This window comes from Streptomyces sp. NRRL S-350 (assembly GCF_000719705.1).
In the GTDB taxonomy this organism is placed as follows: Bacteria; Actinomycetota; Actinomycetes; order Streptomycetales; family Streptomycetaceae; genus Kitasatospora.
In genome coordinates this window covers 1-41959 of sequence record NZ_JOHO01000070.1, presented here as the reverse complement: position 1 = coordinate 41959, position 41959 = coordinate 1, and the positions used below count along the sequence as shown (strand labels likewise).

The 41959-nt window shown below is 74.2% G+C and carries 34 protein-coding genes; 16 read left to right on the top strand and 18 right to left on the bottom strand.

The genetic code is table 11. From position 1 onward, the window contains the following. The first annotated feature begins 495 nt into the window (after positions 1–495). From IF30_RS0135255 to IF30_RS0135245, 4 genes are all read left to right on the top strand, one after another. Positions 496–684 (top strand): DUF397 domain-containing protein, encoded by a 189-nt coding sequence (locus IF30_RS0135255; RefSeq protein ID WP_051711888.1) that lies wholly within the window; start codon positions 496–498, stop codon positions 682–684. Positions 685–1459: 775 nt separating this feature from the next. Continuing rightward, positions 1460–1954, top strand: a complete 495-nt coding sequence (locus IF30_RS0135250; RefSeq protein WP_030246177.1) for a hypothetical protein — start codon at positions 1460–1462, stop codon at positions 1952–1954. A gap of 66 nt (positions 1955–2020) precedes the next feature. Next, positions 2021–2104 carry a putative leader peptide gene (locus IF30_RS50880; RefSeq protein WP_420791189.1) on the top strand — a complete coding sequence of 28 codons (84 nt, stop codon included), beginning with the start codon at positions 2021–2023 and terminating at the stop codon, positions 2102–2104. 166 nt (positions 2105–2270) lie between these two features. Then, positions 2271–3593 carry an acyl-CoA dehydrogenase family protein gene (locus tag IF30_RS0135245; RefSeq protein ID WP_078891959.1) on the top strand — a complete coding sequence of 441 codons (1323 nt, stop codon included), beginning with the start codon at positions 2271–2273 and terminating at the stop codon, positions 3591–3593. A 49-nt stretch (positions 3594–3642) separates the two neighbouring features. Here the strand turns inward: IF30_RS0135245 and IF30_RS0135240 are convergent, their stop codons facing one another. Continuing rightward, the gene (locus IF30_RS0135240; protein ID WP_324605684.1) at positions 3643–4881 is read right to left on the bottom strand and encodes a phosphotransferase; all 1239 of its coding nucleotides are present in this window, start codon (positions 4879–4881) and stop codon (positions 3643–3645) included. A gap of 486 nt (positions 4882–5367) precedes the next feature. Here IF30_RS0135240 and IF30_RS0135235 point away from each other — a divergent pair, with 486 nt between their 5' ends. Further along, the gene (locus tag IF30_RS0135235) at positions 5368–6849 is read left to right on the top strand and encodes a hypothetical protein (protein WP_030246174.1); all 1482 of its coding nucleotides are present in this window, start codon (positions 5368–5370) and stop codon (positions 6847–6849) included. Positions 6850–6876: 27 nt separating this feature from the next. Here IF30_RS0135235 and IF30_RS0135230 read toward each other — a convergent pair whose 3' ends face one another. Continuing rightward, positions 6877–7470 carry a hypothetical protein gene (locus IF30_RS0135230; protein ID WP_030246173.1) on the bottom strand — a complete coding sequence of 198 codons (594 nt, stop codon included), beginning with the start codon at positions 7468–7470 and terminating at the stop codon, positions 6877–6879. A gap of 289 nt (positions 7471–7759) precedes the next feature. Between IF30_RS0135230 and IF30_RS0135225 the strand changes: the two genes are divergently transcribed. Then, positions 7760–9271, top strand: a complete 1512-nt coding sequence (locus tag IF30_RS0135225) for a HEAT repeat domain-containing protein (protein WP_030246171.1) — start codon at positions 7760–7762, stop codon at positions 9269–9271. Between the two features lie 250 nt (positions 9272–9521). On the opposite strand, the gene IF30_RS0135220 is transcribed toward IF30_RS0135225, so the two are convergent. Both IF30_RS0135220 and IF30_RS0135215 read right to left on the bottom strand, forming a co-directional pair. Further along, entirely contained in the window at positions 9522–10364 is an 843-nt protein-coding gene (locus IF30_RS0135220) for an undecaprenyl-diphosphate phosphatase (protein WP_030246170.1), read from the bottom strand. A 355-nt stretch (positions 10365–10719) separates the two neighbouring features. Beyond that, the gene (locus IF30_RS0135215; RefSeq protein ID WP_030246167.1) at positions 10720–11256 is read right to left on the bottom strand and encodes a PadR family transcriptional regulator; all 537 of its coding nucleotides are present in this window, start codon (positions 11254–11256) and stop codon (positions 10720–10722) included. A gap of 178 nt (positions 11257–11434) precedes the next feature. On the opposite strand from IF30_RS0135215, the gene IF30_RS0135210 reads away from it, so the two are divergent. Then, on the top strand, positions 11435–12208 hold the full coding sequence (locus IF30_RS0135210) for an alpha/beta fold hydrolase (RefSeq protein WP_030246164.1): 774 nt from the start codon (positions 11435–11437) through the stop codon (positions 12206–12208). Between the two features lie 289 nt (positions 12209–12497). Here IF30_RS0135210 and IF30_RS0135205 read toward each other — a convergent pair whose 3' ends face one another. From IF30_RS0135205 to IF30_RS44220, 5 genes are all read right to left on the bottom strand, one after another. Further along, the gene (locus tag IF30_RS0135205) at positions 12498–13361 is read right to left on the bottom strand and encodes a biotin-dependent carboxyltransferase family protein (RefSeq protein WP_030246163.1); all 864 of its coding nucleotides are present in this window, start codon (positions 13359–13361) and stop codon (positions 12498–12500) included. 109 nt (positions 13362–13470) lie between these two features. Next, positions 13471–14109, bottom strand: coding sequence for a 5-oxoprolinase subunit PxpB (gene pxpB / locus IF30_RS0135200; protein ID WP_030246160.1), 639 nt, complete (start codon positions 14107–14109; stop codon positions 13471–13473). Further along, complete coding sequence (locus tag IF30_RS0135195) at positions 14106–14882, bottom strand: LamB/YcsF family protein (protein ID WP_234322964.1); 777 nt, start codon at positions 14880–14882, stop codon at positions 14106–14108. The genes pxpB and IF30_RS0135195 overlap by 4 nt, the downstream gene beginning before the upstream one ends. A 167-nt stretch (positions 14883–15049) precedes the next feature. Next, entirely contained in the window at positions 15050–15607 is a 558-nt protein-coding gene (locus IF30_RS0135190; protein WP_199807985.1) for a hypothetical protein, read from the bottom strand. 214 nt (positions 15608–15821) lie between these two features. After that, positions 15822–16880 carry an IPT/TIG domain-containing protein gene (locus IF30_RS44220; RefSeq protein ID WP_051711879.1) on the bottom strand — a complete coding sequence of 353 codons (1059 nt, stop codon included), beginning with the start codon at positions 16878–16880 and terminating at the stop codon, positions 15822–15824. Positions 16881–17065: 185 nt separating this feature from the next. Between IF30_RS44220 and IF30_RS0135180 the strand changes: the two genes are divergently transcribed. From IF30_RS0135180 to IF30_RS0135160, 4 genes are all read left to right on the top strand, one after another. Next, complete coding sequence (locus IF30_RS0135180) at positions 17066–18619, top strand: hypothetical protein (protein ID WP_078891958.1); 1554 nt, start codon at positions 17066–17068, stop codon at positions 18617–18619. Between the two features lie 149 nt (positions 18620–18768). Continuing rightward, positions 18769–19644 carry a hypothetical protein gene (locus IF30_RS0135170; RefSeq protein ID WP_037902235.1) on the top strand — a complete coding sequence of 292 codons (876 nt, stop codon included), beginning with the start codon at positions 18769–18771 and terminating at the stop codon, positions 19642–19644. A gap of 114 nt (positions 19645–19758) precedes the next feature. Next, a complete protein-coding gene (locus tag IF30_RS0135165) occupies positions 19759–24456 on the top strand; it encodes a hypothetical protein (protein WP_078891957.1) in 4698 nt (1565 codons plus the stop codon). A gap of 19 nt (positions 24457–24475) precedes the next feature. Next, the gene (locus IF30_RS0135160) at positions 24476–25288 is read left to right on the top strand and encodes a metallophosphoesterase (RefSeq protein ID WP_030246148.1); all 813 of its coding nucleotides are present in this window, start codon (positions 24476–24478) and stop codon (positions 25286–25288) included. Between the two features lie 71 nt (positions 25289–25359). Here the strand turns inward: IF30_RS0135160 and IF30_RS44215 are convergent, their stop codons facing one another. Together IF30_RS44215 and IF30_RS0135150 are read right to left on the bottom strand one after the other, a co-directional pair. Then, positions 25360–25707, bottom strand: coding sequence for a hypothetical protein (locus IF30_RS44215; RefSeq protein WP_158835737.1), 348 nt, complete (start codon positions 25705–25707; stop codon positions 25360–25362). 156 nt (positions 25708–25863) lie between these two features. Then, positions 25864–26559, bottom strand: coding sequence for a FadR/GntR family transcriptional regulator (locus IF30_RS0135150; RefSeq protein ID WP_030246145.1), 696 nt, complete (start codon positions 26557–26559; stop codon positions 25864–25866). Positions 26560–26709: 150 nt separating this feature from the next. Between IF30_RS0135150 and IF30_RS0135145 the strand changes: the two genes are divergently transcribed. Continuing rightward, complete coding sequence (locus IF30_RS0135145; protein WP_051711876.1) at positions 26710–27264, top strand: gluconokinase; 555 nt, start codon at positions 26710–26712, stop codon at positions 27262–27264. Positions 27265–27266: 2 nt separating this feature from the next. Beyond that, a complete protein-coding gene (locus tag IF30_RS0135140) occupies positions 27267–28655 on the top strand; it encodes a gluconate:H+ symporter (RefSeq protein ID WP_051711881.1) in 1389 nt (462 codons plus the stop codon). A 229-nt stretch (positions 28656–28884) separates the two neighbouring features. Here IF30_RS0135140 and IF30_RS0135135 read toward each other — a convergent pair whose 3' ends face one another. From IF30_RS0135135 to mmuM, 5 genes are all read right to left on the bottom strand, one after another. Then, positions 28885–30480 carry a glycerol-3-phosphate dehydrogenase/oxidase gene (locus IF30_RS0135135; protein ID WP_030246140.1) on the bottom strand — a complete coding sequence of 532 codons (1596 nt, stop codon included), beginning with the start codon at positions 30478–30480 and terminating at the stop codon, positions 28885–28887. Positions 30481–30656: 176 nt separating this feature from the next. Continuing rightward, positions 30657–32177 (bottom strand): glycerol kinase GlpK, encoded by a 1521-nt coding sequence (glpK, locus tag IF30_RS0135130; RefSeq protein ID WP_030246138.1) that lies wholly within the window; start codon positions 32175–32177, stop codon positions 30657–30659. Positions 32178–32274: 97 nt separating this feature from the next. Further along, entirely contained in the window at positions 32275–33012 is a 738-nt protein-coding gene (locus IF30_RS0135125; protein WP_030246135.1) for an MIP/aquaporin family protein, read from the bottom strand. 299 nt (positions 33013–33311) lie between these two features. After that, on the bottom strand, positions 33312–34076 hold the full coding sequence (locus tag IF30_RS0135120) for an IclR family transcriptional regulator (RefSeq protein WP_030246133.1): 765 nt from the start codon (positions 34074–34076) through the stop codon (positions 33312–33314). Between the two features lie 190 nt (positions 34077–34266). Continuing rightward, a complete protein-coding gene (gene mmuM / locus IF30_RS0135115; RefSeq protein WP_030246132.1) occupies positions 34267–35193 on the bottom strand; it encodes a homocysteine S-methyltransferase in 927 nt (308 codons plus the stop codon). Positions 35194–35444: 251 nt separating this feature from the next. Between mmuM and IF30_RS0135110 the strand changes: the two genes are divergently transcribed. The 3 genes from IF30_RS0135110 (at position 35445) to IF30_RS0135100 (ending at position 39181) form a co-directional block, all read left to right on the top strand. Further along, a complete protein-coding gene (locus IF30_RS0135110) occupies positions 35445–36419 on the top strand; it encodes an NUDIX hydrolase (RefSeq protein ID WP_063752918.1) in 975 nt (324 codons plus the stop codon). 45 nt (positions 36420–36464) lie between these two features. After that, positions 36465–37013, top strand: coding sequence for an NUDIX domain-containing protein (locus IF30_RS0135105; protein WP_037902233.1), 549 nt, complete (start codon positions 36465–36467; stop codon positions 37011–37013). A gap of 131 nt (positions 37014–37144) precedes the next feature. After that, a complete protein-coding gene (locus IF30_RS0135100) occupies positions 37145–39181 on the top strand; it encodes an acetoacetate--CoA ligase (RefSeq protein WP_030246127.1) in 2037 nt (678 codons plus the stop codon). 73 nt (positions 39182–39254) lie between these two features. Here IF30_RS0135100 and ptsP read toward each other — a convergent pair whose 3' ends face one another. Both ptsP and IF30_RS0135090 read right to left on the bottom strand, forming a co-directional pair. Beyond that, positions 39255–40925 (bottom strand): phosphoenolpyruvate--protein phosphotransferase, encoded by a 1671-nt coding sequence (ptsP, locus tag IF30_RS0135095; RefSeq protein WP_030246125.1) that lies wholly within the window; start codon positions 40923–40925, stop codon positions 39255–39257. Between the two features lie 100 nt (positions 40926–41025). Then, the gene (locus IF30_RS0135090; protein WP_030246124.1) at positions 41026–41475 is read right to left on the bottom strand and encodes a PTS sugar transporter subunit IIA; all 450 of its coding nucleotides are present in this window, start codon (positions 41473–41475) and stop codon (positions 41026–41028) included. Positions 41476–41959 lie beyond the last annotated feature (484 nt).

The following is a 41959-nucleotide window of genomic DNA, read 5'->3' as shown; positions in this document are numbered from 1 at the left end:
GGCGTGCGGGGCGCCGGGGGGTGGGCCGAGGGGGCGTCGGAGATGGGGATGACGTCGGCTCGGGTGGCGTCCCGGCGGCTCATCGGCTGCTCCCTTGGGCGGGTCGGTGGGGTGGTGTGGACCGGGTGGGCCCGGATGGGGCCCGGGGTGTTCGCAGGTGCGGTTCGGCCAGTGCGTGGCTGTGCCGGCCCGGAAAGTCCCCCGCGGCCGTTCTCCGGCCTTCCGGGGTCCGGGTCCGGGGGCCGGGCCGTGCCCTGGCAGCACTCTGGCAGTTGCTCGCCGCCCCGCCGGTCGGGACACGCCTCGACCGCTCCTCCGGCGTCTTCCGTTCCCGGCCGGGAGAGTCCACGTCAACCCGCTGACCGGGGCCGGGAGGTGTGACTAGGCTGGTCCCGAATGCTGTCGGGAGGAGATCGGTCAGTGGCAGTCAACAGCGGAACGAGCACGGAGACCGCGGGCGCGCAGCCGGAGCCGGCGCCGAGCGGGAAGCCCAGGGTGGACTTCACCGGGGCGGAGTGGTTGTGCAGCAGCCAGGGTGTCGGGGACGTCCAGATCGCCTTTGTGGACGGGTACATCGGGATGCGGGACGGCCGCCAGGAGGACGGGCCGATCCTGGTCTTCACGCCGGCTGAGTGGCGGGCCTTCGTGCTCGGCGCGCGGGACGGCGAGTTCGACCTCACCTGAGCCGCCGGCGCTCGGGCGGGCACGCGAGCGCCTGGGCAGGGGACGTGAGCACTCGAGCCACGGGCGGAGCGGCCCCCCGGGAGTGACCGGGGGGCCGCTCCGCAGGCGATCCATCGGGCCGAACGTCACGACCGATGATCCATTGAGCGTGCCCCGTCAGAATTTCTGTTGACTGTTAGACAAACGCAGCTCAGAGTATTGGGCACAGGCAGACGCCGTGCCCACCGCCCCCACGCGGCCAGACACGGCGCCTGCTGTGCGGCCCGGCATTGCTGCCAGGCCATCCTCCCAGTAATCCCCTGCGCACCGGGGTGCGTCGGCCGGTCCCGGCCCCGTGAAGGGCCGGCAGTCGCCGGGAGGCTGGCGCCGAAACCGAGAGCGACTCGGATGCGGCACCGACGCTCGGGACCCGCACGCCCCCACGCGGCGGCGTCCCGAGCAGATCCACGGGAGCGACAGGCCGGGGCCCCGCGGATCTGGCTTGTGATGCATGGAACTGTTGGCTTGTGTGTTCGTGCTGTGTGCGGTGACGGAGCTGGGTGCTCGGCAGTTCGGCACGAAAAGTGCACGGTGAGGGAAACGCGTGTAGGGCCGCGTTGCGACGTGCCGTCCCCCCGGAGGGTGAAACCCAGAACGGCTGTCGTGCTGAACCGAACGTAGCCCGGACGGTTGCTCAGAGTCAACATTGGTCTCTGAGCGTCGATCTCCCGTCCGCCCCCCGTCGGGGCCCCACCCACCTCGCGAACGCGGTGTGCCGGACACGTACGATGTTCCCATGTCTTTTCTCCGCCGTCGCTCCGGACAGCCCGCCGGCCCGGACTTCGACGTGCTCGCGATGGACCCGGGCGACTGGCCCGGCGACTTCGGTGCGGCCATGATGACCGGCCCGGACGGCTCCTGCCAGGGGATCTTCCTGCGCTACGACCTGTTCGGCGGCAGAGGCCCGGCGATGTTCATCGGCAACCTCCCCGAGGGTTCGCCCGCCCGGGAGACCGGCGAGGACGTGCCCTTCGAGGTGCGGCAGCTGCTCGCGGCGCTGGAGAACGACGAGCCGGTCGAGTTCGTCTCGGCCGAGGACTTTCCGGTCATGCTCGGGGACGACCTGCTGATCGTGAAGAAGGTCAAGGTCAGCGAGGAGCGCGTGTTCTGCGCCCAGTTCGACCGCAGTGACGGCGTCCTGGTCACCATCGCCTCGTGGGACCGGCCGATTTCGGACGACCTGTACCAGCTGCTGAAGCCGCTCCCGGCGGACATGTTTCAGCAGGGCTGACCGGCGCCCGCCCGGGAGGCGGACGTTGCTTGACGGTATCGATCAACGGTTCGTACAGTCGCGAACATGCCGTGCCGTCCACCGCTGCTGACCCGCCGCAGGCATCTGGACCTGCGGCGCACCGCCAGCGCGGTGTGTCCGGGCCGCTGAGGGGGATCCGTCCCCCGGCGGCGGGCGCTCGGCCTCGCCGGGTCGACGCCGGAATCCGGGGGCGGGCCGCGAACCGGCCTCCGGGGCCGCCAGCCGGTACCGCGCGCCCCTACGGCGTGCCGCCCGCATTCGTCGAGCCCACGCTGCCGCCCGGAGGCACCGCATCATGACGACCCGCGCCGCCGACCGCCCGTCCTCCGACCGCCCGTCCTCCGACCGCTCGCCGGAGGACCGCCCGACCGTCGACAGTCCGACCGCCCGCCGGTCCCGGACGACTCCGTCGGCGTCGATTTCCGGCCAACCCGGTTCCGGCCGACCGGAGTCCGACCACTCGCCCGACCGCGCGGCCGTCGAGTCCGCCCTGGCCGGGCTGCCCCGGGTGGTCGACCTCCTCGCCGCCCGCGCCGAGGAGCACGACCGCGACGCGACCTTCCCCTACCAGGGAATCGAGGCGGTCCACGAGGCCGGTCTGCTCACCCTCACCGTCTCCCGCAAGTACGGCGGGCCGGGCGGCACGCTCACCGACACCGTCCGGGTGCTGTCCCAACTCGGCCGGGGGGACGCCTCGGTAGCCGTGGTCACGGCCTTCACCCTGCTGCGGCACGCCGCGCAGGCCCGTCGCGCCGACTGGCCGACGGCCGGCTACCGGAAGCTGCTCACGGAGTCCCGGCGCGGCCCCGCGCTGGTCAACACGCTGTGGGCGGAGCCCGGTGCGCAGCCGGGTGAGCTGCCGCGGACGGTCGCCCGGCGGGACGGCGACGGCTGGCTGCTGACGGGCCGGAAGACCTACTGCACCGGTGCCGAAGCGCTGGCCTGGATGGCGGTGACCGCGCGGACCGACGAGGCGGAGCCGAGGATCGGCACGTTCCTGGTCCGCGGCGAGAGCGAGGGCCTGGAGATCGACCCGACCTGGGACCAGCTCGGGCTGCGGGCCAGCGCCGGCCACGACGTGGTGCTGGACCGGGTCCGGGTGCCGGCCGATCTCGCGCTCGGTCTCGGCGGCCGCGGACCGGGAGAAGGGGCGGAGGCCGAACTCTCCCGCGCCTGGCACGATCTGGCCCTGTCCGCGGTGGCGATCGGCGTCGCCCGCGCTGCCGAGTCCTGGCTGGTCCGCTTCCTCGGCCGGCGCACCCCGGCCAACCTGACCGAACCGCTCGGCACCCTGCCCCGCTACCGCTGCGCCCTCGGCGAGATCGAGGCCCAGCTGATCGGCGCCGAGGAACTGGTCGCGGGCCTCGCGGCCCGGGTGGACCGGGGCGAGCCGGACGCCGTCGCCCGGACCGGACCGGCCCACCTGCTGGCCACCCGGGCCGCGACGACGGCCGTCCAGCAGGCCGTCGCCCTCACCGGGAACCCCGGCCTGAGCCGACGTCACCCGCTGGAGCGCTACCTGCGGGACGTGCTCAGCAGCCGGGTGCACCTGGCTGCCGAGGAGACCGTTCTGGAGGCCGCCGGCCGGGCCGCCCTGGAGCGCGGCGCCCGGCCGTAGCGCGGAGGCGCTGCCGGGCGCCGCGCTGTCGTGGCGCGGCGCCGCCGGTTCAGCGGGTCCCGACCGCGGCCCGGACGGCCCGGCGGGCGAGCGCCGCGTCGTCGTAGAGCCGGCGGATCATGATCCGCTGTTCCTCGCCGGCCCCCGGTACGTCGTACAGCCGGATCTCGCGCATCAGCACCAGCACCAGGTTCACCAGGAACGCGTCCCGGGCCAGCGTGCCGCCGCTCTGGGCGAGTTGGCTGATCTGGCGGCGCGCCGCGGTGTCCCCGGAGAGCACGCTCCACAGCACCGCCAGGTCGTACCCGGGCAGGTACCAGCCGGCCTGCTCCCAGTCGACCAGCACCGGGCCGGATGGCGCCAGCAGCATGTTGCTGAGCAGCGCGTCGCCGTGGCAGAGCTGGAGGGGGGTGTGGCCGAGGCCGTGCAACAGGCCGCGCAGGTCTCCGGCGTCCCGGTCGGTGAGCTGCCCCACCGAGTGGTAGCGGGCGATCTCCCACTGGTAGTCCATGCGCGGCTGGAACACGTCGGTCGGCGGCCGCCACAGGTTCAGCGTCCGGACGGCGGTGAGCAGCGCCCGCACCTCGCCCGGGGTGGGCGCGTTGACCGGGTGGCGCTCCCGGGCGGCCGGGCGGCCGGGGACGCGCTCCATGACCAGCACGCAGCGGTCGTGGTCGGCCGCGACCAGCCGGGGCAGCCGGACCGGCGGGCGGTGCCGGACGAACGCCCGGTACACCGAGACCTCGTGGTGGAAGTCCGCCACCAACTGCTCGAAGTACTCACTCCGCACCGCCTGCGGCGCAAGGCACTTGGCGACCACCGGAGCCCGTCCGATGGTGCCCGCCACCAGGATGTGGCGGCTGCCCTCGCGCAGGACCTGGCGCGGGGTGAACGCGGGACATATCCGCGCGACGCTCGCCAGCGCGGCCCGGACGGACGGGGTCTGCAGCGCCGACGGATCGATCCGCTCGGGCCCGCCGGGCTGGCCGGGCCGCCGGGCGCGCAGCACCTGCCCGTCGGCCTGGCGGGCGAGCGGGACCCGGCCGCCCGCCGGCGGAGCGGTCTCGGGGCCGCGCAGCCCGAGCGCGGTACGGCCGACAGGACCCGGGGCGGTACGGCCGGCCGGGACGACCCGGGCGTCCGTGGCCCGGCCCTCGACGCCGCGCGGAGCCACCGGACGGCTCGCGGGGGGAGCCTGCTTGGGGCCTGGTCGGCCGGTCGCTGCGGTGGGGGGGCGCAGCGCGGCGCGGGGCGCGGTCGGCGTGGGGGTCGTCGCTGAGGAGTACATGGGCTGAGGGTGGTCCCTTCCGGTCCGTCGGCGGGTGCGGCCCCGCGGGGGCGGGGGAGGGCCGGTGCCGTGTGCTTCCTGGCGTGACGGCGGCCCTGCGGGGTGGTGCGTGCGGTACGGCGGGTGGCGCGCGGGCGCCGGGCACGGACGCGGGGTCGAGGACCCCTGGTCGGCTGTGCTCCGGCCGTCCGCACCCTGGGGAATGCGGTCGGCCGGACTGCCGTGGCCGTGCCCGGCGCTCCCGCGCCACCCGGCCGCGCCACCCCCTCGGGTGAGGACCGGGAGCGCCCCGTGACACCGTCGGGGGACTGCCCCGACGCTGGTGGGACGCCGCCCGACCCGGGGGGCGAAGTGGCGCACCCCTACAACACACCCGTCGGGCACTGGCTTAGTAGTCTGGCGGGCCCTGGCGAACGGTGGCGAATGCTCGCCTGGCACTTGCCGGAGCCTCTAGCCTCGAAGGAGCCGAGGAACCTGGGGGCTTCATTGAGCAGGGGACCCAACACCCGACTCGCCGATCTGTTCGTCCTGACCGGATGGTCGAAGGGCGAGCTCGCGCGGCTGGTCAACCGTCGGGGTGCCGCGATAGGGCAGATGCAGCTGTCCACCGACACGTCGAGGGTACGGCGTTGGATCGAGCAGGGGGAGATCCCGCGCGATCCGGTGCCGAGGGTGCTGGCGGCCGTGTTCACGGAGCGGCTCGGCCGTGTCGTCACCACTGAGGACCTCGGTCTGGAACGACACCGGCCCACCAGGTCCGGAGCGGAGCCGTCCGCAGCAGTGCCATGGTCGCCGGGTCGAACAGCCGCGGTCCTCACCGAGTTCACGGGAATGGACCTCATGCTGAACCGACGTGGATTGGTGGGCGCCGGAGCCGCGCTCACGGCCGGGGCGGTCGTCGCCGACTCGCTGAAGGGCTGGTTGGGCGGGGACGCGGTCGCGTACGCGGCCTCCGTCCCCGGGCCCCGACAGGTGGTCACCGGGGGCGGGGCGCGCCCGGTGGTGGACGTGTACGACGCGGGTCCGGTGGGGCTCGACGAGGTGGAGTCGCTGGAGCGCTCGGTGCAGGTCTTCCGGGCCTGGGACGCGGCCCGCGGCGGCGGACTGCAGCGCAAGGCGGTGGTCGGTCAACTCAACGAGGTCGGCGGCTTGTTGACGCACCGGCACGCGCCGGCCGTGGAGCAGCGGTTGTGGCTGGTGGCGGCAAACCTCGCGGTGCTGGCGGGCTGGATGTCGCACGACGTGGGCCTGGAGCCCACCGCCCAGCGGTACTTCGTGATCGCGGCCGAGGCCGCCAAGGAGGCCGGTGACCGGCCTCGGGCCGGCGAGGCGATCTCGCGGGCCGCGCGGCAGATGGTGCACCTGGGCCGGGCCGACGACGCGCTCGACCTGATGTCGGCGGCCAAGGCGGCCGGTGGCGAGCTGGTGCCCAGAACGCGCGCCATGCTGAACACCGTCGAGGCGTGGGCGCACGCGTCGATCGGGCACTCGCAGGACACCTACCGGTTGCTCGGTGAGGCCGAGGACCTGTTCGCCGAGGAGTCGCCGGAGCCGCCGCCGTCCTGGATGCAGGTCTTCGACGAGGCCGAACTGCGCGGCATGCAGGCCCTGGTGCTGCGCACGCTGGCCGAGCACGACCCGGCGGCGGCGCCCAGGGCCCGCAGGCACGCGGAGCGGGTGATCACCTTGCGCGAGGGCACCGGCCAGCTGCGCTCGGCGCTGTTCGACCGGATCACCCTGGCTTCGGTGCACCTGATCACGGGCGAGCCGGACGCGGCGGAGCTGCAGGCCAAGATGGCGATGAACCTGATCGGCCAGAACTCCTCGCACCGCACCTGGGACCGGCTGCGGGAGATGTACCGGCTGACGGCGGCGTACCGGGGGCTGCCGGTGGTGGACGAGCTCCGCGCTGAGCTGGGCCGGGAACTGCGGGCGGCGGACGCCAAGAACCGGCCGCGGCTGACGTGACGGCGCGGGCCCCGGCCCGGCCGGGGGTCAGTCCGGCGGTGCCGGCCGGAGCAGCATGCGCAGCGCGGTGACGGTTCCGTCCACGCCGAGGACGGGTTCGCCCGCGTACTCGACGCTGTGGTGCCGGCCGCAGGGCCGGCGGACCCGCAGGGTGCCGGCGGCGACGCGGCCGTGCACCAGGGCGTCGGTCATCACCCGCCGCAGCAGGGGCCGGTCCGCCTCGGGGAGTCGGTCGGGCAGCCGGTCGAGGCTGAGCGGGCCGTGGTCCGGGTCGCACCCGAGGAGGAGGTAGGTCTCCGCGTTCCAGCGGATGCCGTCGGTCAGCAGGTCCCACTCGGCGCAGCCCAGGAGGCTGCGGTCGGCCCCGGGGTCGGTCCCGGGGTCGGTGCTGCGGTCGTGCCTGGGGTCGTTCCTGCGGTCGTTCCTGCGGTCGGGCCCCGGGGCGTCGGCGGCGCCGTCGCCGGCGCCGTCGAGCGAGGGGCCGGACGACTCCTGTGCCGTGCCGTCCACGCTGCCGTCTGTTCCGCTGCCGGTCTGCTCGCCGGAGCCGTTCGCGCCCGCCGTGGCGCCGTCCACCGTGGCGGTGTCCGGTCGGCGGGTGGCGCCTAAGGGCATGTTCATGACGAGTCCATCGCTCGGAGACGGCCCGCCACGTGCGGGTCGTTCGGATAGTGAGAAGACTGTCGCACAGCGTTCTCACCCCTGTGGGCGATTTGGACAGATCGCAGGGCAAAATTCCTCTGGCATATGCCACTGTGGCAGCGGGCCCCGTCGCCCTGTGGGCGGAAGCGTGCCCGAGGCGGTAACCTTCGGTGATTCCGGCGCCCGGGCGCCCACCGCAGTACCGACCAGAGCCCCCGGCGACGGAAATCCCGTTGCCACTACGACCGCCGCAACGGATGCTGACCTCATGTTCGAGCCAGTGATAGCACCCAGTGCCAGCCTCCTAGGCCTCCTGCAGCGAGGCCGTGGTGACGGGCAGCTCCACGCGCTGGCCGCCGACCGTGCCGAAGCCATCGCCGCGCTGGAGGAGTGCGTCACCAGGGATCCGCGAGCCGACTGGCAGGTCGAGAGCCGCTCCCTCTACTACGCCCGCCTCTACATGGAGCTGGAGGCCCCCCTCGACGGCATCGAGGACCACCTCCACTCCGCCGAGGACCTCGTCACCGACGACGAGAGCCGCACCGGCCTCGCCCTCTCCGTCCTGGGCCACCTCGCCGCGTACGGCCGGCGCGACGCGCTGCTGATGCTGCGCGAGTACGCCGCCACCGGCGCCAACTGGGCCTGGGCCCTCGACGAACTCGCCCTGCGCGACGACGACCGCGGCCTGCTGCTGCTCGGCACGGCCGTGCTGGACCACTTCCCGCCCGGCCCCGAGGGCGACGCCGAGCTGCGCGAGTTCATCCGCAACGCGTACGAGCCCCGGCCCTGGCGGCTGTGGGCCGCCTACCACCCGAGAGTGGCGGCGGCCGGCGAGCAGTCCCCCTTCGACCTGTGGCAGCGCCAGATCAACCGCAGCGGCGTGACCCCGGGCTGGTCCACCGCCGACGTGCTGGCCTGGGCCGACCAGGGCGAACTGGGCGGCCTGGGCGCCGACGCCTTCCTCGGTCGGCCCGACGCCCGCCCGGAGCCCCCCCGCGGCACCGACTCCCCGACCGGCCCCGACGCGGTGGACCGCCGCGCCGCCGCGGCCGCCCGCTGCCTGACGGCCGTGGTCCGGCCCGAGGACCGCCCGGCGCTGCTGGAAGCGGCCCGGGACGGCCTGCCCGCCGCCCGGCGCGCCGCCCTGCGCTACCTCGTCGAACAACGGGATCCGGCCGCCGTCGAGCTGATCGAAGCCGCCGCCGCCGACGTGGACGACCGCATGGTCCGGGCCGCCCTCGAACTGCTCGGCCGGATGCGCGGCCCCGAGGTGCTGGCGCAGGCCCGCCGCTGGGCCGACCCGGCCAGCGGCGGCGCGGACAGTGCCCTCGGCGAGGCCGCCGTCCAACTGCTCGCCGACGCCGGGGAGCCGGAGGACGCGCCGCTGGTGGTCGCCGGTCTGCGCCGCTGGGTCTCCGTGCGCGGGGTCTCCGGCACCGGGCTCGGATCCCTGGTGGACGGTGCGGGGCGGCTGGCCGCCGCCGACGCCGTACCGGTCCTGCGCCACATCTACGGGGAGGCCGCCTCCTCGGAGCTGCGCGGCCGCGCCGCCCGGGCGCTCGCCGCCACCGACGTGCACTTTCCCGAGGGGCCGGCCGTCGAGTGCCTCTGGGACTGCGAGGAGTCCACGCGTGAGCTCGCCGCGCGCCATGTCGCCACCACGGGCGACGCGCGTGTGCTGGAGCGGTTGCGCAGGCTCGCCGCCGACCCGGCCGAGGAGGCCGAGGTCCACGCCGCCGTCCGCGGCCGACTGACCGCCGCCCGGGAGTACGGGCGCTAGGTCCTCGACGCCCAGTGGGCCGGGACACCGTCGGGTGGCCCGGCCCACTGCTTTTCGGACGCGGAACCCCTCCGCCCGGGCGGTTCTGGAACGCGGTTCTACTTCACCGGTGGTGCTGTCTCCCGGTGGACCCGCCGCTCGGTGGCTCTGCTTCCCGGCGGCTCTGCCGGTGGTGTTCCTTCGTGGTGGTGCTACTTCACGGCGGTGGGGCTACTTCACAGCGGTGGGGCTACTTCACGGCGCTGTGGTGCTACTTCACGGCGCCGGCGTCCGGGGCCAGGACGCCGCCGGCCACCAGTCCGATGATCAGGACGCCGAGCAGCACCCGGTAGACCACGAACGGCATGAAGCTGTGACTGGAGATGTACTTGAGGAACCAGGCGATCGCCGCGTAGCCGACCGCGAAGGCGATCGCGGTCGCCAGGAGGGTCGGCCCCCAGGCCGGGGCCGGCCCCTCGCCGATCTTGAACAGCTCCAGCGCCCCCGAGGCGAGCACCGCGGGGATCGCCAGCAGGAACGAGTAGCGCGCCGCCGCCTCCCGGCTGTAGCCGAGCAGCAGGCCCGCGCTGATCGTGCCGCCGGAGCGGGAGACGCCCGGGATCAGCGCCAGCGCCTGGGCCAGGCCGTAGACGCCCGCGTGCGGCAGCGTGAGGTCGGTGATCGGACGGGCGTGGCGGATCGCGCGGGTGCGGTCGGCGAAGGCCAGGACCAGGCCGAAGACGATCAGCGTCGTGCCGATGATCCGAAGATCGCGCAGATGGGTCTCGATGGTGTCCTGGAACAGCTTCCCGAGGATGCCGATCGGCAGCGTGCCGATGATCACGAACCAGCCCATCCGGGCGTCCGGGTCCGAGCGCAGCGCCGGGCGGAACAGCGACAGCGCCCACGTCCTCACGATCGAGGCGATGTCCCGGCGGAAGTAGATCAGCACCGCCGTCTCGGTGCCGAGCTGGGTCACGGCCGTGAAGGCCGCGCCCGGGTCGTCCCAGCCCAGGAGTGCGGAGAAGACCCGCAGATGGGCGCTGGAGGAGACCGGCAGGAACTCGGTGAGCCCCTGGATCAGGCCGAGGACGGCCCCGTGGAACCAGTCGATCACCGGGCACCCGCCGGGGGTATCCGTCGGGCATGGGGCTGGGGCGGCATGTGCGGTCCTCGCGGGTCGGGGGCATGCGGACGACCGCGCCCCGCCGGCCCGCAGGCCGCGCACGCGGGCCCGGCGCGCGGCCGATGGTACGGGGTGAAAGTGACCGTTCTTTGTTCACCCTTTGTCCGGCCTTTGCCCGCCGGGCTCTTTCCGCCCAGGGGGCAGGCCGCGCCCGCATCCGGGTGCGGGCCTCGGTCGGTACCGCTCGACCGTCAGGGGGCGTCCGCCGGCGCCCGCTCGAAGGCGCCCGTGCCGAGCGGGCGGGGGAGGGCGGCCGGCGGTTTCGGCCGGTCCGTCGGGCGGATCAGGTGCGCGGCGCTCCTTCGAGGTCGGCCAGCGTCGCGTGCAGCCAGGCGAGTTCGGCCTCGGTGGTGGCGCGGGCGATCAGCAACTGGCCGCGGCGGAACGGGTCGGAGAACTCCTCGGCACCCAGCGGGCGGTCCCCGTCGTAGTAGAAGCTCGCAGGCTCGGAGAGGAAGGCCAGTCGGCGCCGGAGCACGGCGGCCTGGGCGGCGGGGTCGTCGAGGTGGCGCAGGAAGGCGAGCAGGGTGAACCAGCGGTTCTCGTCGCTGATGTCGAGCGGTTCGGGCTCGCGCAGCCGGTCGAGCAGCGCGGCCCGGCCGGCCTCGGTGAGGTGCAGGGTGTGCCGGGGTGCGGCGGCGCTGCCGGGCTCGGTCCTGCGGGTCAGGAGCCCGGTGGTTTCCAGGCGCTTGATCGCCGGGTAGAGGGTGCCGTCGCTGATCGGCTGGACGTGTCCGGTGAGCGCGGAGAGGTGCCGGCGCAGCTCGTAGCCGTGCAGCGGCCGGTCGTACAGGAACCCGAGGATCGCGAGCTTGGCCATGGCGCCACTCTCTCATGCGGCCGCTCGGATTCGCGGTATATCGAATGCTGGGTACCTCGGACACGAGGTATGGTCGGCTGCGTCACGGGCAGTGCCCCGGGTACCCCCGCGCCTTCGGCGTTGGGGGGCGCCACCGGATGCCCAGCCGCCACGGTCACCTGGAAGAGGAGCCCTCGCGATGCGCCACGCCCCCGTCACCCCGAACGGCGACCTGATCCGCTGGGTCGAACTGCCCGGCGCCGAGCCCGCCCGGCTCTACCTGCACGGCCTTGGCGCCACCTCGCCGGTGTACTTCGCCGCTGCCGCCGCCCACCCGCTCCTCGCCGGGCACCGCTCGCTGCTGCTGGACCTCCTGGGCTTCGGCATCAGCGACCGGCCGACGGACTTCGGGTACACGCTGGAGGAACACGCCGACGCCGTTGCGGCGGCCGTCGAGGCGGCAGGTCCGCGCCGGGTCGAGGTGGTCGGCCACAGCATGGGCGGCGCCGTCGCCATCGTCCTGGCGCACCGGCACCCCGGGCTCGTCTCCCGGCTGCTCCTGGTGGACGCCAACCTGGACCGGATCGACCCCGACCCGCGGCGGCCCGGCAGCAGCGGCCTCGCGGGCTACACCGAAGCGGAGTTCCTGGCCGGCGGTCGGGAGGAAGTCGCCGAGCGGGTCGGCGCGTTCTGGTGGGCCACGATGCGGCTGGCCGGTCCGGAAGCCCTCCACCGCAGCGCCTGCCACCTCGCCCGGGCGACGGTGCCGACCATGCGCGAGCTGCTGCTCGGCCTCGACCTGCCGCGCACCTTCCTCCACCCGGCTGCGGACGGCGAACCGGCGGGCGCGGAGGGGCTGCGTGCGGCGGGCGTACGGGTGGTCGCCGTCCCGGACTGCGGGCACAACATCATGCTCGACAACCCGGACGGCTTCGCGGCCGCCGCGGCGGAGGCGCTCAGGTCGGCGAGCTGAACGGAACCGGCCCGGCCCGGAGCGTCTTGCAGGGTGGCGAGCGGTCCCAGGCTGAACGGGACCGCCCCCAGAGGAGCCGCCCGATGCCCGTCGTCGTCCCGGCTCGACCCCACGCCGCTCACCGGACACCCGGGCTTCGAGCTGCTCCCCGCGCCGCCCGCCACCGAAACCGGCCGCTCCCGCGGCCGATCACCGCTCCCGCGGCCGATCACCGCCTCCGGCGTTCGTCGCCCCCTGCTGCGCGTCGCTCCCGCCGTTCACCGCTCCCGCCGTTCGCCGCTCCCGCCGTTCACCGCTCCCTCAGCGGCACGAACCGCACCGGAGTCCCTGGTCGGGCCTGCGCCGCGGCGGGGAGGTCGGCGGCCGGGACGACGCCGATCACCGGGTAGCCGCCGGTGGTCGGGTGGTCGGCGAGGAAGACCACCGGCTGCCCGTCCGGCGGGATCTGCACCGCGCCCACCACCATGCCCTCGCTGGGCAGTTCACCGTCCCGGGCGCGCGCGACCGCCGGGCCCTCGGTGCGCAGCCCGACCCGGTTGCCGGTGGAGGAGACCCGGTAGGTGTCGCGGCGGAGCCGGTCCACCGCGTCGGGGGTGAACCAGTCCGCGCGCGGCCCGAGCCGCAGCCGCAGCACCAGTTCGGTCGGGGGAGCGGGCAGCGGCACCAGGTCGGGCCGGGCCCGGTACGGCGGTGGGGCGCCGACCGGCAGCCGGTCGCCGGCGCCCAGCGGGGCCGGTCCGAGGCCGGAGAGCAGGTCCGCCGAGCGGCTGCCCAGCACCGGCGGGACGGCGATCCCCCCGGCCACCGCCAGGTAGCAGCGCACCCCGTCGGTCGCCGTCCCCACGTCGACGACCGCCCCGTCCGGCACCACGACCGGCGCGCCCCACGCGGCCGCCCGTCCGTCCACCCGCACGGGCGCGGGCGCGCCGGTGACGGCGACCACGGCCGGGCCGACCGCCCGCAGCGCGACCCCGCCGAGCGTGGTCTCCAGTGCGGCGGCACCCGGCTCGTTGCCCACCAGCCGGTTCGCGGCCCGCAACGCCGGCTCGTCCAGTGCCCCGGCCCTCGGCACCCCGAGGTGCGCGACGCCGCGCCGCCCGAGGTCCTGAACCGTGGTCAGCGGCCCCGGCCGTACCACCACCAGCACGCTCATCCCGGCCTCCGCATCCCGGCCTCCTGGTACGGCCGGTCGGCCCGGCGCCCGGCCCGGCCCGGTCCTCCGTCTCCCCGGCTGTCCTCGTGGCTGCCCTCGTCGCTGTCCTTCACGGCCGTCCTCCGGCCCGTCGAGCCGTGAACCGGATCCGGACGCCCGGGGCCAGCAGCGCCGGGGGTTCGCGGTCGGTGTCCCAGAGGAGGAGCGCCGTGCGGCCGATGAGCCGCCAGCCGCCGGGGGACGGGTGCGGGTAGATGCCGGTGTACGGGCCGGCCAGGGCGACGGAGCCGGCGGGCACGGTGCTGCGCGGGGTGGCCAGGCGCGGCACCTCGTACCGCGCGGGCAGGCCGGTGAGGTAGCCGAAGCCGGGGGCGAAGCCGCAGAAGGCGACCACGTACTCGGGCTCGGTGTGGATGCGGACGGCCGCTTCCTCGGAGACCCCCCACAGCGCGGCGACGCCGGCCAGGTCGGCGCCGTCGTAGACCGTCGGGACCTCCAGCAGCTCACCGTGCGCGGTGTCGGCCGCGGTCGGACGGGCCGTGCGCAGCAGCCGCGCAACCGCGTCGACGTCGGCGACACCGTCCAGGAGCACGGTGCGGGCGGCCGGTACCAGTTCCTCGACCTCGCCGAGGGCCCCCGCCTCCTGTTGCTCGCGCAGCCATCCGTACAGCGCCGTGACGTCGGCCGTTCCGGGGACTTCGACCAGCAGTGCCCGCTCGCCGACCCGCCGTACGGTGCGTGCCGTCACGTGAACGCCTCGACCCGGACCCCGGCGGAGGCCAGGGCGCCGCGCACCCGCCAGGCGAGCTGGGCGGCGCCGGGGGTGTCGCCGTGGACGCACAGGGAGCGGGCTTCGACGGCGATCCGTTCGCCGCCGACGGCCTCCACGGAGCTGTCCCGGGCGATGCCGACGGCGCGGGTGATCACCGCCTCGGGGTCGTGCACGACCGCACCGGCCTCGCGGCGCGGGACGAGGGTGCCGGTGCGGGTGTAGGCGCGGTCGGCGAACGCCTCGGTGACCACCGGGAGTCCGACGCCCTCGGCGACCTCCAGCAGCCGGGAGCCGGGCAGGCCGAGGACGGGCAGCGGCCCCTCGCAGACCGCGCCGGCCCGCAGTACGCCGGCCACGACGGCTTCGGCCTGGTCGGAGTCGGAGACCACCCGGTGGTAGAGGGCGCCGTGCGGTTTGACGTAGGAGACCTTGGAGCCCGCGGCTCGGGCGAAGACCTGCAGGGCGCCGATCTGGTAGGCGATCTCGTCGGCGAGTTCCTCCGGCGGGACGTCCATGGCGCGGCGGCCGAAGCCGGCCAGGTCGCGGTAGGAGACCTGGGCGCCGATCCGGACGCCGCGCTCGGCGGCCAGCGAGCAGACCCGGCGCATCGTGGACGGGTCTCCGGCGTGGAAGCCGCAGGCGACGTTGGCGCTGGTCACCACGGACAGGAGTGCCTCGTCGTCGGTCAGGGTCCAGCGCCCGAAGCCCTCTCCGAGGTCCGCATTGAGATCGATCACCGCATCGGCCACGCCCGTCCGCCTCCCAGCAGCTGTTGAGCCAGATGGTAGGGCCTGCGGGGGAAGGTCGTTGTCCGTGGCCCCGGCCCCGGCGGGGCCCCGCGGCGTGCGGCTCGGCCCGCACGCCCCGGGTGGCTCCACGAGGGGTGTGCGGGCCGCGACGGCTCGGTGCGGGTGGCTCAGTGCGCTGGCTCCGGCTCCGTGAAGGAACGTTCCAGTGGGCGCAGCGCCCGCAGCACGAGCAGCAGCGGAATGACACCGAAGATGCCGAACGACATGTCGATGAACCGCCACACCGGCGGGATCCCCCGGAGCGGCCCGCAGATCAGCGCCAGCGGGATGACGGCCCCGCAGGCGAGGGCCGCCCAGCGGATCACCCAGATGTTGCGGACGGGGTCCTTGAGCGGCCCCCAGAAGGCGGCGCCGATCACCAGGTGGGCGAAGGCCAGCCAGTCGGTGCCGTACGCCAGGAAGGGGTAGTTCCGGTTGGTCTCGGCGACGCCCTCGTGGACCCGTTGGAACCAGGCCGTCGCGGCGGGGAAGTGGTCGGTCAGCGGGGCGGCGGGGCCGGTGGCGAGGTCGGCCAGCCAGCGGGTCTCGGTCTCCAGCGGGAAGGCGGTCAGGCCGCTGAGCACCAGGCAGACCAGGAAGAACCACAGCCGGCGCCGGACCTTGCGGAGGGTGGCCGCGGTGGCTGCGAGGTCGTCGGTTGCCGTGACCGCGGGGTCGTCGTCCATGTCGCGAAACCTCCATGCCGAAGAACGGCGGGGACTGGCCCCGCCTGCGCGGAACCGACTCTAGTCCCTTCTTTTGAACGTGTTCAACTAGCTCCCGGGGGTTGGGGCGAGAGCTAGACGGGGCCCCGACGCCTCCGGCGCCCCGGCATGCGACGGTGCCCGGGCGCCGAAGGCACCCGGGCACCGAGGTCGGCACGTCGCCGCGCCGGCGGTACTACGCCGTGTAGGTGTACGTCACCGGCGCGCTGGTCCCGCCCGCCGTGGTGACCGTGAGGCCCGCCGGTCCGGGCCGGGAGCCCGCCGGAGCGGTGGCCGTGCAGAAGGACGGGCCGCAGGAGACGTGCGTCGCCGGCACCCCGCCGACCGCGATCGTCCCGTACGTCAGGTTGCTGCCGATCACGTTCACCCGCGTCCCGCCGGAGACCGGGCCGCCGGCGGGGGTGAGGCTGGTGACCGCCGGCGCGGGCGGGGCCGGGGGAGCGGCGCCCGTGTAGTCGAAGCCGGCCGGCGCGACGGCGGTGCCGCCGGGCGTCACCACGCTGACGGGGGCGCTGCCGGAGCCGCCCGGCGTGGTCACCGTGCAGGCGCTGTCGGTGCAGCTGCCCGGCGCCGGCACGCCGCCGACCAGCACCATGCCGTGGGCGAGGTTGCTGCCGGTGACGGTCACCGCGGTGCCGCCCGTGCCCGGGCCGGTGGTGGTGTCGATGCCGGTGACGGCGGGGGCGGACTGGACGGTCGGCGGCAGGTAGCCGCCGGTGCCGAGGTCGTAGCGGGAGACGTGGCCGGTCGGGTCGGTGTCGTTCGGGTTGGCGGCCGTCACCGTGATCACGCCGGCGATCGGCACGCCGGGTGTGGTGCGCAGGTTGAGCTTCATGAACTCGCTCCTCCCGACCGTCCGGGTGCCGGTGAGCACGGCCTCCAGGTGGCGGCCGTCGGGCGAGAGCGTCTCGGTGAAGGTGTAGTCGTACGGCGTGGAGTAGAACATGGCGCCGTCGGTGGTGACACCGGGCGGCAGGTCGACGGTGAAGTGCGTCGGGCCGGTCAGGTCGGCCGTCCCGGCGGACACCCAGCTCGTCGACATGGTGCCGGAGGTGAAGAACCCGCCGGGGTAGTTCCCGCTCTGCGACACGGTCACGTGCTGCGCGGAGGTCGACGGTGTGGCGGCCGGCGAGGCCGCGGCGGCGGTGGCGCCGAGGGTGAGGGCCGTGCCGGTGGCGACGGTGGTCACGGACAGCGCGGCGGCAAGGCCCGCTTTGGCCAGTCGGGTGATCATGAGTCGATCATCACCGAATTGGCGCGCGGCCCCCACGGTTTTATCGAATGTCGGTTCGAGAATGGCGGAATACCGCCGAAAAGGCGTTCCGAACCAGGCCCCCGGAGCGCCCCTCACCTGGCACTGCGGCTGCCCGCAAGGTCCGTTTCGGTCGATGTCGGTGCGAACCTCTAATCTTGTCCTCCGTGACCGCCATCGCAGACCCGACCACCGAGCCCGGCCTCCGACCGTCCGTCGGCCCGGCCGCCGTGCGCCCCGCGCCCGGCCCGGCCGCCGACGAGGGCCTGGCCCGCCGGCTCAAGGCGCTGGCCTGCACCGCTCCGCTGCACGACCTGGACAACCGCAAGGTCAACCTGGCCGGGGAGTACGGCGGCTACGCGATGGCCGAGGTCGGCCTCGCCGCCATCGACCTGGTCACGCTCAACATGGACTTCGACACCGGGGCCGACCGCGAGATAGTCCTCGCCCGCCTGCTGCCCCGGGTCGCCGCCCAGGCAGTCGGCCGCCCCGCCGCCGAGCACGAGCGGGTCGCCCGCTGGGTGCTGGAGTCGCTGATCAACGTCGGCAGCGTGGACCGCGGCTTCCGCGCCGTCTACGGCACCTTCGGCGCCGACGGCGAGTACGTGCGCCGCGACTACGACTTCAAGCTGATCGAGGAGGTCCCCGGCCCCGACGGCGGCGTCTACCTGCGCACCACCGACGAGGCGGTCAACGTCCTGGTCGGCGCGCTCGACACCGACGTCACCTCGGCCCAGATCGCCGCCGAGGTCAAGCTGGAGGTGCTGATCCGCCGCGGCCGCCTGGCCGACGCCCAACTCGCCGCCGAGCAGGCCCGCTACCGCACCGTCCAGTACGCCGAGACGCTGCGCCGCGCCCTCGACGCCACCCGCCGCAACGTCCGGGCGGTCGACTGGATGCGTACCGTGCCCGACCTCATCGAGGAGGCACTGGACCACATCGCCGACCGGTACCGGCACGAGAACGCGATTCTCACCAACATCCGCAAGGCCCGCGACGAGGCCGAGCCGCACACCGCCGAAGGCGCCGAGCACAAGCGCCGCGCCGCCGAACTGCTCGACATCGTCAAGGACTGCATCCGCCGCCACACGAAGCTGCAGACCCGCCTGCTGGAGGCCGGCCCGCTGTTCCGCGCCGAGCAGGACCGGCAGGCCTTCGCCACCCCCGGCGCCCGCAGCGGCATCGACCTGTACGGGCAGCTGCTCGCCCCCGTACTGCGGCTGCCGATCGAGCAGGCCGTCCGCCCCACCGGCGCCTTCTTCGCCCGCGGCGCCGGGCTGCGCACCCCGGCCTCCGTCCGGGTCGCCGACCTGGTGGAGCTGCTGCTCACCCCGCCCGTCGAGCGCGAGCACCTCGGCGCCGAACTGCCCGACCCGGACCTGGTCGCCACCCCGGACGACAGCCGGTTCTCCGAGGCGCAGCTGGAATCCGCGCTGGTCCTGCTCGACCTGCCCCCGGACGCCCCGCGCCGGCTCTCCGGCCTGCTCGCCGACGCCCGCAAGCAGGACCCGGAACTGCCGTACCTGGTCGCCCTGCTCGCCGTGCACGCCGCCAGCCCGCCGGTCGGCACGGCCTACCGTCAGGGCGAGGAGCGGCTGCTGTTCGCCGTGGACGACGGCACCCCGCTGCGCGACCCGGAGTTCGGCGGCGCCGACCTGATCGTCGGCAGCGCCCTGCTCGACGCGGCCGGCATGGCCGCCGACCGCAAGGACGCCGGCTGACCGGCCGCCCCACCCGGTAGCGGGACACCCACGGTGACCGCCCCGACCGCCCTGACCGACCTGACCGACCTGACCGACTTGACGGACCCGGCCGACCTGACCGCCCCGACCGACCGCAAGCACCGCGCCACCCCCGAGGAGTACCGCCCGTGACGACCCACCACGACACGTCCTGGGTGGCCGAGACCGAACCCGCGGCCCCGGCGCCGATCACCCCGGCCGACGTCGCCGACGCCGCCCGGCTGGTCTCCTTCGGGCTCCAGGCCAAGCTGCTGCCCGCCCGGGACGCCGAGTACGCCGAACTCGTGCGCCGCCACCGCGAGGACCCGCCGTTCGCCCGGCTCGCCGACGCCGTCGCCACCGGCATGGGCCTGGTCGTCCTGGAGGTCTCGCCGCGCGCCGGCATGGCCGTCGCCGCCGCCGAGGACTCGCTGTTCGCCGTCCGGATGGGCGACTACTCGCGTCGCGCCGCCTCCGAGTCCACCGACCGCTTCCTGCACGGCCTGGCCCACCTGGCCGTCGCCGCGATGGCCTTCCCCCGGCCCGAGGACCTCGCCGACGACACCTACCTCGGCCGGATCACCGTCAACGGCATCGACTCCTTCGTCCGCCAGGCCTGCCGCCGCCTGGAGGAGCAGGCCGACGCCGAGGGCGCCAACACCGACCCGCAGTCCGACGCCCCGGGCCTGGAGGCGGCCTGGCGGGTCTGGGCCCGGCGCACCGCCACCGGCGCCACCAAGGACGCCCGCAGACTGTCCGGCTCCACCATCGGCATCGTCGCCAAGGCGGTGATGTTCCTGGTCGAGTCCGGCTTCCTGCAGAAGGTCTCCGACGACGCCGGCGGCACCTACCGCACCACCGCCCGCTACCAGCTCCAGGTGCGCGACCTGGCCGGCAGCGCCGCGATGGCCGAACTGCTCGACCTCGGCGTCGTCCCGGTCTCCGACGGCACCCCCAGCCTGCTGCCGCCGGAAACCGACGACGAACTGGTCGCCGACGCCGGCCTGCCGTTCCACTCGCTCTGAGCCTGATCCACCCGCTCCGAGCCTGACTCACCCGCTCCGAGCCGGATCCACCCGCTCCGCGCCAGCGCCCCAAACCCACCCTCACGCCACGCAAGCCACGGAGAACCGCCGCACATGTACGAGCTCAACCGGGTCCGCCTCTACTCGATCGGACCGGCCGGCGCCCGCTACGCCGACACGGTGCTCGACCTGCGCGGCGTCGGCGAGCCCGTCGCCGACCCGGCCCCGCAGCAGATCGGCCTGTTCGGCGAGGAACCCGACGGCCCGGTCCGCCGCCCCGCCCCGGCCGGCGTGCTGTTCCTGGAGAACGGCGGCGGCAAGTCCGTCCTGCTCAAGCTGATCTTCTCGGTCATGCTCCCCGGCCACCGCAACACCCTCGGCGGCGCCAGCTCCGGCGTGCTGCGCAAGTTCCTGCTCGCCGACGACTGCGGCCACGTCGCCCTGGAGTGGCAGCACACCGTCACCGGCGAGCTGATCGTGGTCGGCAAGGTCAGCGAGTGGCGCGGCCGACAGGTCTCCTCCGACCCGCGCAAGTTCGCCGAGACCTGGTACTCCTTCCGCCCCGGCCCCGGCCTCACCCTCGACTCGCTGCCGGTCGCCGAGCGGGTCAGCCTGGCCGGCGACCAGAAGGCCCGCGGCCGCCGCCGCACCATGAAGGGCTTCCGCGACGCCCTCACCGAGGCCGGCAAGGCCCACCCGCACCTCGACCTGGTCTTCGAGGACGGCCACGACCGCTGGACCGAACACCTCGGCGAACTCGGCCTCGACCCCGAACTCTTCCGCTACCAGCGCGAGATGAACGCCGACGAGGGCGAAGCGGCCGGCCTCTTCGCGGTCAAGCACGACAGCGACTTCACCGACCTCCTGCTGCGCGCCGTCACCGACACCCGGGACACCGACGGCCTCGCCGACCTCGTCCACGGCTTCGCCGCCAAGCTCGGCCGCCGCGCCGAACTCACCGCCGAACGCGACTTCACCGCCGGCTCGCTCGACCTGCTGGAGCGCATCGCCGAGGCCACCACCGCCCGCGAAACCGTCCGCGAGGCGCACCGCACCGCCGAGCGCCGCACCCGCCGCCTCGCCCACGCCCTCAGCTCCCGCGCCGGTGCCGAACGCGACCGGGCCCAGGACCTCGCCATCGAGGTCGCCGCCGCCGCGAGCGCCGTCACCGCCGCCGAGGCCGACCGCACCCGGCACACCCTGATCGCCGACGAACTCACCTACCGGCACGCCACGTTGAGCCTCACCGCGGCCACCGCCGAAGCCGCCGCACTGCGCCGCGAACTCATCGACGCCCGCACCCTGCACGCCGCCTGGCAGGCCGCCGAGGCGGTACTGCGCCAGCGCGCCGCCGCCGACCGGGTCGCCAGGGTCGCCGCCGCCATCCGCGAAGCCGAGCTGGACGCCGCCCCCGCCCTCGCCGCCCGCGCCCTCGCCGCGACCGCCCTCGCCCGCGCCCTGGAGGCCGCCGCCGCGGCCGCCGAGTCCCGCGCCGACACCGAGGAGCAGCGCGCCGGCGAACTCCAGCAGGACGGCGCCAAAGCCCAGTCCGACGCCACCGAGGCCGCCACCGCCGCCCAGAAGGCCCGCAGCGAGGCCGAGCACCTGCGCCAGCGCCTCGCCGAGGTCGAGCAGGAGACCGAAGCCGCCGTCGCGGCCGGCTTCATCGACGCCGACGGCGACGTCGACCCGGCCCGCGCCGCACTGCACGCCGCCGACGTCGAGAAGGCCGCCGCCGCGGCACTCGCCCAGGCCCGTGCGGTCGCCGAGGCCGCCGCCGCCCGGCTGCGCGAATCCGCCGCCGCCACCGGCCGCGCCGAACTCGCCGCCGAACGCGCCGGCGACGCCCGCAAGGCCGCCGCCCGGGCCCTCGCCGCGGAACAGCGCACCGCCGCCCTGCTCGCCACCGAGCAGCGCCTCGCCGACCTGCTCTCCCTCACGCCCGCCCCCACCGACTGGAGCGAGGACGGGCCGGGCGCCGAGGAGGACGCCGGCTACCTCACCGCCGCCGTCCTCGACCGCAACGCCGAGTACCTGCGCGAACTCCTCGACGAGGCCATCGCCACCGCCGAGCGCACCCTGTTCGACCTGCGGACGGCCGCCGCCGACGACGCCCGCATCCTCGCCGCCCTCGGCGACGGCGGCCTGTTGCCGCCCGGCCCCGACGTGCTGGCCACCGTCGAGTACCTCGCCGAGCACGGCATCCCGGCCCTGCCCGGCTGGCGCTACCTCGCCCAGTCCGTCGACCCGGCCGACCACGACGCGATCCTCGCCGCCCGCCCCGAACTCGTCGACGGCGTGGTCGTCACCGACCCGGACTCGCTGGAACGCGCCCGCGAAGCCCTGCAGGCCGCCGCCCTGCTGCCGCGCTCCACCGTGGCCGTCGGCGCCGCGGCCTCACTGATCGCCCCGATCACCCAGCCCGACGGCCCCACCTCCTACCCCTTCTTCGTCGTACCGCCGAACCCGGCCATGCACGACGAGTCCGCCGCCGACGACGAGCGCCGCGACCTGCGCGCCCGGGCCGGCGCCCGCGAGGAACACATCCGCGAACTCGCCGGCCGCCTCGGCGCCGACCGCGCCCTCGCCGCCCGCCTCGCCTCCTGGCACGCCAGCTGCCCGCCCGGCACCCTCGCCGAACTCGCCGCCGCCGCCGAAACCGCCCGCGAACACGCCGAACAGGCCGCCGCCACCCTCGCCACCCTGCGCGCCGACCACGACGAGGCCGAGACCGACCACGCCGCCGCCGTCTCCGCCCACGAGGAGCACCGCGAGAACGCCCAGCGCGCCCGCCGCCGCGCCGACGCCCTCTCCGGCCTCGCCTTCCGCCTCCGCGAACGCGCCAACTGGGGCCGCCGCCAACGCGAACTCGCCGAGGACGCCGCCGAGTGCGACCGCCGCCAGGCCCTGTGCGCCGAACGCGCCCGCACCTGCGACGAGGACCGCCGCGCCGCCCAACGCGCCGCCGACGACGCCCGCCGCACGGCCCGCGCGCTGCGCGCCGAACGCGCCGAGATCCCCGCCGCCGAGCAGACCGACGAACCCGCTGACACCGCCCCCGCCGCCCTGCCCGCCCTGCGCGAGGCCTACCGCGCCGCCTCCCAGCTGTACGAGAAGGTCGGCGTCGGCGCCGACCTGCGCGCCGAACAGGCCCGCGCCGAGGGCGACGAGGCCGCCGCCGCCACCGAACTCGACCGCCTCACCAACAAGGTGCGCACCCGCGCCGAGGAACTCCTCGGCAGTCCCGACGGCGCCGACGGCCCGGCCCGCCAGGCCGCCGCCGCCCGGGCCGAGGAGCTGGTCGCCACCATCGAGGCCCGTTCCGCCACCGCCAGCGAGCAGCTCGGCCGACTGCGCGGCGAGGTCGAGCGCTCCGCCCCCACCGACGGCGAAGCGCACACCGACCTGCCCGACGACCTCGTCCCCACCGACCCGGAACACGCCCAGGCCCTGCTGCGCGTGGCCACCGGCCGCCTCGCCGAACGCCGCGAGGCCCTGGACGCCGCCCGCACCGCGCACGCCGACCTGCAGCGCACCTTCGACACCGCCCAGTCCTCCGCCGCCGACTTCGACGAGCTGGCCGGCCAGCTGCGCGACGGCCTGCGCGACCACCAGGAGGACCAGGACGAACCGGTCGAGCCGTACCTGGCCTCGCTCGCCGAGGCCCGCACCGGCGCCACCGAGGCCCGGCGCAGCCTGCGCACCGCCGCCGCCGAGCTGTCCGGCGCCGAACTCGCCGTCCGTGACGCCTCCGACGCCCTCGTCCGGCACGCCAACGCCGCCCGCTACGAGGCCGTCCGCACCCCCGCCCGCCAGCAGATCCGCGAACTGCCCGCCGCCGCGCTGCCCGAGCACGCCGCCGCCTGGGCCGCCGCCTTCGCACCCCGGCTGCGCGTGCTCACCGACGAACTCGCCCAGCTGGAGAAGAACCGCGGCTCGATCGTGGACCGCCTGCGCGGCCTGGTCGAGTCCTCGCTCACCACCCTGCGCGCCGCCCAGCGCCTCTCCCGGCTGCCCGAAGGCCTGGGGGAGTGGTCCGGCCAGGAGTTCCTGCGGATCCGCTTCGAGGACCCGGACCACGCCACCCTGGTCGAACGCCTCGGCGAGGTCATCGACGAGGCCACCCGCGCCGCCGTCCGGAAGAACAGCGACCTGCGCCGCGACGGCATGTCCCTGCTGCTGCGCGGGGTCGCCGCCGCGATCGGCCCCAAGGGCGTCAGCGTCGAGATCCTCAAGCCCGACGCGGTGCTGCGCGCCGAGCGGGTCGGGGTCGGCCAGATGTCGGACGTGTTCTCCGGCGGGCAGCTGCTCACCGCGGCCATCGCGCTGTACTGCACGATGGCCGCGCTGCGCGCCAACGACCGCGGCCAGTCCCAACTGCGGCACGCCGGCACGCTGTTCCTGGACAACCCGATCGGGCGCGCCAACGCCACCTACCTGCTGGAGCTCCAGCGCGCCGTGGCCGACGCGCTCGGCGTCCAGCTCATCTACACCACCGGCCTGTTCGACACCACCGCGCTCGCCGAGTTCCCGCTGGTGATCCGGCTGCGCAACGACGCCGACCTGCGGGCGGGCCTCAAGTACATCTCGGTCGAGGAGCACCTGCGCCCCGGCCTGCCCGCCGCCCCGGACCCGGACGGCCCCGCCATCCACGGCGAGATCACCGCCACCCGGATGTTCAGGCGCCCAGCGGAGGCCCCCGTCCAGCCGGCACCGGAGATCCCCGCTCAGCCGGGCGCGGCGGTTCCCGCCCAGGATCCGGGTGCCTCGGTTCCCGCCCAGCAGGGGGCGGAGGTTCCCGAACGGCCGTGAACTGACTACCGTGACGGGCATGCTGACGATCGCACACCTCAGTGACACCCACCTCGGCCAGGTCCACGGCGGGGACGGCGGCAAGCGCGCCCGGCGGCGGGCCGAGCTGGTGATGGCGTACCTGGACGCCCTGCCCGGCCCGCTGGACGGGGTCCTGGTCACCGGCGACCTCACCGACCACGGCCTGCCCGGGGAGTACCGGCAGGTGGCCGAGGCGCTGACCTCCCGGCACCCGGTACTCGTCTGCCCCGGCAACCACGACTCCCGGGGGCCGTACCGGGAGGTGCTGCTCGGCGAGGCCGCGGGCGAGAGGCCGGCGGAGGTGTCAGCGGTGAGCCGGGCGGAGCCGTCGGCGGAGGGACCGATCAACCGCCTCCACCAACTGCCCGGCGCCGACGTGCTGATGCTCGACTCGTCGATACCCGGACGGGACGACGGCCTGTTGGACGCGGAGACGCTGGACTGGCTGGACACCCGGCTCGCCGCCGGGCGCGCCGAACTGCCCGCCCTGGTGGCCTTCCACCACCCGCCGGTCGAGCTGCACCTGCCGATGGTCGACGGGATCCGCCAGTTCGGCGAGGCCGACCTCGCCGCGGTGCTGCGCCGCCACCCCCGGGTGGCCGCCCTGCTCTGCGGCCACTCCCACACCGCCGCCGCGACGACCTTCGCGGGCCTGCCGCTGCTGGTCGCGCCCGGTGTGGTCTCCACCGTCACCCTGCCCTGCGAGGGCGGGAGCGGCATCTCCTTCGACCAGCCGCCGATGCTCGCCTTCCACGTCCTGGACGGCGACGGCCGACTCACCACCCACTACCGGGTCGTCCCGGTCGACTAGGAGTCCCGGTCGACTAGGAGTTCCGATGCTGCGGCCGCTGGGCGGCCTGCGGGTGCGACTCCTCGGTACACCTACTGGGGCGACTGCAGGTACACCGAGGAGTCGGCCCGGGGGAACGGCCGGGCGGCCAGCGGTTCGGACGGTGCCCGGCTGCCCGCCATCGGGTGCGCGGAGCCGGGCGCCCGGACCCGCTGGGCGGCGATCTGGCGGGAGATCAGGATCTCCAGCAGGCACCACATGGTGCCGAACACCCCGAGCCCCATGGTCATCAGGGCGGGCGTCAGCATCCAACTGCCCGCGTACGAGGCCAGCGTGGCGACGACCACGCCCACCAGGGTGAAGGCGAGGGAGAGGACTGCCCGGACGGCGGCGGCGCGCACTTCGTCGGGCAGGCGGCGACGGCGGCGTGGCACGGACATCGAGCGACCCCCAGGCGCGGATTCGGCGCTGACGCGGAACGGGCGCACGCGGTGCGCGCCCCCTCGGCACACTCTGCCCCACCGAACCGGGACCATGCGTCCGAATCCACCGAACTGCCGCGAAACCATGCCATCCGGGCAGCGCCCGTCCGGAACTCAGCCCAACTGCTGGTTCAGCTCCGCCATGGCGCCCGTCACGATCGTCCGCATCGCCCGCTCGGCCTCCTCGGCCTGTCCCGAGCAGATCGCGTCGGCGACCTCGCGGTGCAGCCGGATCGCGTACGGCTCCGGCTGATGGGGCATCAGATGGTACTCGGTCCGCCCGGTGAGCACCGCCCCCACGGTGTCCCCGAGGTGGGCGAACATCTCGTTGCCGGAGGCGCGCAGCACCAGCGCGTGGAAGGCGATGTCGTGGCCGAGGAAGGTGGCCAGGTCCGCGTCCCGCGCGGCGACGGTCAACTCGACGGCCAGTGAGCTGAGTTCGCGCCGGTCGTCGTCGGTGGCGTGGACCGCGGCGAGCGCCGCCGCGGCGGGCTCGACGGCCATCCGCAGGGAGCCGAGCGAGCGCAGCTGGGCGGGCCGGTCGGTCCCGGCCAGGCGCCAGCGGATCACCATCGGGTCGAAGACGTCCCAGAGCGACTTCGGCTGCACGGTGATCCCGACCCGTCGCCGGGAGGCCACCATGCGCATCCCCTCGAGGATCCGCACGGCCTCGCGGACCACCGTCCGGGACACCCCGAACCGCTCCTCCAGGTCCTCCCCGCGCAGCACCGCGCCCTGGGGGATCTCCCCGGAGGCGATCGCCGGGCCGAGTTCGTCAAGCAGCCGCCCGGGCAGCCCCTGGATCTCCATCCGCCCAGCGTAGACGTCCGGCCCGGGAGTCCTCACGTCGCCCTGCGATCCAGCCCACAGTCCAAAAGTATGACGATTTGGTTTCCGCTACTTGAATACGTCATATCTTTGAAGCGATAGTGGCGGCCAGGCAACGAAGGAGCACCATCCATGGCTCTCAGCGTCGAGAACCACGACCTCCCGCAGGCTCCCCTCACCATCGTGGTGATGGGAGTCTCGGGCGTCGGCAAGACCACCCTGGCCCGTCTGCTGGCCGACTGCCTCGACCTCCCCTTCGCCGAGGCGGACGACTTCCACCCGGCGGCCAACATCGCCAAGATGTCGGCCGGCATCCCGCTGGGCGACGACGACCGCGCCCCCTGGCTGCGCGCCATCGGCGCCTGGCTCAGGGAGCGGACCGAGGCCGGCACCGGCGGTGTGGTCACCTGCTCGGCGCTGAAGCACCGCTACCGCGACGCCCTGCGCGCGGCCTGCCCGGGCGCCTTCTTCCTGCACCTCAGCGGTGGCCACGAACTGGTCGTGGACCGGCTCAGCCACCGCACCGGCCACTTCATGCCGTCGTCGCTGCTCGACTCGCAGTACGCCGCCCTGGAACCCCTGGAGGCGGACGAGCGCGGCACCGTCCTGGACGTCGGCCCGACCCCCGAAGAACTCGTCGAGATGGCCGTGGCTCAGCTGCGGCCCGTCAATGGAGACCTCGCGTGAGCATTGCCCCCACTCTGCTGGCGGCCGCCCCACCGGCCCTGCCGCACACCGGCAGCGATTCCCGGCTGCTGATCGCGGTGCTGCTCAGCATCGGTGCGATCGTCGTACTGATCACCAAGCTGAAGCTGCACCCGTTCCTCGCCCTCACCCTCGGCTCGGGCCTGCTGGCCGCCGTCGCGGGCGCCCCCTTCGACAAACTGCTCAACAGCTTCTCCACGGGCTTCGGCTCCACCGTGGCCGGCGTCGGCCTGCTGATCGGCCTCGGCGCGATGCTCGGCAAGCTGCTCGCCGACTCCGGCGGCGCGAACATCATCGCGGACACCGTGCTCTCCCGGACCGGCAAGAGGGCGCTGCCCTGGGCGATGGCGCTGATCGCGGCCCTGCTCGGCCTGCCGCTGTTCTTCGAGGTCGGCGTCGTCCTGCTGATCCCGATCGTGCTGCTGGTCGCCCGCCGGGGCAACGTGCCGCTGATACGGGTCGGCATCCCGGCGCTGGCCGGCCTGTCGGTGCTGCACGGCCTGGTGCCCCCGCACCCGGGCCCGCTGGTCGCCGTCGACGCCCTCAAGGCCGACCTCGGCATCACCCTGGCACTCGGCCTGCTCGTCGCCGTCCCGACCCTGGTCATCGCCGGTCCGCTGTTCGCGCGGGTCGCCGAGCGCTGGGTGGGCCCGCTGGAGGTGCCGGCAGCCACCGCCCCCGAGGCGCCGGCCGAACACGACCGCACCCCGTCCTTCGGCGCGGTGCTGGCGACCATCCTGCTGCCGGTCGTGCTGATGCTCGGCAAGGCGCTGGCTGACGTGGCGATCGACGACCCGAAGGCGACCGGCCAGCGGGTGCTCGACTTCGTCGGCTCCCCGCTGATCGCCCTGCTCGCCGCGACCCTCCTCGCCATGGTGACCCTCGGCAAGGCGGCCGGCTTCGACCGGGCGCGGATCTCCGACACCGTCGGAAAGTCGCTCGGGCCGATCGCGGGCATCGTGTTCATCGTCGGCGCGGGCGGCGGCTTCAAGCAGACCCTGATCGACGTGGGCGTCGGCAACGCGGTGAGCGAGTGGTCCGGCAAGTGGCACGTCTCCGCGCTGCTGCTGGGCTGGCTCATCGCGGTGCTGATCCGCCTGGCCACCGGCTCGGCGACGGTCGCCACCATCACCGCGGCCGGCATCGTCTCCCCGCTCGCCGCGAACATGTCCTCGACCCACGCGGCCCTGCTGGTGCTCGCGATCGGTGCCGGCTCGCTGTTCTTCTCGCACGTCAACGACGCCGGCTTCTGGCTGGTGAAGGAGTACTTCGGGATGAGCGTCGGGCAGACGCTGAAGTCCTGGTCGGTGATGGAGACGGTGATCTCGGTCGTCGCCATCGCGCTGATCATGCCGCTGAGCCTGGTCGTCTAGCGTCGCCGCCACGGCGGCCGCAGCCGCCGCAGCACCGCCGAGGGGCGGCACCCGTGACCGTACGGGTGCCGCCCCTCCGCGCGAGCCCGTCGCCCGGCAGACGGCCGCCCCCGCCCGGGAAGCGGGGTGAGAAAGGCCCCCCCCCGCCCCCCCCCGCAACGGGCGGGCGGGCGCCCGGAAAGCCCCCGCCCGCCCGCCCGCCGTGGCGGAGGTGCCGTGCCCTACGCGCCTACTTGGTTCCGCGCTTGGAGAGGAAGGCCTCGACCTCGGCCCGGATCTCCGGCGTGTCCAGCCCGCGCACCGTCATCGTGGTGCGGCGGCGCAGCACGTCGTCGGCCGTGTACGCCCACTCGTTGTCCGCCGCGTACGCGACCTGCGCCCAGACGTCCGGGCCGTCGTCGTGGATCGGCCGGCCGAGCTCCGGGTTCTCGTCGATCATGCGGGCGATCTCGAAGGAGAGCGTGCCGTAGTGGCTGGCCAGGTGCTTGGCGACCAGCGGCTCCATCCGCGAGCCGGGCTCGCGGTCGATCAGCAGGCGGTGGGCGACCGCGTTCGGCGCGCCGACGCCCGGCAGCGGGACGGTCGCGGCGATCGGGGACATGTCCTCGCCGAGGCTGGTGCCGGGCACGTGGGCCAGCTTCTCCAGCACGGTGCGGCCGATGTGGCGGTAGGTGGTCCACTTGCCGCCGGAGACCGACAGCATGCCGCCGCGGCCCTCGGTGACGACCGTCTCGCGCTTGGCGGCGGCGGTGTCGCCCGGGCCGCCCGGCAGCACGCGCAGGCCGGCGAAGGAGTAGGTGACCAGGTCGCGGTCGAGGTGCTCGTCGCGGATCGCGTGCGCGGCCTCGCCCATGATCTGGTCGATGTCCGCGTCGGTGGCCCGGACGTCCTTCGGGTCGCCGGTGTACTCCTCGTCGGTGGTGCCGAGCAGGACGTGGTCCTCCCACGGGATGGCGAAGGAGACGCGGTACTTGTCGATCGGGATGGTCAGCGCGGCGCGCCACGGCGAGCGGCGCTTGACCACGACGTGCGCGCCCTTGGAGAGGCGGATCGACGGCGCGGCGCCGGCGTCCTCCATCGTGCGCAGGTGGTCGACCCACGGGCCGGTGGCGTTGAGCACCAGGCGGGCGTTGATGCCGAACTCGCTGCCGTCCAGGCGGTCGCGGATCTCGGCGCCGGTGACCCGGCCGCCGGTGAAGCGCAGCCCGGTGACCTCGGCGTGGTTCAGCACCACGGCGCCGGCGTCGACGGCGGCGCGCACGGTCATCACGGCGACGCGGGAGTCGTTCATCTGGTGGTCGCCGTAGACGGCCACCGAGCGCAGGCCCTCGGTGCGCAGCGCGGGCACCTGCTGGGCGGCGTGCGCGGCGGTGGAGACCCGGCCCATGCCGTCGCGGAAGGCGGACAGCGCCGAGTACAGGAACACGCCGGCGCCGAGCTTGGCGGCGCCGTGCGGGCCGCCCTTGTAGACCGGCACGAAGAAGGTCAGCGGGTTGACCAGGTGCGGGGCCACGTCGGTGGAGAGGGCGCGGCGCTCCTTGTGGTTCTCCGCGACCAGCTTGACGGCGCCGGTCTGCAGGTAGCGCAGGCCGCCGTGGACGAGCTTGGAGGAGGCGCTGGAGGTGGCACCGGCGAAGTCTCCGGCGTCGACCATGGCGACCTTCAGACCGGCCTGGGACGCGGTCCAGGCGACGGCCGTGCCGAGGATGCCGCCCCCGATCACCAGCAGGTCGTAGGTGGCCTTGCCGAGCAGTTCACGGGTCTCGGCGCGGGAGGCGGTGCGGCCGGCGGTGCGCTCGGCGCCCAGGGTCGGGATGGTTGCCATGGTGGTTGTGTACGGCGCGCGCGGGTCGGGCGGCGCCGTTACTCCTCTCGTGTGCGGTGCGGCCTCTGCGGGAGAGGCCGGTCGGCCCGGTGCGGCGGGCCGGTGAAACTCAGTGACACCCGCCGCCGGAACGGCGGGCGGCCGGCCGGGGCTCGGGGCCCCGACCGGCTTGTCGGTCAGTTGATCTCTTCTTCCTCCACCCAGCCCATGGTGCGCTCCACGGCCTTGAGCCACTTCTTGTACTCACGCTCCCGGGTGGCCTCGTCCATGCGCGGGGTCCACTCGGCGGCGCGGTGCCAGTTGGCCCGCAGGGTGTCGAGGTCGTTCCAGAAGCCGACGGCCAGACCGGCCGCGTAGGCGGCGCCGAGGGCGGTGGTCTCGGCGACGTACGGGCGCTCGACCGGGGCGTCCAGGACGTCGGCGATGTTCTGCATGAGCAGGTTGTTGCTGGTCATGCCGCCGTCGACCTTGAGGGCGGTGAGCTCGACCCCGGAGTCCTTCTGCATGGCGTCGACGACCTCGCGGGTCTGCCAGGCGGTGGCCTCGAGGACGGCCCGGGCCAGGTGGCCCTTGGTGACGTACCGGGTCAGGCCGGCGATCACACCGCGGGCGTCGGAGCGCCAGTACGGGGCGAACAGGCCGGAGAAGGCCGGGACGAAGTAGGCGCCGCCGTTGTCCTCGACGGTGTTGGCGAGGGTCTCGATCTCGGCGGCGGTGGAGATGATCCCGAGCTGGTCGCGCAGCCACTGGACGAGCGATCCGGTGACGGCGATCGAGCCTTCCAGGGCGTACACGGGGGCCTGGTCGCCGATCCGGTAGCCGACGGTGGTCAGCAGGCCGTGGTACGAGTTGACGATCTTCTCGCCGGTGTTGAGCAGCAGGAAGGTGCCGGTGCCGTAGGTGGACTTGGCCTCGCCCTCGTCGAAGCAGGTCTGGCCGAACAGCGCGGCCTGCTGGTCGCCGAGCGCGGAGGCGACCGGGACGCCGGCGAGGTCGCCGACGGCCTCGCCGTACACCTCGGCGGAGGAGCGGATCTCCGGCAGGACGGCCATCGGCACGCCCATCGACTCGGCGATGCTCTCGTCCCAGGCCAGCGTCTTGAGGTTCATCAGCATGGTGCGGCTGGCGTTGGTCACGTCGGTGACGTGCTTGCCGCCGTTCACACCGCCGGTGAGGTTCCAGATCACCCAGGTGTCCATGGTGCCGAACAGGATGTCGCCGGCCTCGGCGCGCTCGCGCAGGCCCTCGACGTTGTCCAGCAGCCAGCGGATCTTCGGGCCGGCGAAGTAGCTGGCCAGCGGGAGGCCGGTCTCGCGGCGGAAGCGGTCCTGGCCGACGTTGCGGCCGAGTTCGCGGCAGAGCGCCTCGGTGCGGGTGTCCTGCCACACGAGCGCGTTGTGCACCGGCTCGCCGGTGTTCTTGTCCCACAGGACGGTGGTCTCGCGCTGGTTGGTGATGCCGATCGCGCGGATGTCGTCCTTGGTCAGGCCGGCCTTCTCCAGCGCACCGCGGACGACCGACTGCACCCGGGTCCAGATCTCGGCGGCGTCGTGCTCGACGTAGCCGGGCTGCGGGAAGATCTGCCGGTGCTCCTGCTGGTCGACGGCGACGATCCGGCCGTCGGCGCCGAAGATGATGCAGCGGCTGGAGGTGGTGCCCTGGTCGATCGCGGCGATGTAGTTACCGGTGGAGGTCATGGGGAGGGTCCTCGGCTCGGGTTCGGGGTTACGGGGTGGGGTGGGCCTGACGGGCTTCTCGGTCAGTCCCCGTGCTCGGCGGGATCGAACCCGGCCTTTAGAAGATGGCGTTGTACACGCCGCCGGCGGCGAGGCCGCCGAGGATCGGTCCGACGACCGGGATCCAGGCGTACGACCAGTCGGAGCCGCCCTTGTTGGGGATCGGCAGCAGGGCGTGTGCGATGCGCGGCCCGAGGTCACGGGCCGGGTTGATCGCGTAGCCGGTCGGGCCGCCCAGCGAGAGGCCGATGCCGACGACGGTGAAGGCGACCATCAGGGTGCTGGTGCCGGACTGGGTGAGCCCGGCGTTGGTGCCGATGGTGAGGATCGCGAAGCAGAGCACGAAGGTGCCGATGACTTCGGTGATCACGTTCTGGATCGGGTTCCGGATCTCGGGCCCGGTCGAGAAGATGCCGAGCGTGGGCTCCTCGTTGGCGTTGAACTGGCCGAGGTAGGTCGCCCAGACCAGCACGGCGCCGATGATCGCGCCGAGCAGCTGCGAGCCGAGGTAGAGCGGCACCTGGCCCCACTCGCCGCTCTTGACCGCGAGCGCGATGGTGACGGCCGGATTGAGGTGGGCGCCGGACTTCGGAGCCGACATGTAGGCGGCGATGAGGACCGCGAATCCCCAGCCGAAGGTGATCGCCAGCCATCCGGCGTTGACGGCCTTCGACTTCTTGAGGGTCACGGCGGCGCAGACGCCGCCGCCGAGGAGTATCAGGGCGGCGGTGCCGAGGGTTTCACCGACGAATACGTCGCCGTTGGAGAACGCGGACACAAAGACTCCCTTGTCCATATGGCCCGGAGGTGCGGGGGTGGGGGTGGGCGGCCGGTCGATCGCTTGTGCGGGTGAGCGCACTGGGGGAGTGATCTCCCGGCCATCGTTCGACAATGTCGACCGTCATGCGGAAGCTTCCTCCCCAGGTCGCCCCCACGTCAAGGCGGGGTTACGCAGCTGTGACCCTTGCCTCCGACCGTTCCCCGAAGTTACCGAGCGGAGCGCCCTGAAACGGGACAAAACGCCAAGGCGCGGACAGGCTTACCGCCCGTCCGCGCCTCAGCGTGACGAAATGAAACCCCCTGCCGGGCCCCGGCTCAGAACCGCCCGGCGCCCAGATCGCGCGAGATCGCCCGCGCCGCGCTGCGCACCGAGGCCACCAGCGAAGGCTTCACGAAGCCGTCCTCGCAGACCCGCTCCACCGGCCCGCTGATGCACACCGCGCCCACCGGGTTGCGCCGCCGGTCCTGGATCAGCGCGCCGATCGAGGCCACGCCGTCCCACGTCTCCTCGACCGCGTCAGCCCAGCCGCGCTCGCGGATCAGCGCGCACTCCGCGTCCACGTCGACCGCCTCGGTCAGCGTCCGCGTGGTGTACGACTCGTACGGGCCGTCGCCCAACTCCCCACGCGCGACCGGGTCGTAGGAAACCAGCACCTTGCCCAGCGCGGTGCTGTGCAGCGGCTGCATCGAGCCGACCTCCAGCACCTGGCGGGTGTCGTCCGGCCGGAACACGTGGTGCACGATCAGCACGCCCTGCTGGTGCAGCACGCCCAGGTAGACCGTCTCCCCGGCCGCCCGGGCCAGGTCGTCCGCCCACACCAGCGCCCGCGCCCGCAGCTCGTGCACGTCCAGATAGCTCTGGCCCAGTCGCAGCAGCTCGGCGCCCAACTGGTACTTGCCGCTCTCCGGGTCCTGCTCGACGAACCCCTCCTGCTGCAGCGTGCGCAGGATGCCGTGCGCGGTCCCCTTGGCGAGGTCCAGCGCCGTCGCGACCTCGGACAGGCCCAGGCGGCGCTCGCCGCCGGCCAGCAGACGCATGATCGCGGCGGCCCGGGAGAGCGACTGGATCGGGCCGGGCATGGATACCTCCGCGCTGAGTGGCGGTCGACATTGTCGACCGCGTGGTGACGGGACGAGTCTGCCAGGCCGTGCCGACTCCGTGCACCTTCCCCCTCGGTCACCTGCTCTCGGCCGGGTGTTAACCTTCCGCACCGCCCGGGAGGCCCACCTCGCCCCCCGGCCGTCCACCCGCGCGCCGTCCGCCGCACGCTCACGGGTTCCGGCGCACCGCCACCCCCGCCGCGAGCGCGGCGATCCCGTCCGGCCCGACCCGGCAGCAGCCGCCCACCAGCCGGGCGCCGTCCGCGAGCCAGCCGTCCACCCGGGCCGAGCGGAAGGTCGGCTCCCCGCGCCAGTCCCGGCGCTCGGCGTCCCAGTGCTCCCCGCTGTTCGGATACACCACCACCGGCTTGCCGGTCACCTCCGCAGCCAGCGCCACCGCCTTGTCCGCATCCTGCGGCGTGCAGCAGTTGACGCCCACCGCCAGCACCTCGTCCACGTCGGCGGCCAGCGCGAACGCCTCCGCCAGCGGCTGCCCGGCCCGGGTCCGGTCGCCCTCGATGCTGTACGACAGCCAGGCCGGCACCCCCAGCCCGCGCACCAGCCCCAGCAGCGCCCGCGCCTCGTCCGCGTCCGGCACCGTCTCCAGCGCCAGCACGTCCGGCCGCGCCGCCGCCAGCACCTCCAGCCGCGGCCGGTGGAACGCGGCCAGCTCCGCCACGCTCAGCCCGTACCGGCCCCGGTACTCCGAGCCGTCCGCCGACACCGCCCCGTACGGGCCCACCGAAGCCGCCACCCAGCGCCGCCGCCCGCCCGGCTCGGCACGCGCCGCCTCCCGGGCCAGCTCCACACTGCTCGCCAGCAGCCGCGCCGCCTCGGCGCGGCCCACCCCGCGCCGGGCGAAGCCCTCGAAGCTGGCCTGGTAGCTCGCGGTGATGGCGACGTCCGCGCCGGCCGCGAAGTACGCCCGGTGCGCCTCGACCACCGCCGCCGGCTCGTCCGCCAGCAACCGCGCCGACCAGAGCTCGTCCGACAGGTCGTGCCCGGCCGCCGCCAACTGGTTCGACATGCCGCCGTCCAGTACCAGCGGACCGGCGGCGAGGGCCGCGGCGAAGTCCGGCGGGGGAGCAGTGGGCATGTCGGCCTCCTGGGAGAGTCGTTCCTGGTCACAGCCTAGGAGGCGGGCGCCCCAGCCGACCGGGAAAACCATTTGCCGCCAGGGAACGGAATCGCTACGTTGTGCTCATCCCGAGAACGACACCCGGGCGGCCACCCGGGACAGCACGACAGCACGACAGTCCGGACACCACGGCAGTACGGACAGCACGACAGCCAGACACCCGAACAGAGCGACATCCCGAGCACGGCGAGCGCGGAGAGGAGCCGGCGATGGCGGCGGACGACCCGTCCACCCAGCCCCCTACCGGCCCCGCGGCCGAGCAGGAGTGGCTCGCCGCGTACGACCCGCGCGCCTACACGCCGATCGCCGTCACGGTCGACGTGGTCGCCCTGACCTTGCGCCAGGGCAGCCTGCACGTCCTGCTCGTCGAGCGCGGCGCCCCGCCCCAACAGGGCTGCTGGGCGCTGCCCGGCGGCTTCCTGCGGGCCGGCGAGGAGGGCCTGGACGAGGCGGCCGCCCGCGAACTCGCCGAGGAGACGGGCCTGCTGGGCGCCGCCGAGGCCGAGTCCCCGCCCTGCCGCCTCCACCTGGAACAGCTCGGCACCTACGGCGCCCCCGCGCGGGACCCACGGATGCACGTCGTCTCCGTCGCCTACCTCGCCTTCGCACCCGACCTGCCCGACCCCCAGGCCGGAACGGACGCCGCGGCCGCCGCCTGGCACCCCGTCTCCGACCTGGACCTCCGGCCCTGCGGCCGTTCCCCAGCCGCCGGTGTGCCCGCCGACACCCACGGGGGTGGCGTCGACGGGCGCACCGGCCCCCCCGCGCTCCCGCTGGCCTTCGACCACGCGCACATCCTCGCCGACGGCCTCGACCGGGTGCGCGCCAAGCTCGAATACAGCCCGCTGGCCACCGCCTTCCTGCCGCACGACTTCACCATCCCCGAGCTGCGCGCCGTCTACGAGGCGGTGTGGGGCGAGAAGCTCCACCCGGGCAACTTCCACCGCAAGGTCCTCTCCGTCCCCGGCTTCGTGGAGAGCACCGGCACCACCACCCAGCGCGGCGGCGCCCGCGGCGGCCCCCGCGCCCGCACCTACCACGCCGGGGACGCCCGCCTGCTGCACCCCGCGCTGCTCCGCCCCACCCGCGAGGCCCCGCCGAGCGCGGTCCCGCCGGGAGAAGCGCCGCAAGGAGCGACGCCGCCGGGAGAGGCACCGCCCGGAGAAGGCCCCTCCCCCCGGTAACCGGCCCCCGGGGACGCCCTCGGCCTGCCGGGCTACCATCCGGCCATGACCACTGACGAAGCGGCCAAGGCCGCCCACCAGCCGTTCTCCCACTGCCACTTCTGCGGTACGCCCTACCCGTCCGGCACCCTGGCCTGGCCTCGCACCTGCGACGGCTGCGCCGAGATCAGCTACCGCAACCCGCTGCCCGTCGCGGTCACCGTCCTCCCCGTCACCCGGCCCGACGCCGCCCCCGCCCTGGTCGTCATCCGCCGCACCATCGAGCCCGGCTACGGCGAACTCGCCTTCCCCGGCGGCTACATGGACTTCGGCGAGAGCTGGCAGCAGGCCTGCGTCCGCGAGTTGTGCGAGGAGACCGGCATCGAGGCCGACCCCGCCGAGGTCACCCTCATCCACACCGCCTCCGACCCCCACGGCCGCTTCGTGATGCTCTGCGGCCTGCTCCCCGCCCGTCCGCTCGCCGAGCTCCCGCCCTCGCGCCCCACCGACGAGACCGACGGCTGGCTGCTCGCCACCGCCGACACACCACTCGTCTGGGACTTCCACAACAACGTCCTGCGGCGCTGGTTCAGCGGCGAGTTCGGACCCCGCTGACCACCGGCCCACCTCACCGGCCGACCCTGGCGCGACGGCCGCACACATGGCATGGTCTGCACCGACAGCCCAACCGGACGGGTCTGCCACGAGCCCTCCCGTCCCCACCACCGGCCCGGGAGACCACCACCGTGAGCACCCCACCCCAGGACCAGCCGCTCTGGCGCCCCACCCCCGCTCGCGCCGCCGCCACCACCCTGGTGGCCTTCCAGGCCTGGGCCGCCGAACACCACGGCGCCCCGGCCGCCCCGCTCGCCCCGGCCGCCGACGACCGGCAGGCCGCCGAGCGCTACGCCGACCTGCACGCCTGGTCCACCGAGGACCTCGACCGGTTCTGGACCGCGGTCACCCAGTGGTTCGACGTCCGCTTCACCCGCGCCCCCGAGGCCGTCCTCGCCGATCCGGCCATGCCCGGAGCCAGCTGGTTCCCCGGCGCCCGCCTCAACTACGCCGAGCACGCCCTGCGCGCCGCCGCGCCCGGCCCCGACGGCGAGAGGGCGGCCGACGCCGACCGCCCGGCGATCCTCCACCTCGACGAGACCACCGAGCAGCCGACCGTCCTCACCTGGTCGGAACTGCGCCGCCAGGTCGGCTCGCTGGCCGCCGCCCTGCGCGCCCGGGGCATCGGCCCCGGCGACCGCGTCAGCGCCTACCTGCCCAACATCCCGCAGGCCGCCGTCGCCCTCCTCGCCACCGCGGCCGTCGGCGCGGTCTGGACCAGCTGCGCCCCCGACTTCGGTGCCCGCAGCGTCCTCGACCGCCTCCAGCAGATCGAACCCGCCGTCCTCTTCGCCGTCGACGGCTACCACTACGGCGGCAAGGACCACGACCGCACCGAGGTCGTCGCCGAACTGCGCCGCGAGCTTCCCGGCCTGCACACCGTCGTCCACGTCCCGCTGCTCGGCAGCCCCGCCCCCGAGGGCGCCCTGACCTGGGACGACCTGGTCGCCGACGACGTGGAGCCGGTCTTCGAACCGGTCCCCTTCGACCATCCGCTGTGGGTCCTCTACTCCTCCGGCACCACCGGCCTGCCCAAGGCCATCGTCCAGAGCCAGGGCGGCATCCTGCTCGAACACCTCAAGCAGGCCGGCCTCCACCTCGACCTCGGCCCGCAGGACCGCTTCCTCTGGTACACCTCCACCGGCTGGATGATGTGGAACTTCCTGCTGGCCGGCCTCCTGGTCGGGGCCACGATCGTCACCTATGACGGCAGCCCCGGCCACCCCGACACCGGCGCCCTGTGGTCCGTCGCCGCCCGCACCGGCGCCACCGTCCTCGGCACCTCCGCCGCCTACGTGATCGCCAGCCGCAAGGCCGAGCTCCACCCGGGCCGCGACCTCGACCTCTCCGCCGTCCGCTGCATCGGAACCACCGGCTCCCCGCTCCCGCCCGACGGCTTCCGCTGGATCTACGACGAGGTCAAGGAGGACGTCTGGCTCGCCTCCGTCAGCGGCGGCACCGACGTCTGCTCCTGCTTCGTCGGCGGCGTCCCGACCCTCCCCGTCCACCTCGGCGAGATCCAGGCCCCCTGCCTCGGCGCCGCCGTCGAGTCCTGGGACGCCCAGGGCAAGCCGCTCACCGACGCCGTCGGCGAGCTCGTCGTCACCAAGCCCATCCCGTCCATGCCCACCGGCTTCTGGAACGACCCCGAGGGCACCCGCTACCACGACAGCTACTTCGACACGTACCCCGGCGTCTGGCGCCACGGCGACTGGATCACCGTCACCTCCCGGGGCACCGTCGTCATCCACGGCCGCTCCGACTCCACCCTCAACCGCCAAGGCGTCCGGATGGGCTCCTCGGACATCTACGAGGTGGTCGAGCGCCTCCCCGAGATCGCCGAGTCCCTGGTCATCGGCCTGGAGGAGCCCGACGGCGGCTACTGGATGCCGCTGTTCGTCGTCCTCGCCCCCGGCGCCGAACTCGGCGACGAACTGATCGGCCGCATCCGCACCTCGCTGCGCACCGAGCTGTCCCCGCGCCACGTCCCGGACGAGGTCATCGCGGTCCGCGGCCTCCCGCACACCCTCACCGGCAAGCGGATCGAGGTCCCGGTCAAGCGCATCCTGGCCGGCACCCCGCTGGAGCAGGCCGTCAACCCCGGGTCCGTCGACCACATCGAACACCTGCGCTTCTTCGAGCGACTGCGCGTCGACCGCGAGGCCTGACCGGCCCCGGAAACGCCGAAGGGGTGCCCCCGCCACGATGACGGGGGCACCCCTTCGGCTGTCGCGTGTCCGCCTACTCGCCGGAGAGCACCTGCTGCGCGGCGGTCCGCGCCTCCTCGGCACTGTCCGCGGCCCGGGCCGCCTCGGCTGCCCGCCGGCACTGCGCCAGCGTGTACTTGGCCAGGGTGGACCGCACGTAGGGGATCGACGCGGCGCCCATCGACAGGCTGGTGACTCCGAGACCGGTCAGCACCACGGCCAGCAGCGGGTCGGAGGCGGCCTCGCCGCAGACCCCGCAGCTCTTGCCGGCCCCCCGCGCGGCGTCGGCCGCCGCGGCGATCAGATCCAGCAGCGCCGGCTGCCACGGGTCCTGCAGCCGGGCCAGCGCGCCGACCTGACGGTCGGCCGCGAAGGCGTACTGCGCCAGGTCGTTGGTCCCGAGCGACAGGAACTCGACCTCCTGCAGGATCGCCCTGGCCCGCAGCGCGGCGGAGGGGATCTCCACCATGGCACCGAACTTGGCGTCCAGCCCGGCCGCACGGCACGCGTCCGCGAAGTCCTTGGCGTCCTTGCGGTCGGCCACCATCGGGGCCATCACCTCAAGGTGGACGGGCAGGCCCTCGGCCGCCCGGGCCAGCGCCCGCAGCTGGGTGCGCAGCACCTCGGGGTGCTCCAGCAGGGTACGGAGGCCGCGCACGCCCAGCGCCGGGTTCGGCTCGTCGGCCGGGGTCAGGAAGTCCAGCGGCTTGTCGGCGCCCGCGTCCAGCACCCGGACCACGACCCGGCCCTCCGGGAAGGCCTCCAGCACCTTGCGGTACGCCTCGACCTGCTTCTCCTCGCCGGGAGCCTTCGCCGAGTCGTCCAGGAACAGGAACTCGGTGCGGAACAGGCCCACGCCCTCGGCGCCGTTCTCCAGTGCGGCCGGCACGTCCGCCGGGCCGCCCACATTGGCCAGCAGCGGGACGCGGTGCCCGTCCGAGGTCTGCCCGGGGCCGGAGGAGGCGGCCAGCGCAGCCCTGCGCTCGGCGGCGACCGCCCGCAGTTCCTCCTGCTTCTCCTGCGAGGGCTCCAGCAGGACGTCGCCCGAGCTGCCGTCCACCGCGACGACGGTGCCCTCGGCGACATCGGTCGCCCCGGGCAGCGCCACCACGGCGGGCACGCCCAGCGCGCGGGCGAGGATGGCGCTGTGGCTGGTCGGGCCGCCCTCCTCGGTCACGAAGCCGAGCACCAGCGTCGGATCCAGCAGCGCGGTGTCGGCCGGCGCCAGGTCCCGCGCGAACAGCACGTACGGCTCGTCGCTGTCCGGCACACCCGGCATCGGCACCCCGAGCAGTCGGGCCACGATGCGGTTGCGCACGTCGTCCAGGTCGGCGACCCGCCCGGCCAGGTAGTCCCCGGCGGAGGCCAGCAGCGCCCGGTAGGCGGCGAAGGCGTCGTACACCGCGCGCTCGGCACTGCTGCCGATGGCGATCCGGCGGGACACGTCAGCCATCAGCTCCGGGTCCTGCGCCATCAGCGCCTGGGCCTCCAGCACGGCCTGCGCCTCGCCGCCGGCCAGGTTGCCGCGTGCGGTGAGGTCGGCAGCGACCGCCTCGACGGCGGCCTGCGCGCGCGCCTGCTCGCGCGGGGCGTCCTCGGTCGGGATCCGGGTGGCCGGGGGCTCCAGCACCGCCGTCCCCATGTGCCGCACCTGGCCGATCGCGACTCCGTGACTGACACCCACGCCGCGCAGTGTCTTCTCCATGTACCTGTCTCCGCTGAGAGGAGCGGCCCCGCCGGGAACCGCTGAGTGCCGGGCCGCCCCGTCACTTCCTGCGGGGCGGGTGTGTGTCGGTGGTCGGGGGTCAGCTCCAGCTGAACAGCGGCTCACCGGAGACGGCCTCGCCGTCCTCCCGCAGGTCGCCGAGCGACTCGGGGGCTGCCTCCAGCGCCACGATCGGCGAGACCGGGGACTTGCCCGCGGCCTCGACGGCGGCCGGATCCCACTTGATGACGGCCTGACCGCGGGTCACCGTGTCACCCTTGTTGACGAGGAGTTCGAAGCCCTCGCCGTTGAGCTGAACGGTGTCGATCCCGAGGTGGGTCAGCACACCGTGGCCCTCGGCATCCACGACCACGAACGCGTGCGGGTGCATGGAGACGACGACGCCGTCCACCGGGGCGACGGCCTCGGTCGGCCGGCGAACCGGGTCGATCGCCGTGCCGGGCCCGACCATCGCGCCCGAGAACACCGGGTCCGGCACGCCGGTGAGCCCGACGACCTTGCCGGTCAGCGGCGACGTCACAGTGGTCATGGTTGTGCCTCCCAAGAGCGCAAAACAGCGAGCGGCCGCGAGGAGCGGCATGACGATCAACTGAAGCCTAAATCATGTCAACTTTGGACATACGTCGACATCTCGGGCGAATAACCCGCCCCCGCCCGCCTGCTGCCGGCGTCCCGCCGGCCCGCGAGTGGTCTAGTCCTCTTAGCCGATGTGCCGCACTCTACAGGCATCTTGGCGAATCGGGACCATTGCTGTATATGCTCGCGAGAGCAACAAATCATGCCGCCGCCCGGGGGACACCCCGGCGCGCCTCGATTCGCGCCCGGGCCACCGACCCGCTATGGTTGACCGAGTCGCCGCAACTCGGCGGTTAACACCAGGTTTCGGATGAGAAAAGCCCCGGTAAACGGAGTGAAAAACATCTGATAAGCTGGGAACACGAAAGAACGAAGCCCGGAGGGTCCGCTGGAAGGCGGTCCGAAGGAAGCGTCCGTTCCTTGAGAACTCAACAGCG

Excerpts from the sequence above, each read along its gene's own strand:
- IF30_RS0135250 (WP_030246177.1), top strand. The coding sequence starts at position 1,460 with ATGTCTTTTCTCCGCCGTCGCTCCGGACAGCCCGCCGGCCCGGACTTC.
- IF30_RS50880 (WP_420791189.1), top strand. The coding sequence starts at position 2,021 with ATGCCGTGCCGTCCACCGCTGCTGACCCGCCGCAGGCATCTGGACCTG.
- IF30_RS0135245 (WP_078891959.1), top strand. The coding sequence starts at position 2,271 with ATGACGACCCGCGCCGCCGACCGCCCGTCCTCCGACCGCCCGTCCTCC.
- IF30_RS0135240 (WP_324605684.1), bottom strand. The coding sequence starts at position 4,881 with ATGTACTCCTCAGCGACGACCCCCACGCCGACCGCGCCCCGCGCCGCG.
- IF30_RS0135230 (WP_030246173.1), bottom strand. The coding sequence starts at position 7,470 with ATGAACATGCCCTTAGGCGCCACCCGCCGACCGGACACCGCCACGGTG.
- IF30_RS0135225 (WP_030246171.1), top strand. The coding sequence starts at position 7,760 with ATGTTCGAGCCAGTGATAGCACCCAGTGCCAGCCTCCTAGGCCTCCTG.
- IF30_RS0135215 (WP_030246167.1), bottom strand. The coding sequence starts at position 11,256 with ATGGCCAAGCTCGCGATCCTCGGGTTCCTGTACGACCGGCCGCTGCAC.
- IF30_RS0135210 (WP_030246164.1), top strand. The coding sequence starts at position 11,435 with ATGCGCCACGCCCCCGTCACCCCGAACGGCGACCTGATCCGCTGGGTC.
- IF30_RS0135205 (WP_030246163.1), bottom strand. The coding sequence starts at position 13,361 with ATGAGCGTGCTGGTGGTGGTACGGCCGGGGCCGCTGACCACGGTTCAG.
- IF30_RS0135190 (WP_199807985.1), bottom strand. The coding sequence starts at position 15,607 with ATGGACGACGACCCCGCGGTCACGGCAACCGACGACCTCGCAGCCACC.
- IF30_RS44220 (WP_051711879.1), bottom strand. The coding sequence starts at position 16,880 with ATGATCACCCGACTGGCCAAAGCGGGCCTTGCCGCCGCGCTGTCCGTG.
- IF30_RS0135165 (WP_078891957.1), top strand. The coding sequence starts at position 19,759 with ATGTACGAGCTCAACCGGGTCCGCCTCTACTCGATCGGACCGGCCGGC.
- IF30_RS0135160 (WP_030246148.1), top strand. The coding sequence starts at position 24,476 with ATGCTGACGATCGCACACCTCAGTGACACCCACCTCGGCCAGGTCCAC.
- IF30_RS44215 (WP_158835737.1), bottom strand. The coding sequence starts at position 25,707 with ATGTCCGTGCCACGCCGCCGTCGCCGCCTGCCCGACGAAGTGCGCGCC.
- IF30_RS0135150 (WP_030246145.1), bottom strand. The coding sequence starts at position 26,559 with ATGGAGATCCAGGGGCTGCCCGGGCGGCTGCTTGACGAACTCGGCCCG.
- IF30_RS0135145 (WP_051711876.1), top strand. The coding sequence starts at position 26,710 with ATGGCTCTCAGCGTCGAGAACCACGACCTCCCGCAGGCTCCCCTCACC.
- IF30_RS0135135 (WP_030246140.1), bottom strand. The coding sequence starts at position 30,480 with ATGGCAACCATCCCGACCCTGGGCGCCGAGCGCACCGCCGGCCGCACC.
- glpK (WP_030246138.1), bottom strand. The coding sequence starts at position 32,177 with ATGACCTCCACCGGTAACTACATCGCCGCGATCGACCAGGGCACCACC.
- IF30_RS0135125 (WP_030246135.1), bottom strand. The coding sequence starts at position 33,012 with ATGGACAAGGGAGTCTTTGTGTCCGCGTTCTCCAACGGCGACGTATTC.
- IF30_RS0135120 (WP_030246133.1), bottom strand. The coding sequence starts at position 34,076 with ATGCCCGGCCCGATCCAGTCGCTCTCCCGGGCCGCCGCGATCATGCGT.
- mmuM (WP_030246132.1), bottom strand. The coding sequence starts at position 35,193 with ATGCCCACTGCTCCCCCGCCGGACTTCGCCGCGGCCCTCGCCGCCGGT.
- IF30_RS0135110 (WP_063752918.1), top strand. The coding sequence starts at position 35,445 with ATGGCGGCGGACGACCCGTCCACCCAGCCCCCTACCGGCCCCGCGGCC.
- IF30_RS0135105 (WP_037902233.1), top strand. The coding sequence starts at position 36,465 with ATGACCACTGACGAAGCGGCCAAGGCCGCCCACCAGCCGTTCTCCCAC.
- ptsP (WP_030246125.1), bottom strand. The coding sequence starts at position 40,925 with ATGGAGAAGACACTGCGCGGCGTGGGTGTCAGTCACGGAGTCGCGATC.
- IF30_RS0135090 (WP_030246124.1), bottom strand. The coding sequence starts at position 41,475 with ATGACCACTGTGACGTCGCCGCTGACCGGCAAGGTCGTCGGGCTCACC.